General features: G+C 68.3%; 34 protein-coding genes and 1 tRNA gene (2 of these 35 cut by a window edge). 16 read left to right on the plus strand and 19 right to left on the minus strand.

All coding sequences use genetic code 11. The features are described from left to right. Positions 1 to 2,458, minus strand: the 5' portion of a protein-coding gene (locus tag AB1L88_RS10480; protein ID WP_367096603.1) for a DUF1592 domain-containing protein. Its footprint begins 1,775 nt before the window's first position; the window shows 2,458 of its 4,233 coding nt (coding positions 1–2,458); the start codon lies at positions 2,456 to 2,458; its stop codon lies beyond the left edge, outside the window. 444 nt (positions 2,459 to 2,902) lie between these two features. Here AB1L88_RS10480 and AB1L88_RS10485 point away from each other — a divergent pair, with 444 nt between their 5' ends. From AB1L88_RS10485 to AB1L88_RS10500, 4 genes are all read left to right on the plus strand, one after another. Further along, positions 2,903 to 4,393 (plus strand): sulfatase, encoded by a 1,491-nt coding sequence (locus AB1L88_RS10485; protein ID WP_367096604.1) that lies wholly within the window; start codon positions 2,903 to 2,905, stop codon positions 4,391 to 4,393. A 519-nt stretch (positions 4,394 to 4,912) separates the two neighbouring features. Beyond that, the gene (locus tag AB1L88_RS10490; protein ID WP_367096605.1) at positions 4,913 to 6,037 is read left to right on the plus strand and encodes a TIGR03032 family protein; all 1,125 of its coding nucleotides are present in this window, start codon (positions 4,913 to 4,915) and stop codon (positions 6,035 to 6,037) included. Positions 6,038 to 6,182: 145 nt separating this feature from the next. After that, complete coding sequence (locus AB1L88_RS10495; protein ID WP_367096606.1) at positions 6,183 to 10,454, plus strand: Ig-like domain repeat protein; 4,272 nt, start codon at positions 6,183 to 6,185, stop codon at positions 10,452 to 10,454. A gap of 310 nt (positions 10,455 to 10,764) precedes the next feature. After that, the gene (locus AB1L88_RS10500) at positions 10,765 to 14,481 is read left to right on the plus strand and encodes a PAS domain-containing protein (RefSeq protein WP_367096607.1); all 3,717 of its coding nucleotides are present in this window, start codon (positions 10,765 to 10,767) and stop codon (positions 14,479 to 14,481) included. Between the two features lie 313 nt (positions 14,482 to 14,794). Here the strand turns inward: AB1L88_RS10500 and AB1L88_RS10505 are convergent. Continuing rightward, positions 14,795 to 14,869: transfer RNA gene (locus AB1L88_RS10505), tRNA-Pro, on the minus strand. A 193-nt stretch (positions 14,870 to 15,062) separates the two neighbouring features. Between AB1L88_RS10505 and pyrF the strand changes: the two genes are divergently transcribed. Then, the gene (gene pyrF, locus AB1L88_RS10510) at positions 15,063 to 16,001 is read left to right on the plus strand and encodes an orotidine-5'-phosphate decarboxylase (RefSeq protein WP_367096608.1); all 939 of its coding nucleotides are present in this window, start codon (positions 15,063 to 15,065) and stop codon (positions 15,999 to 16,001) included. An 87-nt stretch (positions 16,002 to 16,088) separates the two neighbouring features. On the opposite strand, the gene AB1L88_RS10515 is transcribed toward pyrF, so the two are convergent. The 9 genes from AB1L88_RS10515 to AB1L88_RS10555 form a co-directional block, all read right to left on the minus strand. Next, the gene (locus tag AB1L88_RS10515; protein WP_367096609.1) at positions 16,089 to 16,349 is read right to left on the minus strand and encodes a hypothetical protein; all 261 of its coding nucleotides are present in this window, start codon (positions 16,347 to 16,349) and stop codon (positions 16,089 to 16,091) included. Between the two features lie 31 nt (positions 16,350 to 16,380). Then, positions 16,381 to 17,460, minus strand: coding sequence for a DUF420 domain-containing protein (locus AB1L88_RS10520; RefSeq protein WP_367096610.1), 1,080 nt, complete (start codon positions 17,458 to 17,460; stop codon positions 16,381 to 16,383). Positions 17,461 to 17,664: 204 nt separating this feature from the next. Further along, positions 17,665 to 18,051 carry a cytochrome C oxidase subunit IV family protein gene (locus AB1L88_RS10525; protein WP_367096611.1) on the minus strand — a complete coding sequence of 129 codons (387 nt, stop codon included), beginning with the start codon at positions 18,049 to 18,051 and terminating at the stop codon, positions 17,665 to 17,667. A gap of 89 nt (positions 18,052 to 18,140) precedes the next feature. After that, positions 18,141 to 19,121 carry a cytochrome c oxidase subunit 3 gene (locus AB1L88_RS10530; protein ID WP_367096612.1) on the minus strand — a complete coding sequence of 327 codons (981 nt, stop codon included), beginning with the start codon at positions 19,119 to 19,121 and terminating at the stop codon, positions 18,141 to 18,143. Positions 19,122 to 19,227: 106 nt separating this feature from the next. Beyond that, on the minus strand, positions 19,228 to 20,202 hold the full coding sequence (cyoE, locus tag AB1L88_RS10535) for a heme o synthase (RefSeq protein ID WP_367096613.1): 975 nt from the start codon (positions 20,200 to 20,202) through the stop codon (positions 19,228 to 19,230). Then, positions 20,199 to 21,347 carry a cytochrome oxidase assembly protein gene (locus tag AB1L88_RS10540; RefSeq protein ID WP_367096614.1) on the minus strand — a complete coding sequence of 383 codons (1,149 nt, stop codon included), beginning with the start codon at positions 21,345 to 21,347 and terminating at the stop codon, positions 20,199 to 20,201. The genes cyoE and AB1L88_RS10540 overlap by 4 nt, the downstream gene beginning before the upstream one ends. Before the next feature lie 133 nt (positions 21,348 to 21,480). Continuing rightward, complete coding sequence (locus tag AB1L88_RS10545) at positions 21,481 to 23,409, minus strand: cbb3-type cytochrome c oxidase subunit I (RefSeq protein WP_367096615.1); 1,929 nt, start codon at positions 23,407 to 23,409, stop codon at positions 21,481 to 21,483. A gap of 8 nt (positions 23,410 to 23,417) precedes the next feature. Further along, positions 23,418 to 24,623, minus strand: coding sequence for a cytochrome c oxidase subunit II (locus AB1L88_RS10550; RefSeq protein ID WP_367096616.1), 1,206 nt, complete (start codon positions 24,621 to 24,623; stop codon positions 23,418 to 23,420). Between the two features lie 132 nt (positions 24,624 to 24,755). Next, positions 24,756 to 26,054, minus strand: coding sequence for a cytochrome c (locus AB1L88_RS10555; RefSeq protein ID WP_367096617.1), 1,299 nt, complete (start codon positions 26,052 to 26,054; stop codon positions 24,756 to 24,758). Positions 26,055 to 26,511: 457 nt separating this feature from the next. On the opposite strand from AB1L88_RS10555, the gene AB1L88_RS10560 reads away from it, so the two are divergent. Beyond that, the gene (locus AB1L88_RS10560; protein ID WP_367096618.1) at positions 26,512 to 27,255 is read left to right on the plus strand and encodes a CPBP family glutamic-type intramembrane protease; all 744 of its coding nucleotides are present in this window, start codon (positions 26,512 to 26,514) and stop codon (positions 27,253 to 27,255) included. Positions 27,256 to 27,336: 81 nt separating this feature from the next. Then, positions 27,337 to 28,239: a metallophosphoesterase gene (locus AB1L88_RS10565; RefSeq protein ID WP_367096619.1), complete on the plus strand. Its 903-nt coding sequence runs from the start codon at positions 27,337 to 27,339 to the stop codon at positions 28,237 to 28,239. 42 nt (positions 28,240 to 28,281) lie between these two features. On the opposite strand, the gene zwf is transcribed toward AB1L88_RS10565, so the two are convergent. From zwf to tsaB, 3 genes are all read right to left on the minus strand, one after another. Next, on the minus strand, positions 28,282 to 29,841 hold the full coding sequence (gene zwf / locus AB1L88_RS10570; protein WP_367096620.1) for a glucose-6-phosphate dehydrogenase: 1,560 nt from the start codon (positions 29,839 to 29,841) through the stop codon (positions 28,282 to 28,284). A 111-nt stretch (positions 29,842 to 29,952) separates the two neighbouring features. Continuing rightward, positions 29,953 to 30,792, minus strand: a complete 840-nt coding sequence (locus AB1L88_RS10575; protein WP_367096621.1) for a class I SAM-dependent methyltransferase — start codon at positions 30,790 to 30,792, stop codon at positions 29,953 to 29,955. Positions 30,793 to 30,829: 37 nt separating this feature from the next. Continuing rightward, positions 30,830 to 31,516 (minus strand): tRNA (adenosine(37)-N6)-threonylcarbamoyltransferase complex dimerization subunit type 1 TsaB, encoded by a 687-nt coding sequence (tsaB, locus tag AB1L88_RS10580; protein WP_367096622.1) that lies wholly within the window; start codon positions 31,514 to 31,516, stop codon positions 30,830 to 30,832. A gap of 211 nt (positions 31,517 to 31,727) precedes the next feature. On the opposite strand from tsaB, the gene AB1L88_RS10585 reads away from it, so the two are divergent. The 7 genes from AB1L88_RS10585 (at position 31,728) to ggt (ending at position 41,327) form a co-directional block, all read left to right on the plus strand. Beyond that, a complete protein-coding gene (locus AB1L88_RS10585) occupies positions 31,728 to 32,549 on the plus strand; it encodes a metallophosphoesterase family protein (RefSeq protein ID WP_367096623.1) in 822 nt (273 codons plus the stop codon). A 428-nt stretch (positions 32,550 to 32,977) separates the two neighbouring features. Further along, positions 32,978 to 35,335 (plus strand): YidC/Oxa1 family insertase periplasmic-domain containing protein, encoded by a 2,358-nt coding sequence (locus AB1L88_RS10590; RefSeq protein WP_367096624.1) that lies wholly within the window; start codon positions 32,978 to 32,980, stop codon positions 35,333 to 35,335. Positions 35,336 to 35,458: 123 nt separating this feature from the next. Continuing rightward, positions 35,459 to 36,796 (plus strand): tRNA modification GTPase, encoded by a 1,338-nt coding sequence (locus AB1L88_RS10595; RefSeq protein ID WP_367096625.1) that lies wholly within the window; start codon positions 35,459 to 35,461, stop codon positions 36,794 to 36,796. Between the two features lie 7 nt (positions 36,797 to 36,803). Further along, entirely contained in the window at positions 36,804 to 37,733 is a 930-nt protein-coding gene (locus AB1L88_RS10600; protein ID WP_367096626.1) for a ribokinase, read from the plus strand. A gap of 33 nt (positions 37,734 to 37,766) precedes the next feature. After that, positions 37,767 to 38,618 (plus strand): hypothetical protein, encoded by an 852-nt coding sequence (locus AB1L88_RS10605; protein WP_367096627.1) that lies wholly within the window; start codon positions 37,767 to 37,769, stop codon positions 38,616 to 38,618. A 183-nt stretch (positions 38,619 to 38,801) separates the two neighbouring features. Beyond that, the gene (locus tag AB1L88_RS10610) at positions 38,802 to 39,572 is read left to right on the plus strand and encodes a hypothetical protein (protein ID WP_367096628.1); all 771 of its coding nucleotides are present in this window, start codon (positions 38,802 to 38,804) and stop codon (positions 39,570 to 39,572) included. Positions 39,573 to 39,632: 60 nt separating this feature from the next. After that, a complete protein-coding gene (ggt, locus tag AB1L88_RS10615; protein WP_367096629.1) occupies positions 39,633 to 41,327 on the plus strand; it encodes a gamma-glutamyltransferase in 1,695 nt (564 codons plus the stop codon). 170 nt (positions 41,328 to 41,497) lie between these two features. Here ggt and AB1L88_RS10620 read toward each other — a convergent pair whose 3' ends face one another. The 4 genes from AB1L88_RS10620 to AB1L88_RS10635 form a co-directional block, all read right to left on the minus strand. After that, entirely contained in the window at positions 41,498 to 43,078 is a 1,581-nt protein-coding gene (locus tag AB1L88_RS10620; RefSeq protein ID WP_367096630.1) for a serine/threonine-protein kinase, read from the minus strand. A gap of 121 nt (positions 43,079 to 43,199) precedes the next feature. Further along, the gene (locus tag AB1L88_RS10625) at positions 43,200 to 43,925 is read right to left on the minus strand and encodes a class I SAM-dependent methyltransferase (protein ID WP_367096631.1); all 726 of its coding nucleotides are present in this window, start codon (positions 43,923 to 43,925) and stop codon (positions 43,200 to 43,202) included. After that, positions 43,922 to 44,923 (minus strand): glycosyltransferase, encoded by a 1,002-nt coding sequence (locus AB1L88_RS10630; RefSeq protein ID WP_367096632.1) that lies wholly within the window; start codon positions 44,921 to 44,923, stop codon positions 43,922 to 43,924. The genes AB1L88_RS10625 and AB1L88_RS10630 overlap by 4 nt, the downstream gene beginning before the upstream one ends. Before the next feature lie 248 nt (positions 44,924 to 45,171). Beyond that, positions 45,172 to 46,695 (minus strand): carboxypeptidase M32, encoded by a 1,524-nt coding sequence (locus tag AB1L88_RS10635; RefSeq protein WP_367096633.1) that lies wholly within the window; start codon positions 46,693 to 46,695, stop codon positions 45,172 to 45,174. A 300-nt stretch (positions 46,696 to 46,995) separates the two neighbouring features. Here AB1L88_RS10635 and AB1L88_RS10640 point away from each other — a divergent pair, with 300 nt between their 5' ends. Together AB1L88_RS10640 and AB1L88_RS10645 are read left to right on the plus strand one after the other, a co-directional pair. Further along, the gene (locus AB1L88_RS10640; RefSeq protein WP_367096634.1) at positions 46,996 to 49,578 is read left to right on the plus strand and encodes a prolyl oligopeptidase family serine peptidase; all 2,583 of its coding nucleotides are present in this window, start codon (positions 46,996 to 46,998) and stop codon (positions 49,576 to 49,578) included. A gap of 680 nt (positions 49,579 to 50,258) precedes the next feature. Then, on the plus strand, positions 50,259 to 57,230 hold the full coding sequence (locus AB1L88_RS10645) for a right-handed parallel beta-helix repeat-containing protein (RefSeq protein WP_367096635.1): 6,972 nt from the start codon (positions 50,259 to 50,261) through the stop codon (positions 57,228 to 57,230). A gap of 100 nt (positions 57,231 to 57,330) precedes the next feature. Here the strand turns inward: AB1L88_RS10645 and AB1L88_RS10650 are convergent, their stop codons facing one another. Then, a protein-coding gene (locus AB1L88_RS10650; protein ID WP_367096636.1) for a hypothetical protein crosses the window boundary here: on the minus strand, positions 57,331 to 57,671 show its 3' portion. 655 nt of this gene lie beyond the right edge of the window; 341 of the gene's 996 nt are visible here — the last part of the coding sequence; its start codon lies beyond the right edge, outside the window — the gene reads right to left on this strand; the stop codon is at positions 57,331 to 57,333.

The raw sequence follows: 57,671 nt of genomic DNA on the forward strand, positions 1-57,671 counted from the left end.
GGAGTCGGACGGTGAGGGTCGAGGGGGCTCGGGCGGCGAGGCTGAGGGGGTCGATCGGCTGGCCGTCGGGGGCGAGGCCGAAGCGGTCGGGGTCGAGGCCGAAGCGGGGGACGTCGGGATCGCCGTCGGTGGGGTTGGGCGCGGCGCCGTCGCCGGTGGTGCCGAGCCGGGTGAGGAGCGGCCCGCGGAGCGCGGTGAGCTGGCGGTGGAGGGCGGCGTCGGGGGTGTCGGCAACGGGGGGGGGGCCGGTGTCGAGCAGGGTCTGAATCTGATGGGCGAGCTGGTGGGCCGTGTCGAGGTCGGGGGCGTCTTGCCACCGGGCGAGCAGGGAACCGGAGGGGATGGTGGCGTCGGACGAGGCGTCGCGGTCCGGCTCGACGAACAGGTGCCAGACGGCGGGGTTGCCGAGGCGGTCGGCGTGGGGGTTGCCGGCGTCGATGTCGGGCGAGACGTCGGCGGCGAGGTCCCAGGAGGAAGCGTCGGAGGTGATCGTGAGATCGACGGCGGTGAGGTCGCAGGAGTGGTTGCCGTCGCGGGCGCCGATGCTGAGGACGACGAGGTCGCCGGGTTGGATCGGCATGTGTTCGAAGGTGCCGAGGGGGACGGGGGCGGTCCCCTGGGCGATGCCGGAGGCGAGGCGGCGGCGGGTGCCGGGGCGTCGGAGTTCGAGGAGCCAGGTGACGCCGTTGCCGCACTCGGGGTGGGCGTGCTGGACGGCGCCGGAGACGGTGATCGACCCGGCGATCGGGCTCCGCCAGCCGGCGGCGACGCGGAGGTCGGGGGTGGGGTGCATCGCGACGCTGTGCGGGCGGACGTTGCCGGGGATGCGGACGTGTTGATCGGAGGAGTTGGCCACCGCGTTCGGCAAGTCGGGGTGTCCCCAGCCGCGGACGAAGTCGTAGCCGCCGCCGTCGCGGATCGGCGTGGCGAGGAGGGATTCGGCCGGGATTTCCGGCGGGCCGACGCCGATGCCGAGGTAGGAGAACCAGGCGTCGAGGACGGGGCGAGGGATGCCGCGGTCGGCGGCCAGGGTGTCGGGGTCGGGGGGATTGGGAGTGCGGGTGGCCTCGAACGCGGCGTCGAGGCAGGCGAAGGCGTGGGAGAGGGCCTCGGCCCGACCGGCCTGGAGGCGCCGGGCGACGGCGCGGAGGTCGCGGAGCGGCAGGTCGGGGCGGCCGGGGGTGACGATCCGGGGGCGTTCCCAGACGGCGAGGTCGTCGGCGGGGCCGTCGCCGGCGTCGGTGAGGGTGAGTGAGAGGAGGATCTCATCCCCTTCGATGGCGGAGACGTCGGGGATGGGGAGGCGGATCTCGTGGGAATCGACGAGGGGCGAGACCGGCTCCATCCAGGCGGTCGGTCCGCCGACCTTGCCGAGGTGGCCGACGCTGTTGAACCGCCAGAGGGCGTTCTGCCAGGGGGCGATCACGGCGGTCAGGCGCTCGGCGTCGCCGGGGTGGGCCGATCGCCAGGCGTCGCGGAGGCGGTCGAACAGCGGGGAGGGGGTGTCGGGATTGCTTTCGAGGGTGTCGAAGAGGAGGCGGAGGTAGCGGGGGCTGAGGCTGCGATCGGAGGCGACGGATTCGACCGTCTGACTGCCGGTGCGGAGGGCGTCGCGGTGGTCGAGCAGGGCGGCGAAGTACTGTTCGAGGGGCAGGCGGCCCCCCTCGTTGGTGGCGAAGACGATCCCCTGGAGGTTGACGGGGGTGCCGCCGCTGTCGGCGGCGAAGCGGGCGTAGAAGGCTTTGATCCGGGCGACGGCCTCGTCGGTCCGGTCGCGGCGGGAGGTGCCGGGGGAGAAGCGGAAGCCGTCGGGCAGCAGGACGGCGTGATCGGCGATTTCCTTGGCGGCGTCGAGGTACTTTTCGAGGAGCGAGGGGGACATGACCATCGCGGCCCCGGCGTTGGTGAACCCTTCGCCGGCGGCGCTGTCGGCGGGGAATTCGCGGGTCGGGTCGAGCTGGTCGAGGCCGGTGAGGTCGCGGACCGTGTGGGTGTACTGGGCGTTCGAGAGGCGGCGGAGGACGACCGGGCCGGGGTCGCCGGCGCTCGCCTCGGCCTCGGCCCGGAGCAGGCGGGCGATCCAGTCGCGGAGGCGGTCGCGGTCGGCGGGGGGGATCGGGTCGGCCGAGGGCGGCGGCATCTCGCCGAGGTCGAGCATCCGGGCGACCTTCTGCCAGGCCGGGGCGGCGGCGCGGAGGTCGTCGATCCCGTCGAAGGATTCGAGGTCGATGTCGGCCTCGGCGATGACGGAGTCGTGGCAGGCGAGGCAGTGGGTGTCGATGACGGGTCGGGCGACCCGTTCGAAGTCGGCGGCGAGGGCGTCGAAGGCGGGGGAGTCGTCCGCGGCGTTCGGTTTCGCGTTGGCGTCGGCCTTGAGGCGATCGACGGCGATGCCGACGGCCGCGAGGGCCAGGCCCAGCGCGGCGGAACCGATCCAGAGTACCTTGCGGCCGGGCACGGCGGTGCCTCCTGTTCGACGTCGAGCGACCGGTGCCCGATCCTGGACCGACCCGGTGCAGGATGCTCGTTTCGAGGGCGGTCGTGTTTGACAATCGCTTGAGACTCGGTGAACCTTGAATCGTAACGGGAGGGGCGCCGAGGGTCCAGGCGTGTGGTGATGAGGCGGGATTTTGGAGGTGGGAGCGGGGGACCTCGCGCAGAGGCGCGGAGACGCGGAGAAGATGAGGAGGGGGGGAGAGAGGATGATCGGCTGTCTCGGCGACGCTGCCGGCCTGCGCGAGGCGTTCGCCTCCGATCGGCTCAGCGTTGCCAGGAGCCGTTGATGAGTTGTGGGATCCGGGCCGTGCGTGGGGGCGGCGGGGGTTGAGCCAGGAAACGGGATTGCAGATTCCGATCGGGGGATCACGCCCGCTACAACGGGATTCGAGAATGGGAGATGCGGATGATGAGGGGTGAGGGACGGTGGATGCGGATGGGGTCGCTCGGGGTGCTGGGGGTGATCCTGGCGGGAGCGGCCGGGGGGAGCCTGTGGGCAGCTGAGCACCGGCCGCCGAACGTGATCGTCGTGTCGGTCGATAACCTCGGCTATGGGGACATCGGGCCGTTCGGATCGGAATTGCACCGGACCCCGAACCTCGACCGGATGGCGGCCGAGGGGATGAGATTGACGCATTTCTACGTGACGTCGGGGGTGTGCACGCCCAGCCGGGCGAGCCTGATGACGGGCTGTTACCCGAGGCGGGTGTCTTTGCACGAGGACCACGAGGGAGGGCGGGTCTTGCGTCCGGTTTCCGCGACCGGGTTGCATCCGGACGAGGTCACGATGGCCGAGGTGCTGCAATCGGCCGGGTATGCGACCGGGATCTTCGGCAAGTGGCACCTGGGCGATCAAAGCGAGTTCCTGCCGACCCGTCAGGGATTCGACACGTTCTTCGGCATCCCTTATAGCGATGACATGGTGCACACGCACCCGAGGGGCGAGGAACTCGGCTGGCCCCCCCTGCCCTTGCTGAGGGACGAGGCGGTGATCGAGGCCCCGGTCGATCGCAATACCCTGGTGAGGCGCTGCACGGAGGAGGCGATCGCGTTCATCGAGGCGCACCGCGACCGGCCGTTTTTTGTGTACATGCCGCACACGATGCCGGGATCGACGGCGGCGCCGTTTGCGAGCGAGGCGTTCCGGGGGCGGTCGGCGAACGGGCCGTATGGCGACGCGGTGGAGGAGCTGGACTGGTCGCTCGGCCGGGTGATCGAGGCGCTGGGGCGCCTCGGGCTGGACGGGCAGACGCTGGTGATCTGGACCTCGGACAATGGGGCCCCGAGGCGGGACCCGCCGCAGGGGAGCAACGCGCCGATGGCCGGCTGGGGCTACTCGACCGCCGAGGGGGGGATGCGGGTCCCCTGCCTCGCCCGGTGGCCGGGCGTGATCCCGGCCGGGTCGACGTGCGACGAGCTGGCCTCGACGCTCGACCTGCTGCCGACCGTCGCCGCCCTGGCCGGGGTCGAACCGCCCCGCGATCGGCACCTCGACGGGTTCGACATCCGGCCGCTGCTGTTCGGGACCGAGGGGGCGAGATCGCCGACGGTCGCCTTCTACTATTACGACGGCCCGCAGTTGCAAGCGGTTCGGTCCGGCCCGTGGAAGCTGTACCTGGCGATTGACGAATGGGTCAGGCGGCCTCATCCGGCGATTGAACCGGGCCGCCCTGCCCTGTTCGACGTGGCGGTCGACCCGGGGGAGACGGCCGACCGCGCCTCGGATCACCCGCAGGTCGTCCGGATGCTGACCGCCCTGGCCGACGCAGCTCGCAAGGATCTGGGGGACCTCGACCGACCCGGAGCGAACCAGCGGCCGGCCGGGCACGTTGCGTTTCCGAGGCCGCTGGTGGCCGAGGCCGACGGGGTGATCGAGCGCTCCGGCTTCGAGGAATGATGCCGGATCGGCCGGGGGTGTCGCCTTTGCAAGGGCCCGCGGCGTGCGGGCCGACCTGATTGACGGCGAGAGGGGGGCGGCCCGCGCGGCGGGCCGTGCGAACGAACGCCGATCCGGGCGATGTCGCCTGGGGCGTGCCCGGGCCTGGCGGTGGGCGGGGAGGGTCACCGGGCCGGCGGGGCCGTTCGAGCAGCCCCGCCGGGCGCGAGGACGGGAGGGGTCCGGCCCGCGGGGCACGGTGGTTCGGAAGAATTTCTAAAATTTACGGTCCTGGATTCGTCCTTCGTCGTCGGCGTTCTAAGCTCAAGGCATCAATCAGCGCCGAATTCCGATCGTCCCCGTGGTGATGGGGGGTGAGGACGCCGACGCGGCCGATCTGCTCAAGGCCCGATTGCGGCCCCGGGACGATCCCGCGGAGTCGCCGATCGGCGTCGGCGATCGTTCCTCGGACTCTCGGAATCGGCGGGACTGCCGGTGATCGCGGTCCGATCTCTCAATCCTCGAAGGAAGGGCGCCGCCGTGACGCAGAACGACCCGAATGCCCCGTCCCCGACCTCGCACGATGCGCCGCTCCGGAGCGTCCACAGCACGAGCGTGCCGGGGCTGCTGGAGTGGCTGGGGGCCTCGCTGCTGGTCACGACGTACCAGGCGGGGAAGCTGGTGATCTTGCGGTCGGACGGCGGCGTCTTGAACACGCACTTCCGGGGCTTCGACCGGCCGATGGGCCTGGCCCGAGCGGGAGACCGCCTGGCGATCGGCACCCAGCTGGAAGTGTGGGACTATCAGAATGTGCCGGCGGTGGCCCGGTCGCTCGACCCGTCCGGGGGCCTCGACGCCTGCTTCCTACCGCGGTCGGGGCACGTGACCGGGGACATCGACATCCACGAGATGGCGTTCCGGGGCGGGGAACTCTGGTTCGTGAACACGCGGTTCTCCTGCCTTTGCACGCGGGACGACCGGCATAGTTTCGTGCCGAGGTGGCGGCCCTCGTTCGTCTCGGCCCTGGCGCCGGAAGACCGGTGCCACCTGAACGGGCTGGGGGTCGGGCCCGGTGATCGGTTCTGGGTGACGGCGCTGGGGGCGACGGACACGCCCGGCGGCTGGCGCGAGGGGAAGCGGGACGGCGGCGTGGTGATCGACGGGCCGAGCGGCGAGGTGATCGCCCGGGGGCTGTCGATGCCGCATTCGCCGCGATGGCACGACGGCCGGCTCTGGCTGCTCGAGTCGGGGACCGGGCGGCTGGGGTTCCTCGACGAGGACCGGGGACGGTTCGAGGCGGTGGCCGGGCTGCCGGGATTCGCCAGGGGGCTGGACATCGTGGGGGGGTATGCCTTCGTCGGGCTCTCCCAGATCCGAGAGTCGGCGCACTTCTCCGGGCTGCCGATCCGGGAGCCGGGGGTCGAGCGTCACTGCGGGGTCTGGGTGGTCGAGCTTCGGACCGGGGGGATCGTGGGATTCGTCCGGTTCGAGGACGCCTTGCAGGAGATCTTCGCCGTGCAGGCGATGGCCGGGCTCCGGTTCCCGGACGTCGTGAATGACGACCGGGCGTTGATCGGTGATTCGTTCGTCCTGCCCGACGAGGCGTTCGAACGGGTGCCCGAGGGCCTCCGAACCCCCGCGGACCGGCCGGCGGTCTGTTGTTGAACACGGGGGATCGGGCTACGGAAGCCCGCTCCGACAGGTCGGATCGGCGGACGGAAGCCCCTCGTTTGGAGCGGGCCGGATCGGGGAACGGAGTCACGAGCGTGAGATTCTTTCTTTCCAAGTATGTTGTTTGAGGGTTGCATTGATGCGAACGACGTTGTTCTCTCGCCGCGTCCCGAAGGCTCGATCGGGCAAGAAGGTCCGGCATCGAGCCGTCCTGGAGCACCTGGAGGACCGGATCGCCCCGGCCGGCTTCACGGTGACGAGCCTGGCCGATTCGGGGGCCGGGACGCTCCGACAGGCGATCATCGACTCGATGGGGAACGCCGAGCCCGATACGATCACCTTCGATGCGTCGCTGGCCGGCGGGACGATCACGCTGACGACGAACGAGGTCGACACGACGTTCGGGCTCTCGGCGTTCATCATCTCCAACGACGAGATCACGATCGACGCCGGCGACGCCCCGATGCTGACGATCAGCGGCGGGAACACGCTGCGGCCGTTCCTGGTGGCCGACACGGGCACGCTCATCCTGCAGAACGTGACGCTGAGCGATGGGCTCGCCCGGGGGGCGGACGGCGGCGACGGCGACGCGGGCGGCGGCGGCGGCGCGGGCCTGGGCGGGGCCGTCTTCGTGGCCGGGGGCGAGCTGACGATCGTGCAGTCGACCCTCTCGGGGAACGTGGCGATCGGGGGCGATGGCGGTGCGAATTCGGCGTCGTATAACGGCGGCGGCGGCGGCGGCATGGTTGGTGCGGGGGCCAACGGCTCCAAGTCAAGCGCCGGCGGCGGCGGGGGTTGGCTGGGCGGGGCGATCTCGGGCAACGGGGGAGACGGCGGCGGCGGCGGCGGCGGCAACGGGACGACGACGTTCGGGGGAGACGGCGGGTTCGGCGGCGGCGGCGGCGGCGGCGCCGGTTATTCCACGGTGCCGCTCAATGGTGCGGGGGGAGACGGCGGGTTCGGCGGCGGTGGCGGGGGCGGCGGCTACTCGTCGGGTGTCGGCGGGTCCGGCGGGTTCGGCGGTGGCGCCGGGGGGAGCAGCGCAGGGGGCGGCGGCGGCGGGGCCGGCATGGGCGGCGCCATCTTCAACATGGGGGGCACGGTCACCATCACCAACAGCACCCTGACGGGGAACTCCGCGACCGGCGGGGACGGCGCCTCGGGGGGATCTGACGGTGAGGGGCTGGGGGGCGCGATCTTCACGCGCAACGGCAGCCTGACGATGCTCAACAGCACCGTCTCGGACAACAGCTCGGCGACGCAGGGGCGGAACCTCTACGTCCTCGGCGACGGGGCCTCCAATCAGGCGGTGGCGGTGATCAACAACACGATCATCGGCCAGGCCGAGGTCTCGGGGAGTGTGGACTTCTACGCCTCGGGCCACGACGGGGGGATCACCTCGAGCTCGGGCGTCGGCAATCTGATCCGGAGTTTCGTAAACTTCTACGGGACGATCGTCAGCTTCGACGACCCGATGCTCGGGCCCCTGGCCGACAATGGCGGGCCGACCCCGACGATGCTGCCGTCCGACGACAGCCCGGTGATCGACGCCGGCGACGATGCCGCCGCGAGCGGCCTGACGGGGGATCAGCGCGGCGACTCGAGGAGCCTGGGCGAGGGGATCGACATCGGGGCCGTCGAATGCATTCCGAAGCACAACACGACGACTCAGGTCGGCTCGTCCTTGAACCCGAGCGTCTTCGGCCAGTCGGTGACGTTCACGGCGACGGTGGGCGGGGCCCACGGGACGCCGACCGGGACGGTCGACTTCCTGGTCGACGGCATCCTGGTGGCCGACGACGTGGCGCTGGTCGACGGGCAGGCGACGTTCGAGACCGACACGCTGCAGGCGGGCAACCTCCCGATCACGGTGAACTACTCGGGCGACGCGACGTACAAGACGTCGAGCGGGAGCCTCGCCGGCGGCCAGGTGGTGGCCCAGGCGAGCACGACCACGACGGTCACGTCGTCGTTGAACCCGAGCGAATTCGGCGAGTCGGTGACGTTCACGGCGACGGTGGCTGCCGTCGCCCCCGGGGCGGGGACGCCGACCGGGACCGTCGACTTCATCATCGGCATCGTGCCGGTCTCGGTGATGCTCGTCGACGGCCAGGCGAGCTACACCACGTCGGCCCTGACCATCGGGACGACCCCGGTTTCTGTCAGCTACACGGGCAGCGGCAATTTCCAGGTCTCGACGGGCACGCTCAGCGGCGGGCAGGTGGTCGAGAAGATCGACGCGACGATGCAGGTCGGCTCGTCGTCGAATCCGAGCGTCTTCGGCCAGTCGGTGACGTTCACGGCGACGATGGGCGGGGCCCTGGGGACGCCGACCGGGACGGTCGACTTCCTCATCGACGGCGTCCTGGTGGCCGACGACGTGGCGCTGGTCGACGGGCAGGCGACGTATGAGACGATGAACCTGCCGGTCGGCCTGAGCCCGGTGACGGTGAACTACTCGGGCGACGCGACGTACGAGGCGACGAGCGCGAGCCTCGCCGGGGGCCAGGTGGTGACGCAGGCGAGCACGACGACGACGGTCGCCTCGTCGCTCGACCCGAGCAGCTATGGCCAGTCGGTGACCCTCACGGCGGCGGTGGCTCCCGTGGGCATGCCCCCGGACCAGCCGGGGGGGATGGTCGAGTTCTTCAGCGACGGGGCATCGCTCGGGACGGCCGTCATCGACGCGGGGATGGCCTCGCTGAGCGTGACGACGCTCGCCGTGGGGGGGCGGTCGATCTCGGCGACCTACCTGGGCGACTCGAACTTCGTGGGGAGCACCTCGGCGACGATCGTCCAGGGGGTCAACGCGGCGACGCCGGATTCCATGCTGGGCATGCCCACGTCCGGGATCGTGGGCCAGGGGCTGGTCGCGACCTTCTCCGTGTCGGTGCCGGAGAGCGACGTCGTGCCGACCGGGATGGTCGAGGTCTGGGTCGACGGCGTCGCGCAGGAGGTGGTGACGCTCGACGGGTCGGGGGCCGGTTCGATCACCCTGGTCTTCGAGGAGGCGAGGATGTTCGAGGTGGCCTTCCGCTACCTCGGGGACGGGAACGTCGCGGCGACGGATCTGGGCACGGTCGACGTGACGATCGGCCAGGACCAGACGACGACGGCCTTGGCCGTCTCGACGAATCCCGCCGTCGTCGGCCAGGCGGTGACGCTGGTGGCGACCGTCTCGCCGAGCATGCTGGGCGCCGTCACCCCCGAGGGGACCGTCACGTTCTTCGACGGCGAGACGAGCCTCGGATCGGCCCCCCTGGTCGGCGGCGTGGCGACCCTGGTCGTCAGCGACCTGGCCTACGGCAATCGATCGATCCGGGCCGCGTTCGACGGCTCCGGCGATTTCGAAGGTTCGGAGTCGGACGCGGTCCCGGTCCGGGTGACGGTGGTGATGGGGGACTACGACGGCGACGGGGTGGCCGACCTGGCGACCTATGAGTTCGTGCCCGAGCTGGGGGTCGGCCAGTTCGCGGTCCTGCTCTCCGGCGGCGGGACCCTCTCGACCCTGATGGGCGGGCCCGGCGCGGTCGCGGTCGTGGGCGACTTCGACGGCGACGGCAAGAGCGACTTCGCCGTGTTCGAGTCGGGTGCGGACATGGCGACCTGGACCATCGAGTCTTCGCGGACGGGAGAGCGTTCCACGATCGCCTTCGGTGCCGGCGGCGAGATGGATGTGCCCGTGCCGGCCGACTACACGGGCGACGGGGTCACGGATCTCGCCACCTTCCGGTCGGACAGCGACCTGGTGGCCGGTGCGGCGCAGTGGTTCATCCTGCCGAGCGACGGGTCGCCGGCCTACAGCGTCCTGTTCGGCGGCGGCGGGGGGATGGACGCGCCGGTGCCGGCCGACTACACGGGCGACGGGATCGCCGACATCGCCACCTTCCGATCGGACAGCGACCTGGTGGCCGGGGCGGCGCAGTGGTTCATCCTGCCGAGCGACGGGTCGCCGGCCTACAGCGTCCTGTTCGGCGGCGGCGGGGGGATGGACGCGCCGGTGCCGGCCGACTATGACGGCGACGGGAAGGCCGACATCGCCACCTTCCGCGCGTCGGGCGACGGCGAACGGGCCGAGTGGTTCATCCTGCCGTCGGACGGTGCGTCGGCGCTGATGGTCGATCTGGGGGCCTCGGGGACCGTGGCCGCCCCCGGGGATTACTCGGGGCCCGGCAGCTCGGACCTGGCGACGTTCGATCGCGTGCTCAGCCGATGGCGGATGCGGTCGCTGCTCGATCCGGAGGTGACGCAGCAGACCTTCGGTGGCTCGCGACCCGGCGTCGTCCCGGTGCTGGCGACCCTGTCCGACCGGCTGGCCTCGGCCGGCTGGGGGGAGGACGCGACCGGACCGGACCTGATCGACGAGGTCCTGGCCGACTACGTCGATCGCTGGCGATCGGCGCGTGCCTGATCGCCGCGAAGGCGCGTGACGCGATGGTTCGGGGCCGGGGCTCGGCCCGGACCTCCGGGAGGCGGGGCGGTCGATCCAGGCCGCCCCGCCGCGGGGGACCGGGGCCGAGCCACCGTGCTTGGTCGTCGGATTGGTCTGGCGAGGGTAGTGGTGGACGGGGCCCATTGTGTTGTCGGGTCGACGCGGGCGGCCGGCCCGCGCCGGGGGCGAATCCGCGGGTTGGGGGGGTGAAACGTATCGAACCGTCATGGTACGATTACGTTCACCTAGATTTGTGGACTGATCTCTCGCCCTCCCCGAGTTCGACCACGTGAAGGACAGGCAAGAACGCCCCGACGAGGCCGATCGCGCCGGCCTCGCGACCATCTCCGAGGCGATTGTCGACACCGTACGCGAGTCCCTGCTGATCCTGACCCCCGACCTGAGGGTCAGTTCGGCCAATCGCGCCTTCTACCGGACGTTCCGGGTCGGGCCGGGTCAGGTCGAGGGGCGGCTGCTCTACGACCTGGGCAACGGCCAGTGGGACATCCCCGGTCTCCGCGAGCTCCTGGAGCGCGTCCTGCCCGAGCGCGAGGAGATGGAGGGCTACGAGGTCCGGCACGAATTCCCCGACATCGGCGAGCGGGTGATGCTCCTGAACGCCCGCCGGCTGCACCGGGAAGCGGGCCGACCGGGGCTCATCCTCCTGGCCATCGACGACATCACCGAGCAGAAGCGGGCCGAGGCGGCGCGGTGGGAGGCGGAGGCCCATTTCACCTCGCTGGTGAAGAACGTCCGGGACCACGCGATCCTGACCCTCGACCTCGACGGCCGGATTTCCTCCTGGAACGAGGCGGCCGAGGCGATCCTCGGCTACACCGAGGAGGAGATCCTCGGCCGGGAGTTCGGGATCATCTTCACGCCCGAGGACCGTCGGGATGGATTGCCGGAGCAGGAATTGACCGAGGCGAGGCAGACCGGCCGCCGCGAGGACGAGCGCTGGCACCTCCGCCGCGAGGGGGAGCGGTTCTGGGCCTTCGGCATCGTGACCCCGATGTACGACGCCGAGGGGAACCTGGCCGGATATTCGAAGATCCTCCGGGACACCACCGACCGGAAGCGCGCCGAGGCGCAGTTGAAGGCGGTCATCGAGCAGCTCCCGGCCGGCGTCGGGGTGGTCGACCCGCAGGGGAGGTTCATCGTCCGCAACTCGGCGATGCGTCGCCTGGTGGCGGACGTCATCCCGTCTCGGGATGAGCAGACGCGCTGGCGGGAAGTCAGGGGGGCGGGGCAGCCGGTCCCCCGCGACCAGTGGCCCGCCGCCCGGGCCCTGCGTGGCGAGCGGGTCGAGCCGGGGATGGAGTTCGCGTATGCCGACGAGGGGGGCGCGGAGCGCCATGCCCTGATCTCCGCCGTCCCGTTCCGGGATGGTCGCGGGCGGGCGGACGGGGCCATCGTGGTGGTGCAGGACATCACCGAGCGGAAGCGGGCCGAGGAGGTGGTGCGTGCGAACGAGGAGCGGCAGGCGTTCCTGCTGAGGCTCAGCGACGCGCTGCGGCCGGTGACGGACCCGGCGGAGGCGAAGCAGACCGCCTGCCGGGTGCTGGGCGAACACCTGGGGGCCGATCGGGTGCATTACTCCGAGGTCACCCCGGACGGGGAGACGCTCGTGGTCGCCGGCGGCTACGTCCGGGACAGCGTCGCGCCGATGGCGGACCGATTGCGGGTCGCCGACTACGACCAATCGGCCGCCCGGCTCCGCCGCGGCGAGCCGCTCGTGATCCCCGACGCCGCGGAGCTAGGCGAGGAGGAGGCGGCGGCCTATCGGGCGGCCGGCCTGGCCGCCGCGCTGACCATCCCGCTGGTCAAGGACGGCCGGTGGACGGCCCACCTGACCGTCCACCAGTGCGCGCCGAGGTCCTGGACCGCGGACGAGGTGAGGCTGGTCGAGGAGGTCGCCGAACGCATGTGGTCGGCGGTCGAGCAGACGCGGGCCGAGGCGGCCTTGCGTGAGAGCGAGCGCCGGGAGTCGCGGCAGCGCCTCTTCCTGGAGACGCTGCTGGAGCACGCCCGGATGTGCGTCGCGGTCATGCAGGGCCCGAACCTCCGCTACCGGCTGGTGAATCCCGCCTATCAGGCGCTCCGGCCGGGCCTGGAGATGGCGGGGCGCACCTTCGGCGAGGCCTTCCCCGAGGCGGTCGCGGTCGGCGCCGAGGCCCGCCTGAAGCGGGTGCTCGAGACCGGCGAGTCGGAGTATGAACACGGCCTCCACGTGCCCATCCCGGGCAAGCCCGAGGCGAGGTGGGACTATCAGCTCATCCGACTGCCCCTGGTCGAGGGTGAGGAGCCGTCGGTGCTGGTCATCACCTGGGACTCGACCGAGCGGTGGTGGGCCGAGCAGCAGACCATCGAGGCCCGGCGCCAGGCCGAGGCGGCCAGCCGGGCCAAGAGCGAGTTCCTGGCCAACATGAGCCACGAGATCCGGACGCCGATGACGGCGATCCTGGGCTATGCCGAGGTGCTCTCGCGCCAGGTCGACGACCCGGACAACCAGGTGTGCGTCGAGACGATCCGCCGCAACGGCCTGCACCTGCTGGAGATCGTCAACGACATCCTCGACCTGTCGAAGATCGAGGCCGGCCGCCTGGAGGCCGAGCGTCGGCGGTTCGAGCCCGACCGGGTCGTCGCCGACGTCCGGTCGCTGATGGACGTCCGGGCCCGGGAAAAGGGGCTGAGGCTGGAGGTCGACCTGCCCGAGCTGCTGCCGGAGACGATCGAGAGCGACCCGACGCGGCTGCGGCAGATCCTGGTCAATCTCGTCGGCAACGCCATCAAGTTCACCGAGTCGGGGTCGGTCCGCCTGGTGGTCCGCCTGGAGGAGGACCCGGCGTCGCCCCGGTTGCGCTTCGAGGTCGTCGACACCGGGATCGGGATCACTCCCGAGCAGGCCGACCGGCTCTTCCGGCCGTTCGAGCAGGCCGACTCGTCGATGGCCCGGCTCTACGGCGGCACGGGGCTCGGCCTGGCGATCTGCCGACGGCTGGCCGAGCTGCTCGGCGGCTCGATCGGCGTGGAGAGCGAGCCGGGCGTGGGCAGCCGCTTCGGCGTCACGATCGCCACCGGGCCGCTTGAGGGGATCCCGAGGGTGGAGCCCCGCCTGGGGATCGAGTCGCCCGAGAACCAGGCCCCGGGGGAGGGCTCGCGATGCGCCGACTGCCGGGTGCTCGTCGTCGACGACCGCCCGGACATCCGGGCGCTGTCTCGGATGCACCTGGAGGACGCCGGCGCCCTCGTCGAGACGGCGGAGGACGGCGTCGCGGCCATCGAGGCCGTCCGCCGGTCCGAGGCCGCCGGCACGCCCTTCGACGTGGTCGTGATGGACATGCAGATGCCCCGGCTCGACGGCTACGCGGCCGTGGCCCGGCTCCGCCGGGGCGGCTTCGAGCGCCCGGTGATCGCCCTGACCGCGGCGGCGATGCGCGGCGACCGCGAGCGTTGCCGGGAGGCCGGCTGCGACGACTACCTGCCCAAGCCGATCGACCCGAGGCGACTGGTCGAGGTGGTGGCCCATCACGCCCGGAAGCCGGACGATCTCCGAGACGAGGGAGAGGCCGCCCCCCGACGCGACCCGCAGCAGACGCCCGGCACCGCCGGCGCCCGGCGGGTGCTCCTCGTCGATGACAGCCGGGACATCCTCCGCGTGACGGCCCGGCTCCTCCAGTGGTCCGGGCACGAGGTCCGGACGGCCGGCGACGGCCGGGAGGCGCTCCGGGTCGCCGCCGACTTCCGGCCCGAGATCGTGCTGCTCGACCTCGGGCTCCCGGACATCGACGGCGGGGCCTTGCTCCCGCTCATGAAGCGGATCGAAGGGCTGGACGGGGCCATGTTCGTCGCCGTCACCGGCCGAGACACGCCCGAGGACCGCGCGAGGACCCGGCAGGCCGGCTTCGACCACCACGTCATCAAACCGGTCGACACCGACGCGCTGGTCTCCCTGTTCCCCGATCCTCCGGCCGACACCGATGGCGGCGACACCGGAGACCGATGATCGAAGCGCCTCGGCGATGCCCCGCGACGGGATTATGCACGCCGGCGACCGGTCCCTCAGAATCGGGTCGCCCGATCCCGAGGCGATCGTCGCCGGGTGTGCGACGGGAATCGCGATCATTGCCCATCGCAACGATTGACCTGACCGCTCGACGCGATGTGTCGAGAAGGCAGGTGGCAAACCGAACAGGTGCGGGACACGGTTCTGTCCTCCGAACTCCGGTCAATGACCGAGGGTTGGGAGGGTCCAGCGCCGTATCATCCGCACCCGGATGGGATTCCGATTTCGAGAAATCGGAAGGGGTTGTGCTGAGTCGGGGCGAGCCGATTTGAACGGCCGACCTCCTGCACCCCAAGCAGGCGCGCTAACCAGGCTGCGCTACGCCCCGATCCCGAGAGGGTCCGACGGTGGAAGCCGAAGGAACTGGACTCGGCAGAAACGGCATCCGCGAGGCGGGGTGCGTGAGAATGACCGGGCTGGTCAAGCGGGGTCACGAACCCTAGGATGCAAGCGATTCTGTGCTCGTATTCTAAAGAGTTCCGGGGCCCTGTCAATGCGGCCTCGGCCGGGGAAGAGAGATCGTGACGAACGCTGCGGATCGGTTGGTCGCCAAGATGCGCGAGGTGGGCAATGCGGTGGTGGTGGGGATCGACCCGCGACCGAGTCAATTTCCGAGGGAAATCGCGGAGCGGTTCCCGAAATCGGCCGAGGGGATCGCGCGGAGCCTGCTGGCGTTCGGGGAGGAGATTCTGGGGGTCGTGGCCGGGAAGGTGCCGGCGGTGAAGTTCCAGTCGGCGTTCTATGAGGAGTTTGGGCCGGCGGGGGTGGCAGCCTTGCACGCGAGCGCGGCCGACGCGGCGCGGCGCGGGCTGTTCGTCATCATCGACGGCAAGCGGAACGACATCGGCTCGACGGCGGAGGCGTACGCGAGGGGGTATCTCGGGCATCCGCCGGTCGACGAGGAAAAAGGGCCGGCCTGGCAAGGGGATGCGCTGACGATCAACCCGTATCTGGGGAGCGACGGGATCGCGCCGTTCGCCAGGGTGGCGGGCGAGCGGGGGCGCGGCCTGTTCGTCCTGGTGAGGACGAGCAACCCTTCGGCCGGAGAGTTCCAGGATCTGATCGCAGACGGGAAGCCGGTGTACCGGCACGTGGCCGATCGGCTGGTCGGGTGGGCCGAGCCGCTGAAGGGGGAGTCGGGCTATAGCGCGATCGGCGCGGTGGTGGGGGCGACCTATCCGGAGCAACTGGCCGAGCTGCGGGAGGCGATGCCGGGCATCTTCTTCTTGATCCCCGGCTATGGGGCCCAGGGGGGGACGGCCGCCGACGTGGCCGCCGGGTGCGATGCGAGCGGCCTGGGGGCGATCGTCAATTGTTCGCGGGGGATCATCTTCGCGTACGAGCGTCCCGAGCTGCGCGATCGGTTCGGGGAGGACTGGCGCGCGGCGATCGGCTACGCGGTCGAGGAGATGGTCGAGGATCTGGCGAGCAACACGCCGATGGGCAAGTTGAAGGGTTGAGCGGCGAGGCCCCGGGGGCCGGGAGGCCTGGCTCGGTCCCCGGGGTGAGGCGGGGTTCGGTGCGGTCGAACGGGACGCGGATGAGGCTCAGAGCTGGGGGATCCCCCCCCTGCGGGCGAGGCGGACGACGGCGACGGTGCCGACGCCGAGCAGGGCGAAGGGCATGGCCAGCATCAGGACGATGCTTCGGGAGAAGCCGGAGGCGAAGTCGCCGCGATCGCCCGCCGACTCCTCGACGGCGAGGCCCGACTTGCAGTTCGGGCAGGCCGAGGCGGGGGGAGTCGCCGCGAGGGGAAGCAGGAGCGCGGCGGCCAGCAGGGCGAGGCGGAAGATGGGCCGAAGGGGCATGGTCGGCTCCGAAAGGGCAAGCAGGGTCGGTTCAGAAGCCCGCGACCGCGGGGGCGGCCGAGGAGAAGTCCATCTGGTAGAGCATCAGGTAGATGACGACGCCGGTGATCGAGACGTAGACCCAGATCGGGAAAGTGGCCTGGGCGATGACGCGGTGGCGGTCGAACCGCTTGCGGAGGGCGCGGACCACCGTGATCAGGATCATCGGCACCATGACGACGGCCAGGATGGTGTGCGACAGCAGGATCGAGAAATAGGTCGGCCGGGCCGGGCCGACGCCGGTGAACTTCACGCTGCCGACCTGGGCATGGTACACGAGATAGCAGGCCAGGAAGACCGCCGAGAGGGAGAGCGCGGCCACCTGGGCGATGGTGTGGCCACGGACGTTGCCGGAGCGGATCAGGATCCAGCCGAGGATCAACAGGACCGCGCAGGCGCCGTTGAGCGTGGCGTTGACGGCCGGGAGGTCGCGAGCCCAATCGGGGGCCGAGAGGTAGGCGAGGCGCTCGCGGAGGCGCTCCATGCCCGGCTCGTCGCCGATGTCGAAGACGCCGACGACCCGGTTGCCGCGGTCGACGAGGGCGAGCTTCGTGCTGTGTAAGATCGCCTCGGCCCCGGAGGCGAGGTCGTCCTCGGTGGCCTCGGCGACGCTCTGGAGGAAGCCGCGCTCGACGAAGGCGTAGGTTTCTTCTTGAGGGGCGGTGAGGAACCACCAGCGGTCGGGGTCGGCCCCGTAGCGGCGGGCGAAGTCGGTGAGGACCTCGGGGGTGTCGTAGTCGGGGTCGACCGTGATGCTGACGAGCCGGACGGGGGAATCGGCGGGGAGTTCGGCCTGGAGTTTGGCCATCTCGGCCGAGATGCGGGGGCAGCTCGACGGGCATCGGCTGAAGACGAAGGCGGCGACCCAGACGCGGTCGGCCAGGTCGGCGTCGGTGACGTCGCGGCCCGAGCGTTCGGTGAAGGAGAAGGAGCCGAGGGAGCTGGCGGCCGGGCCGAGATCGTAGCCGGCGCGGGTCGGCGGGTTCGGGTCGGTCTGGACGAAACAGACGAGGGCGGAGGCGGCGACCGTCGCCAGCACAATGCCGATGCCGATGCGGTAGGAGCTGCTCACGTCAGGATGCTCGCGGAGGCGAGCCCAAGTGGGTGTTGGGGGCGAAATCGTGGGGCAAGAGTCAGGAGCGTGGCGAGGCAATCGGAGGGGGAAAGGGCAACGGCTTCGCCGCGTTCTTGAAGCATTGTACGAGGCGCGGCGAGTGTCAGGGGGCGGAAGAAGAAGGGAGCAGATTGGCCGAGGAGCTGCAGGCCGAACGTCCGGTCAGGGTTGCGGGTCAGGAGCGGCGGCGGCGATGGGGGCGGCGGGGTTCGGGTCGGGCTCGCCGGGGGGCAGGGCCATGTCGGGGACCAGGCCGAGGACGGTGACGGTGGCCAGGAAGGTCGTCGGGACGAGCACGAGGTACTTCCAGCGCCCTTCGAACAGGAGGTGCATGAAGAAGAGGCCGACCAGCCCGGCCTTGACGACGGCGATGGCCATGAGGCCGCCGATCAGGACCCAGGCCGAGGCGTCGGCGAGGGCCTTGGCGTAGAAGTACTCGGCCATCGTCAGGAGGAGCAAGGCGAGGAAGACGCGGAGGTAGACCTTCACGTGAGAGGTGTGCTCGGCCTGGCTGACGACGATGGTCGAGGGGGTTCCGGTGGGGTCCATGGGCGCCTGTCCTCCGAGTGTTTCATCGGCCGCAATGCGTGGGAGCCGAGGCCGAGGGGCCCCAGCCGATTCTCCCCGGGGGGCCATCCTCAGATCAGGTAGACCACGGTGAAGAGGATGATCCAGACGAGGTCGACGAAGTGCCAGTAGAGCCCGGCCAGCTCGACCGGGGCGTGATTGTGCTGGGTGTAGCCGCCGAAGAGGGAGCGGAGCCAGATGATCGTCAGGGCGATCACGCCCCCGGTGACGTGGGCGCCGTGGAAGCCGGTCATGGTGAAGAAGGCCGAGGCGAAGAGGCTGACCGACGGCCGGAAGTGCCCCGTCTCGCTGACGCCGACCGAATAGTGGTGGCCGGTCATCAACTGGTAATATTCGTAGACCTGGATGCCGAGGAAGGTCGAGCCGATGAGGACGGTCGCCAGCAGCCAGAGGGAGAGCCGGACCTTGTCGCCCCGCTGGATGGCGGCGAGGGCGAGGACCATCGTGACGGACGAGCAGATGAGGATGAACGTGTTGATCGCCGTCAGGTCGATGCTCAGCGGGTTGACGAGGACCTGATACGGCTCGGGCCAGGCGTACGATTCGAGGCCGTCGATGCGGACCTCGGCCCCGAGGGCCTGGAGGCGTCGGTAGAGGTCGCCGACGTCGGCGGGGCCGTAGGGCGAATCGACCAGGACGACGGCGGCGCCGAGGTCGTGGGCGGTCTCGACGAGGTGCTCGACCTCGTCGATCGGGCGGCCGGTTGCGTCGTGGATGGCCTCGACGACGGCCTCTTCATCGGGCCCGGCCTGGACGAGGACGACTCCCTGCGCGTCCCGACGGTTGGTCAGGTCGGTGCCGGGGGAGAAGAGGTTGCTGTACGAGGCGGGTGGGCTGCCCGCCCGGAGGACGACGTACGAGCCGATCAGGCCGGTGAAGAACATGACCTCGGTGGCGAGGAAGAGCCACAGGGCCACCTTGCCGGGCGTGGCGGGCGGGGGGCTGGGGTGCCCGGCCTGCCCGGCGGAGGGGTGGGCGTGATCGTGAGGAGCGCCGGTCGGTTCCTCGCCAAAGGGGGGTGTCTCGGCCATCGGTCGTTCCGTTGCATTGCGTTGCGTGGGGAGACCCGGAGCGGGCCGGGCACGTCGCGTCTCGTGTCGAGCCCGGACGGAGCAAGCACGTCGTGTCGTCGTCGTCTCAGGCCGGCAGCGGGTTGAGCAGGAGCAGCAGGAGGATCGCGGGCAGGTAGAGGAACGAGGCCCCGAGCAGGCGTCGGGCGGTCGCGTCGGACACATGCTGCCAGAAGCGGACCGCCCCGGCCAGGTAGTAGAGGCCGAGCAGCATCGCCCCGACGAAGTAGAACGGCCCGGCCAGGCCGATCGCCACGGGCAAGAGGCCGACCGGGACCAGCACCAGGGCGTGCCCGACCGCCTGTCGAGCCGTCAGGACGCCGAACGGATCGACGCAGGGGAGCATGCGGTGGCCACCCCGGGCGTAGTCGTCTCGGTAGATCCAGGCGATCGCCAGGAAGTGGGGGAACTGCCAGAGGAAGACGATCAGGAACAGGGCCCAGGCCTCGATGCTGAGCTGCCCGGTGGCCGCCGCCCAGCCGATGACCGGCGGCAAGGCCCCCGGCACCGCGCCGATGGCCGTGTTCAGGGTCGTGACCGGCTTGAGCAGGGTGTACACGAAGGCATAGAGGACGAAGGTGACGCCCGCGACGGCCGCGGCGATCGGGTGCGGCCCGATCGCGAGGACGGCCAGGCCGAGCGCGGTCAGGGCCGAGCCGAACAGGGCGGCATTCCTCATCCCGATCCGGCCGCTGGGCAAGGGGCGGCGGGCGGTCCGGCGCATCCGGGCGTCTCGGGGTCGCTCGACGACCTGGTTCCAGACGCTGCCGCCCGCGGCGACGAGGCCGGTGCCGAGCAGGGTCGCGGCCAGCCAGAGGGGGGACGACCCGCCCCGGGCGCCGAGCAGGTAGCCGACGGTGACGGTCACGAGGACGAGGAAGACGATCTTCGGCTTCGTCAGGGCGATGTAGTCGTCGAGAGCCCGGGGGGTGGCCGAGGCCGACGCCGACGCCCCTCGATCGCGCGTCACCTCGACGGCGACGGGGAGCGGGCGGGGTCGGGCATCGGCGGCCGGGGGAGCCATGGGGGTGGCCGTGTTCATCGGATCGCGGCCTCCAGGTCGCGCGGAGCGGGGGCGGTCGGGTTCAGGGACGATGCGGCGGCCCGGGGCGATCGGAGCTGGCGGGACGCCCGGAGGGCCAGGATGGTCGAGGCGGCGAGCAGCAAGGCCCCGTTCGCCTGGTGGGCCGTCCGGACGACGGCCTGGCCGCGGGTGACCGGGCGGGGGATGCCGTCGAACGGGCGGAGGACCCACCACGAGGCGATCCCGAGCGTCACCTGCACGACGACCAGGGCGATCATGGCCCGGGCCGATGGCACCAGAGCAGGATACACGGCCCGCCGCCTGATGACCATCCACGAAACCGCCACGACCGCCAGCAGGACGACGACCGCGAGCGTGCTGTGGACCTCCAGGCCGAGGCTCCGGTGCCGCAACAGCGCACCGGCGACGATCTGAGTATACACGAGGACCGCGACGCCGAGCGTCCACCCCCGCAGGCCGAGGGCGTCGGCCGTCTTCGGCGTGGGCGATTGCCAGCGGCGCCCGGTGACGACGCAGAGGGCGACCATCAGGGCGAAGAAGGCCTGCCCGGTGCAGCCGTGGACGGCGGCCAGGTCGGTCGAGTTGAGGCGGACCCGGTAGCCGCCGAGGGCCCCCTGGATGATGACGGCCGTCAACGCGAGCCAGCCGAGCGCGGGCAAGCCTTTACGCTCGATGACCGCGTACCAGAGGGAGAGCAAGGACCCGGCGACGCCGAGGGCGATGATGACCGCCAGGAACGACTCGGTGCCGGCCAGGGTGATGAGGCCGAAGGCCAGGGCGACCGCCGCGACGACGGCGACGCCCGCCGCCCGCCAGGTGCGCCGGCCGGCCGCTCCGGTGAACCAGAAGGCGAGGATGATGCAGCCGATCCCGGCGAACGAGCCGAGCAGGCGGTGGGCGTGCTCGATGTAGACGCCCCAGGAGGCCGTCCAGAAGTTGTAGACGAACATGTTGATGCCGAACGTCGTCGGCCAGTCGGGCACGGCCATGCCGACGCGGTAGGTCGTCACCAGGCCGCCGACGAAGAGCAAGGGCCAGGTGACCGCGGCCGCCAGGAGCGCCACCCAGAAGGGGCCGGCCCGGTAGGGGGTCGGCGTGCCGGGGGAGCCTGATGATCGGGGGGAGTCGTTCGATGCGTCCATGGAAGGGAATTTGGTTCGGCTCGGGTCGGACCGGGCGGAGGAAAGGCCGGGGAGAGGAATCGAGGGGGGCGCCGGCCGTGTGTCGCGTCGGGCGCCGGCCGGCGCGAGGATCCGCCCGGCGACGGGGCGTCGATCAGGCCATGACCGAATCGAGCGGCTCGGAGTCCGAGGGCCGTGGTTCGGTTTGCGGCAGGTAATCGGCCTCGAATTCGGGCAAGCTGTACTCGTAGGCCGGGTGGTAGACCGTCGGGATGCGTTCGAAATTGTAGTGCGGGGGCGGCGAGGCGGTTTGCCACTCCAGCGAATTCGCGTACCAGGGGTTCGCCGTGGCCCTGCGTCCGGCGACCAGGCTCGCGAAGAAATTGTAGACGAGGATCAGCTGCGTGACACCCAGGCCGAGCGCGCAGATGGTCATGAACTGGTTCATGCCGATGATCGCGTCGTTGTTGAACAATTCGTAGCCGGTGTAGTCGGCGTAGCGGCGCGGCTGGGCGTGCATGCCGACGATGTGCATGGGGAAGAAGGTGCCGTTGAAGAAGAGGAACGAGAGGGCGAAGTGGATCTTCCCGAGGGTCTCGTTCATCATCCGGCCGAACATCTTCGGGAACCAGTAATAGAGGGCGGCGAAGATGCCGAAGGTGCTGCCGCCGAACAGGACGTAGTGGATGTGGGCGACGATGAAGTAGGTGTCGTGGATGTGGATGTCGACCGGCGTGGCGGCCATGAAGATGCCGGAGAGCCCGCCGATGACGAACATGGCCACGAAGGCGATGGCGTTGAGCATGGCCGAGGTGAAGTGGATGCTGCCGCCCCACATCGTGCCGAGCCAGTTGAAGGTCTTGATGGCCGAGGGCAGGGCGATGAGCATCGTCGAGAGCATGAACGTGGCCCCGAGGGCCGGGTTCATGCCCGACTGGAACATGTGGTGCCCCCAGACGATGAAGCCGAGCAGGGCGATCCCGCCGACGGCGAAGACCATCGGCTTGTAGCCGAACAGGGGCTTGCGGCTGAAGGTGGAGATGATGTCGGAGACGATCCCCATGGCCGGCAGGATCATGACGTAGACGGCCGGGTGGCTGTAGAACCAGAAGAGGTGCTGCCAGAGCAACGGGTGGCCGCCGCCGACGCGCTCGGGCCCGCCGGCGACCGACCAGTCGGGCGGGGTGAAGAAGTTCGTGCCGACCGTGCGGTCGAGCAGCTGCATGATGAGGGCCGAGGTCAGGACCGGCAGCGCGAACGCCTGGAGCAAGGCGGTGACGAACATGGCCCAGACGGTCATCGGCATCCGGAAGAGGGTCATGCCCGGGGCGCGGAGCATGAGGATCGTCGTGATGTAGTTGATCGACCCCATGAGGGACGAGACGCCGGCGAAGAGCAATGCCATCAGCCAGATCGTCTGGCCGTTGAGCGAGCCGGGGGTCGACCAGAAGAAGCTGGCGAGCGGGGGGTAGCCCGTCCAGCCCGCCTCCGACGCCCCGCCGGGGACGGCGAAGGAGTAGAGGATCAGGGCGAAGGCCGGCCACATGAACCAGTAGGAGAGCATGTTCAGGGTCGGGAAGGCCATGTCCCGCGCCCCGATCATCAGAGGGATGAGGAAGTTGCCGAAGGCCCCGGTGAGGATGGGGATGATCACGAAGAAGATCATGATCGTCCCGTGCATGGTCACGAGCTTGTTGTAGAACTCCGGCGGCATCACGCCGTCCTGGGCGCTCCAGAGCAGGTCGCTCAGGTGCGGCATGTCGGACCAGGGCCAGGCCAGTTGCCATCGGATCGCCAGCGCGAGCAGGCCGCCGATGACGAAGAAGATCAGGCCCGAGAAGAGGAACTGGATGCCGATGATCTTGTGGTCGGTCGAGAAGACGTAGCGCAGGAGCGGGTTGCGCGGGGCCGGGTGGATGTGCTCGTCGTGCCCCGGGGCGTGGCCGCTGGACGGGATGACGCCGGGGGGGTGGCCCGAGTCGGGGCCGGGAGAGACGGGGTCGGGCGACGAGGGGGCCGGCTGGGGGGCGCCGGAGGCCCCCGGCTTGTCGGTCGGCCCGAGATCCTGCGGGTCGGTGCTCATTGGGAAGATCACTCCACTCGGAGGCCGGAAGCGGCGGCGACATCGGCCGAAGCCGGGGAGGCGGTCGGGTCGCTGCGCTCTTGCTCGCGGAGCGACTGGGCCATCCACTCGTCGAATTCGCCCTGGGATTCGTGGACGACGACCTGGGCACGCATCTTGTAATGTCCCCAGCCGCACAGCTCGGCGCAGAGCAATTCGTAGCGGCCGGCCTTGCGGGCGTCGAACAGGACGGGGATGGTCATGCCCGGCACGGCGTCCTGCTTGATCCGGAGCTGGGGGAGGAAGAACGAGTGGATCACGTCCTCGGCCTTCAGGTGGATGATGGTCGGCTCATCCTTGACGAAGTGCAGGTCGTTGACGGTGTGCAGGTCGTCCGGGGTCCCGAAGCGGCCGTCGGGGCCGGGGTAGCGGATCTTCCACTGGAACTGCCGGGCGGTGACCTCGGCCAGGGGGCGGACGTCGGGCCAGGTGCCCTGGAACTTGACGTCGGCCCAGGCCCGGAGCTGATAGAGGGCGATGAAGACCAGGATGGCGGCCGGGATGACCGTCCAGACGATCTCCAGGCGGAGGCTCCCGTGCGAGTAATGGGCCCGCCGGCCCGGCTGGGCCCGGAACCGCCAGAGGACGACCACCAGGGCGATGGCGACGCCGACGAACGTGACGCCCGTGATGATCAGCAGCAGGATATAGAGGTGGTCGATCTGGCCGGCCGCGGTGGAGACGGTGGCCCGCATCGAGCCGCCCGGCTCGACGACGGCGGAGAGCGCCTCGCCGGCCATCGTCTCGAAGCGTTCGAGCCCGGAGACGGCCCGGTCGATCGCCTCGGACCCCTCGGGGGTGCCGAGGAGGTCTCGGGCCTCGACGACGGCGGCGCGGGCCCGGGCCGCCTGACTTTCAAGGGCTCGCGATCGGGTGGTGAGGAAATTGGATTGGATCGCCTGCCCGAGGAGGGCCGACTGGCGATCGAGCCAGGCCCGGGTTTGGTCGAGCGGCTCGAGCCGCTCGGGGTCGGCCGGCTCGTCGAGCCCTCGGAGCGGGACCAGGGAGGAGGCGAGCCGGGGGGCCTGGGCCTGGATGCCCTCGAGCGTGTCGATGGACTGGGCGTTGGTGGCCCGATAGCTGGGGAGCCACCAGTCGTCGTCGAACGGGGCGTAGACGAACGTCGCGGTGACGATCGCCGAGACCAGGGCGAACAAGACGCTCCAGTATCTCACAGGCAAACTCCCGAGGTCGGGGACCGCGAGGGGACCGGGTTCCAGGAGGACGGGGCGACGGGAGGTCCGGCGACCTCGGCGACTCGGACGTTGGGGCGAAGCGGGGGCATGGCGAGGCTCGGGCAAACAGGGTCAGCGGGCCGCCGTCGAGGCGGCGCCGGGGATGACGTCGGCCCCGAGCTTCCGGACCCGGTCGGGCCGGAGCAAGTCGGGCTGCTGCGGCAGGGCGAGGACGAAGTTGACCAGGTTCCAGAGGTCGTCGGGGTCGCTGAGGGCCTGGACGTGCCCGGGCATGGCGGTGCCGGTGATGCCGGTGGCGATCCGCCAGTAGAGGTCGATCGGCCGACGCCCCCCCTTGTAGACCCCCTTGTTCAGGTCAGCCGGGCGGAGCGGGTCGCCCCACTCGTCGCTCCAGCGGCGCTGCTGCTCGTCGGCGATTTGCTGGAGGGTTTCGAGGGTCGTCTTGTCGGTGGGGTCGTAATTCTCGAGGAAGACGTAGCGGTTGAAGGTGTCCGGGTCGATCCAGCTCGGGCCGTCGCCGGTCCCCTGGGAGCCGTGGCAGCCGGCGCATTCGAGCTTCACGTCGCGGGAGACGCCGAGGAACAGGTCGCGGCCCCGTTCGATGCTTTCCTGAGTGGGGGGGACGCGGGGGGTGATCGGCTCGACCAGGTTGAGGCCCTCGAGGGCCTCGGTCCAGCGGGCGAAGATCTCGAACTCGGCGATGTCGCCCACCTCCTGGCGGAAGAACTCCAGCCCTTCCTCGTCGGCGAACTCGCTGTCCTCGTAGAAGGAGGCCTCTTCGAGGATCATCTGCTCGACCTCTCCGCGGTAGGTCAGGAACAGGACATAGTCGATGACCTGTTCCATCTCGACGTCGGTCATCTGGGCCTTGAAGGCGGGCATCGAGGTGCCGTCGATGCCGTTGTGGAGGACGCGGCGGAGGTCGTCGCGGGTGGGCTTGTCGCCGTACTCGGTCGAGGTGAACTTGTAGAGGCCGCGGCGGTAGTCGCGGGGCCTCGGGTAGAGGAACGCGGCGGTCGGCCCCTGGCCGTCCCCGGAGATGCCGTGGCAGTGCAGGCAGTGGCGCTGGTAGAGGGCCTGGCCGCCGGCGATCGGCACCGGCTTCTCGGAGCCGGCCGGGTAGTAGACGACCGGGCGGATGTCCTCGGGGTCGTCCCCTTCCCGGACCAGGCCGGCGAGGTAGCGGCCGCCTTCGGGGAGGCCGGAGCCCTGGGGGACGCGGAGCAAGGCGGGAGACTCGCCGAACATCTCGTCGACGATGGCCTCGACGGCGCGCCGGGCGTTCGGTTTCTCGGCGAACTCCTCGCCGTCGAGGCGGGGGTTGTGGGCGAACTCGACGGGTTCCGACGCACTGCAGCCGGCCAGGGCAATCAGGCCGATGATCCAGAACTGTCGCCACGCGATGGTCACGCGCGATTCCTCCCCGGTGATCCGGCCGGCCATCGTGCGATCCGGTTCCGGGAGGAACCGGGCCCACGGGGGCCGGACCTGTCGTCGCTCTACGCGGTGTTCCGAGCCGTTCATGGAACGGAGAAAAACAAAGACGTCACTGTCTCGGGCGGAATGGGGGATTGCCGACCGCCTCAGGCGGGAAAGGCCGGGCAGCGGGGCCCGACCATGTGGTCAATCCTATCGGGCAAGGGGACGTCCCTCAAGGCCCGATCGAATTTCGAAGCGTTCGGTCCGTTCAACATTTTCGGCATGTTCAGGCAAATCGGCAAGAATGACGGACGAACCGGCTCAGTTGGGGCCCGGGCCGCGACGATCTGCGTTTGATGTGAGGACTTACCACGAATCCAGCCCTGGCCCGGTCGCGAAGGCTCCCCCGTCCCGGGTGTTTGCCCGGCCGGAGGCGGAGGGAGGGGCGGTGCGACCGCGAGGGGGACGATCGGGGGGCTACTGGGCGGGCTGCCGAGGGGCGTCGGCCGCGTTGGTGATGGTCCTGCCCTTGCTGGCGATCTACGAGGGAGGGATCGCGGCGCTCGGCGGCGAGGCGGCCCTGCGGGCCGGGGTCGATGCCTGGATCGGCCGCCTGACGCCCGACCGGTTCCGGGTGCCGGACTGGGCCCCCTCGGCGGTGCTGGCGCTGGGCCTGATTGCCTGGCGGATCGCCGAGCCGGGGCGGTTCCGGCTCGCCTGGGTGCCGCTGGCGGCGGTCGAGTGCCTGGTGCTCGGGGCCGGGTTGCTCGCCCTTTTCCGGGGGTTCGATCCCTGGTTCGAGACCGCGGGGGGACTCGTGCCGCTGGAGGTCGCCTCGACTGCCGAGATGGGCCCGAAGGCGGGAGAGGTCGTCGGCCTGGTGGGGGCCGGGATCTTCGAGGAGGCGGTCTTCCGGCTCGGCCTGCTGGGGGTCTGCTACGCGGCCTTGCGCATCCTGCAGATGCCGAACGTGCTGGCGACGGCCCTGGCCGTGAGCGGCTCGGCGTTGGCCTTCTCGATGGCGCACCATGTGGGCGAAACGCCCGGGGCGTTCTCCTGGTCAATCTTCGTATTCCGATGGCTGGCAGGGGTTTACTTCGCCTGGGTGATGATCCTGAGGGGGTTCGGCATCGCCGTTGGCACGCATCTCGCGTACGATCTGCTGGTGATGGTCGACCCCTGGGCAACGTAACCGGTCGGTCAAGGGCGAACGCTGAGGGATTGCCGACCGGATCGTTGGGTGATTTGGAGCGACGTTTGAGGACGAAGAGCGTTGAAGATTGTCCACCTGTCTGACATTCACATCTGGCGCTACTCGATCAACCCGGTGAAGCTCTGGGGCAAGCGGGCCGTGGGCATGGCCGAACTGTTTACGGGGCGGGCGAAGAAGTTCCGGCTGGAACGGATGGAAGATGTCGTCGAGCGGGTCAAGTCGATTCGGGCCGATCATCTGCTGATCACGGGGGACCTGACGACGACGGCGCTTCGGCGCGAGTTCGATCAGGCCAGAACGGCCCTGGAGCCGTTGCTCGACGAGCCGGATCGGGTGTCGGTCCTGCCGGGCAATCATGACCGTTACACCTCGCATTCGGTCCGGACGAGGGCGTTCGAGCGGGTCTTCGGGGAGTTTTCGCCGACGAATGCGTTCCCGTGGCTGAGATATCTCGATGAGCGGACGGCGATTCTGGCGCTCGATGCCACGCGATCGCACCTCTCGGCCACCGGAAGGCTGCCGGAGGAGCAGTTCCGGCAGGCGAGGGCGCTGCTGCAGGAGGCCAATCCGAGGCCGAAGCGGCTCATTGTTGCTTGCCATTACCCGGTGGCCGCGCCGGAGGCGTATCGGGCGGAACTGCGGAAGAAACGGATGGTCAACGCGGCCGACGTGGCGCGTTGGCTGCGTCGGGTCGGGCCGCACCTGTACTGCAATGGCCATGTGCACGCGGCCTGGGCGCACCGGCCGCACGAGGTGCCGGAGCAGCTCAACCTGAACGCGGGGGCCCCCCTGCTCCGCGACCCGACCGGCCGACGGCCGCCGGGGTTCCTGGAGATCGACCTGACGGAGCAATCGGTCACGGTCAAGCATCACGCCTGGACCGGCACGGACTGGTCGATCATGCCGATGGTGACGGATTTGCGCCTGTTCGGCGCCCAGCCGAGCACGGTGCCCCGGGATTAAGGGCCGAACCCGATCCAGAGTCATCGTCTGGGAGATGTCGGGTCAGAGTCGACGCCAGCGGATACCATGATCTGCGGCGAGCGGGTCGGCGGCGTCGGGGCCCCAGGAACCTGCCTCGTACGAGTGGGGCGGAGGGGCGTCGGGGCGGTCCCAGGCGTCGAGGATGGGGGTGATGAACTGCCAGGCGGCCTCGACCTCGTCGGTCCGGGTGAAGAGGGTCGGGTCGCCGAGCATCACGTCGAGCAGGAGCCGCTGATAGGCCTCCGGCGCGGGCTGGGCGAAGGCGGTGCCGTAGCGGAAGTCCATGCGGACCGATCGGAGGCGGCGGCGAGAGCCGGGGATCTTGGCCTGGAAGGCGAGGCTCGTCCCTTCCTTCGGCTGGATGTTGAGGATGAGCTGGTTGACGGACGAGCCGCCCTCGGTGTCGGCCTCGAAGAAGTTGGTCGGGGGGTTCCGGAACTCGATGGCGATCTCGGTCGCCCGCTTGGGGAGGCGCTTGCCGGTCCGGAGCACGAAGGGGACGCCGGCCCATCGCCAGGTGTTGAGCATCACGCGGAGGGCGACGTAGGTCTCGGTCGTCGAGTCGGGGGCGACCCCTTTTTCCTGGAGGAAGCCGACGACGTCTTCCCCCTGGAGCGACCCGGCGGCGTACTGGGCGCGGACGACGTGCTGGTCGACCTGCTCGGGGGTCCAGCGGGGGAGGGTCTGGAGGATCTTGACCTTCTCGGTGCGGACCGAGTCGGCCGAGAGGTCGACGGGGGGCTCCATGGCCACGAGGCAGAGGAGCTGCATCATGTGGTTCTGGACCATGTCGCGGATCGCGCCGGCGCCGTCGTAGAAGGCGCCTCGGCCGCCGGCCATGCCCTCGCGCTCGGCGACGGTGATCTGGACCGAGGCGATGTGGCGTCGGTTCCAGATCGGCTCGAAGATGGCGTTGCCGAAGCGCAGCGCGAGGATGTTCTGGACGGTTTCCTTGCCGAGGTAGTGGTCGATCCGGTAGATCTGCCGCTCGTCGAGCACCGACTGGAGTTCGCGGTTGAGCTGCCGGGCGCTTTGCAGGTCGTGGCCGAACGGCTTCTCGACGACGACGCGGCTCCAGGGGGCGTCCTGGTAGCCGGGGTAGATCAGGCCGGCGTCGCCGAGCTGGGCGACGATCGGGGCGAAGAACTCGGGGGCGACGGCCAGGTAGAACAGGCGGTTGCCGCGCGTCTCGTGCGAGCGGTCGACCTCCTCCAGCCGGTCGCGGAGCCTGGCGAAGGAGGCGGGGTCGTCGAGGTTCCCCTCGACGAAGACGAGATGCGGCGCGAAGCGTTGCCAGGCGGTCTCGAAGTCCCGGCCGTCGTTTTCCTTCGCGAGGGTCTCCCGGAGGTTCTCCCGGAACTCGTCGTCGCTCCAGGGCCTTCGGCCGAATCCGACGACGGCGAAGCCCGCGGGCAGCTCTCCGGAGAGGGCCAGCTCGAACAGGGCGGGGGCGAGTTTGCGGTGGGTCAGGTCGCCGGTCGAGCCGAAGAGGACGATCGCGCACGGGTCGACGGCCGAGGTTTGCGGCAGGTGTTCACGCAAGGGGTTCGCGTTGCCGTCGTCAGGGCTCGATGCCGACATCCGTACCGCCTCCGGGCTTCGTGGAGTCTCGCTCGCGGGGGGAGCGTGGTTCGAAGTGTACGCCAGATCGGCCGGTCGCTTCAAGCGGATGCATCGTCGGGCGAGAGCCGCTCAGGCGATCGGTCGTCGGCCGGCGAGGTTGATCCCGTTGCCTTGCCCCTTGTGGAAGTACTCCTGGCGGAGGGAGAGATCTTCGATGTCCACCAGGCCGGCCTCCTGAAACCAGGAGGAGACCTCCTCGAGGGTATGCCTTGAGGCGTACTTCGGCGCGTACCAGTCGAGGGTGTCGCAGACGCGGACCTCGGGGTCGGGGTGCATCGAGACGCCGATGGTCAGGACGTTCAGGGCGACGCCGAGGCGGGCGACGAGCCGGTTCGGGCTGTTCATCAGGCGACGCTTCAAGGCACCGATCGGGGCGGTCCAGCGACTCAGGGTCTCGAGGACCGGGACGGGGAGGCGGGTCGAGACGGCGCGGTGGGCCTCGATGATCGCCTCCAGGGCGGGACGCTCCTTCTGGTAGACCCAGATGGCGATCCGGCCTCCGGGCTTCAGGCATCTGGCCAGCGAGAGGAAGGCGCGGCGGGGGTCGGGGGTGTGGTCGAGGACGCCGAGGGAGTAGATGTGGTCGAACGCCCCTTCGGCCAGGGGCAGGCGGAAGAGATCGGCGCGGAGGAGGCCGACGGTCGGCAGGTCGGCGTTCAGGTCGCGGGCGGCCCGGACGGCCTCGCTCAGGTCGATGCCGACGACGCGGGCGCCGGCCTCGGCGGCGACCCGGACGTAGCGTCCCATGCCGCAGCCTCCGTCGAGGATGAGGGAGCCGGCGAGTTCGGCGTCGGTCAATCCGGTCCGGTTGCGGAACGTCGCACGGTCCTCCTCGGGGCGGAGGATCCGGTAGCGGTTCCACTGGAGGGAGTAGGTCGAGATGGTGCGCGACTGGGTGAGCTCGGGCATCGTGCGACGGTTCCGAATCCGGTGCGGCCGGGATGGATCACGGGTGCTGGGCGTCTCGTTTTTCCTCGGCGGCGCTGCGACGGAGGTATCGCGGTTCGAGGGTCCAGGGGTCGGCCCGGTCGCCGTCGGCGAGGGCCCGGGCGGCGAGGCTGAGCAGGGCCTGCCCGTCGGGCCTGGCCTGCTCGGGGGGGCCGATGGAGGCGTGCTCGGGGAGCATCGCGGCGATGCGATCGGGGGTCGGGCAGAGGACGAAGCCCCCGGTCGGGAGTCCGGCGGCCCAGGCCTCGGCCGGGATGATCTGATCGGGGGCCTCGCGGAGCAAGGGGCTGCCGGTAGCCTCGCGACGAAACGAGGCCGAGAAGAGGTCGCCGCGCTGGGCATCGATCGCGGTGACGACCCGGAGGGCGTCGGTCGGGGCGTTCTGGGCGAGGATCTCGAGGGTCGAGAGGGGGAGGATGGGGCATCCGACGGCGAAGGCGAGCGTCTTGGCCGCCGTCACCCCGACGCGGAGGCCGGTGAACGACCCCGGCCCCACGGCCACGGCCACGGCGTGCAGGTCGCGCGGCCGCAGGTCGGCGCGGCGGAGCAGGTCGCGGATCGCGGGGACGAGCAGGCGGCCGTGCCTCGGGCCCGGCTCGGGATGCTCGAACAGCGATCGGCCGTCGAGACACCCGAGCGCGACGGCCGAGTGGAGCGTGGAGGTGTCGAGGGCCAGCAGGTTCACCGGGGGAGTTCCTTCGGGCGCGGATCGGGCGATCGGGGAGGGGGCCGACGCATCCTGGCATGCGGCCCCGGCTTGGGCTTGACCCTCCCGCGTCCCTGGTTCTACGATACCCTATTCTGACCCTCAGCGAAATTCAAACGGAACCGGTCTCCGTCCGCGCGACGCCAGCCTCCCGTCGCGCGTCGCACCGGTCCGGCCCGGAGATCCTCCCGTGCGTCGAGCATTGATCAGTGATATTCACGGGAATCTCGAAGCGTTGGAGGCCGTGCTTGATGATATTCAGCAGCAACGGATCGACGAGATCTTCTGCCTGGGTGACATCATCGGGTATGGCCCGAACCCGCGGGAGTGCATCGACCTCGTGATGCAGAATTGCGAGGTCTCGCTGCTCGGCAACCACGACGAAGGGGCCCTGTTCGACCCGAACGGATTCAACATCGGGGCGGAACGGGCCATCTTCTGGACGCGCGACCAGCTGGAGACCGGTGGCGACTCGGCACAGCGGGAACGGCGCTGGGATTTCCTCTCGGAATTGCACCGGACTTACCGGACCGGCCCTTATCTGTTCGTGCATGGTTCGCCCCGGAACCCCTTGAGCGAATACATCTTCCCGGAAGACATCTACAATCAGCGCAAGATGGAGCGGCTGTTCCAACTGGTCGAGCACTACTGCTTCCAGGGCCATACGCACGTGCCCGGCGTGTTTACCGAGGGATATCAGTTCTACGCCCCCGAGGAGATCGACCACGAGTACACGCTGGGAGACGGCAAGGTGATGGTCAACGTCGGCTCGGTGGGTCAGCCGAGGGACGGCGACAATCGGGCCTGCTACTTGATCGTCGAGGACGGCGCCGACCCCAAGGCCGGGACCGGGGGCGACGCGGAGGGCGGCGAATCGTCGTCGGCGCCGGTGGGGACGCCCCGGCTCTTCTATCGCCGCATCCCGTACGATTTCGAGGCGACGATCGAGAAGATTTACGCGATCTCCGAGCTGGAGCCGTTCCTGGGGGATCGGCTCCGCCAGGGACGCTGAGGTACGATCGTCGCGCGGTTCCGCCTGATTGAGAGAAGCGGGGCTCCCGGGGTCGGCCGGCCTTGCCGTCGCGGGGACCAACCGATCGGATCGGGGGCACGCGAGTCGAAAGGGCTCGGCGTCGGTGGTCGCAAGCTCTCCTGCTCGCCCTGTGCTGTGCTGCCCTGCCCTGCCCCGTTCTCGCGTCTGAGTCCGCCCCGCGTCTCGTCCTCGCCCCGGATTGTTGCTTGAGCGCGGTGGTGATTGTCCATGGCGGGTGTCCTCGGCCGCGTGCCAGCGGGCCAACACGCGTCAGAGGGCAATGAGCGAACGAGCCGCCCCCGTCGAATTGCCCACGGTGAGTTGGATTGATCGACGAGTCCTCCCCCCCGTCCTGCTTGCCTTGCCTCTTCCTCCGTTGATCCCCTGATCCCAAGGTTCCCGAGCCGATGAGCACCGAGCCGAATCCCAACCAGGATCCGAAGCGACTGTTCCTGTTCATGATCTTGTCGCTGATCCTGATCACCGGGACGAACTACACGCTCAGCCGCCTCGGCCTGCTTCCCGAGCGCGAGGTCGAGCCCGAGGCGCCGCAGGCGGCGAAGGCTGACCCGGCCGAAGCGGGCGGCGATGAGCCGGCCGACGCGGCGACCGTGGCCGACGCCGAGGGAACGGCCGGGGATGGCCCTGAGGCGGATGCGGCCGGAGACGAGGCGGGCGCGGGCGATCCCGCCGCGGTGACGGGGGCGGACGCGGAAGCGGTCGAGCAGGATCGACCGGCCGCCGAGGTGGACCCAGGGTTGCTGGTGCTCGGCTCGGTCGAGGAATCGGCGGCGGACGGCTACCATCTGCAGGTGGTGGCCGACCAGCGGGGGGCGAGCGTCCGCAGCATGGTCTCTGCGCTGCACAACGCCGAGTACGAGGAGGGCGAGCCTCGCGAACGGCCGATGACGCTGGTGCGATCGGTCATCCCCGAGCATCGACCCCTGGCCTTGCAGATGCTGTACGTGACGGAAGACGGCTTCTTCCGGCCGATTTCCGACCTGGATCGGCGCCCGTGGCAGGTGCTGGTCGACGGCGTCCCCTTCGACGAGCTGGAGGAGGCGGCCCGGGCCGGGGCCGATCCGGTCGCGATCGTCCGGGACGAGCAGGGCAACGAGATCGGCCAGGAGCTGAGCTTCCGCACGACGTTGAGCGAGCCGGCCGACCTGCCCCCGGTCATCGTCACGAAGACGTATCGCTTGCTGAAGGGGACCGATGCCGTCGCGCTCGACCTGGACTTCGAGCTGCCGGAAGGGGCAGGCGAGGCCAGGGAACTGCTCTACCGCCTGGATGGGCCGTCGGGCATTCCGATCGAGGGGGAATGGTACACGCATACCTTCCGCAATGCCTACTTCGGCAAGGGGAAGGAAGGAGATACGGTCGAGGTCTGGACCTATTCGTCGTATGACGTGGCGAAGAATCCCGGCGAGTACATCAATAACGTCTATCCGACCGTCTTCGCGGGCGTCGAGAACCAGTACTTCGCCACCTTCTTGAAGCCGAAGGCGCCGGCCGATCAGGTGGCCGAGGCGGTCATGACGGTGGTGGACTCGGATCCTCGCGAGCTGAAGAAGGCCGACGTGGCGGTGGATCTCGTCTCGAAGCCGGTCGAGGTCGAGCCGGGATCGACGACGACGCATTCGTATGACATTTTCGCGGGCCCGAAGACCGAGACGGCGCTGCTGCCGTTCGGCGCGGGAGAGCTGGGGATTTATCGGCAGGTGGGCCGGATCCCGGTCATCGGCTGGTTGCTGGACATGATCTGGGCGATCGTCGATCCGATCGTCGCGCTGCTGTCGGTCTACATCATCATCCCGTTGCTGGCGGGGATTTACTCCCTGACGGAGACGATCGCCGGCTGGTTCGGCGGGACGCGGGGGAGTTACGGCATCGCGATCATCTTGCTGACGGTCGCGGTCCGGCTGGCCCTGTTCCCGCTGAGCCGCAAGCAGGCGGCCTCGGCCAAGAAGATGCAGGACCTCGCCCCGCACATGGCGGCCCTGCGCGACAAGTACAAGGACGATCGCGAGAAGATCGCCCAGGAAACCTTCGCCCTGTACCGCAAGCACGGCATCAACCCGCTCGGCGGCTGCCTGCCGGTGTTCATCCAGATCCCGATCTTCATGACGCTTTGGCGGGTTTTGAACGTCAGCGTGTCGCTCAGGCAGGCGCAATTCCTGTGGATCGACAACCTGGCCGCGCCGGACATGCTGTTCAAGCTGCCGTTCACGCTGCCGCTGCTGGGGCCCTACTTCAACCTCCTGCCGCTCGGGGTGATCGGCCTGTTTTTGCTCCAGATGAAGCTGTTCACCCCGCCGGCCACCACGCCGGAGCAAGAAGCTCAGCAGCGGATCATGAAGTTCATGATGGTCTTCATGATGCTCATGTTCTATCGCGTCCCGGCGGGCCTGGCGTTGTACTTCATCACCAGTAGCGTCTGGTCGATCAGCGAGCGATTGCTGCTGCCGAAGGTGAGCAAGGCGACGACGATCGACACGGACGGCGAGGAAGGCACCGACCGCGACGGCAAGGGCCGGGGTCCCGGCGGCAACGGCAAGGGGCCTGACTCCAAAGGCGGATCGGGCGGGTGGCTCTCGCGGAAGCTGAACGACCTGATCCAGGAAGCCTCGAAGGAAACGACCTACCGCCGCGAGGAACTGGATCGGAGGCGGCGCGAGCTGGAACGCTCGGGGAAGGCTCCCGCCCCCGAGCCCGGTCGATCGCACCCCAACAAGAAACGGTCCAAGCCGGGCAAGCGTCGCTGAGCATCGACCCGGGGGGGAAGCGGGACGGGCGGGTCGAGTCCGTTCTGCCTCGCCTGCGGAGGGGGAATCGGGTGGGTGTGTCGGTACCGCATCGTTGTCCGGCCCCGGTGAGCCGAACTCGCGATGGACTCGTTTGACACGATCGACACGATCGCGGCGATTGCCAGCCCCCCCGGGCCTGCCTTGCGGGGGCTGGTGAGGCTTTCGGGGCAGGAGGCTCCGGCGATTGCTCGCGCCGTCGTGTGCCTGGACGGAGGCGAGGAGCCGGAGCAGAGCCGCCCGTCCTGGCGATCGGGGACGATCGACCTGGACGGCCTGCCGCTGGATGCGTCGGTGACGTTCTGGCCCGGGGCCCGGACCTACACCGGGCAGCCGATGGCCGAGATTCACACGACCGGTTCGCCCCCCCTGCTCCGCCGGGTGCTCGGGTGCTGTCTCGACCGGGGGGCACGGCTGGCCGAGCCGGGAGAGTTCACGCTGCGGGCGTTCCTCTCGGGGCGGATCGACCTGACGCAGGCCGAGGCGGTCCTGGCGGTCATCGACTCGCAATCGTCGGCCCAGGTCGAGTCGGCCTTGCAGCAGCTCGCCGGGGGGCTGGCCGGGCCGATCGAGCGGGTCAGGGATCGCCTGATCGACACGCTCGCTCACCTGGAGGCGGGGCTCGATTTCGTGGACGAGGCGGACGTGGACCCGATCGGTCGCAGGCGGTTGGCCGACGACCTGGCCCGCGACGCAGGCGAAATCGCGAGGCTGGCCGATCGGCTCCGGGGGCGTGATCGGCCGTCCGGGATGCCCCGAGTGGTGCTGGTCGGGCCGCCGAACGCCGGGAAGAGCCGCCTGTTCAATGCGCTGACGGGTGCCGATCATGCCCTGGTGTCTCCGGTGGCCGGGACGACTCGCGATTATCTCTCGGCCCCGGTGTCGTGCGACGGGCTGCAGGTCGAGCTGATCGACACGGCCGGGATCGATGAGACGCTGGATCCGATCGAGGCCGAGGCCCAGGCCCTCCGGGCCGCCCAGGCGGCGGGGGCGGACCTCCTGCTCGATTGCCGATCGGGCGATGCGTCGCACGGGGTGGAATCGCCCGATGACCGACCGAGACTGATCGTCTGGACCAAGGCGGATCGCTCGGTCCAGGCCCCTCCCGTGGGGGCCATCGCCACCAGCGCGGCGACCGGACAGGGGCTTGAATTCTTGAAATATGAGATCGCCGGAATGATTCGGGCGGGGGCCGCCGAACACGACCCGGCGGGGTTGACCTCGGCCCGATGCCGCGACGGCCTGGTGCGGGCGTCGAAGGCGATGGGGCACGCCGCCGAGGCGATTCGCCTCGATGCGGGGGACGAACTGGTGGCGGTCGACCTGCGCGACGCGGTCGAGGAACTCGGGCGGGTCATTGGCGCCGAGATCGACGACGCTATCCTGGATCGTATCTTCCGGCGGTTCTGCATCGGCAAGTGAGTCTGACATGCCCCGCGTCGTCGTGCTCGGATCGAGTGGTTACGATTTGACGATCCGCCTGCCGAGGCTCCCCCGGCCGGGGGAGACCCTGCTGGGCGGCGAATTGCTCCGGGGGCCGGGGGGCAAGGGGGCCAATGCGGCGATCGCGGCGCGGCGGGCCGGGGCCGAGGTGACCTTCCTGACCGCCCTGGGAGACGACGACTTCGGCCGATCGCTCGTCGAGCACGACCGGAAGGAGGGGATCGACCTGAGCTTCGCCCGGACGGTGGCGGGCGAGGCGAATCAGGTCGCCTTGATCTTCGTGGGGGACGACGGGTCGAACCTCATCGGGGTCGCCCCGGGAGCCAGCGCCCATCTGACCCCGGAGGACATCGACGCCCTGCCCGATGGGGCGTTCCCGGCCGGCGGCGTCCTGCTCGCCTGCCTGGAGGTGCCGGTGGCGACGGTGGCCCGCGGCCTGGCCCGAGCGAAGGCGAGGGGCATGACGACCGTCCTGAACCCGGCGCCGGCCGATCGGGCGATCCTGGAGAACGGTATCCTCTCGCATGTCGACTTCCTCACGCCGAATCAGGAAGAGGCGGCCGAGCTGGCCGCCCTGCCGGCAGGGCGGGTCGAGCAGGCGATCGAGGCGGCCAAGGTACTCCGGGACCGGGGAGGGTGCGGGGTCATCGTCACGCTGGGGGCCCGGGGGTGCCTGGTGCTCGGCCGCGACTGGGGTCAGAACCTCGTGCCGGCCCCGGAGGTCAGGGCGGTGGACACGGTCGGCGCGGGTGATGCGTTCAACGGGGCGCTGGCGGTGGCCCTGGCCGAAGGGCTCGGCCCGGTCGATGCCGCGGTCTTCGCCTGCGCGGCCGGATCGCTGGCGGTCACCCGGCCCGGTGCTCAGGGTGGCCTGGCAAGCAGGCAAGAGATTGAACAGGTGCTCGCCGAAAGATGATTCCCTGCGCAAGTCATTGACGGGAGGTGATCGATGGTCGGCAGGATCGCACAGGCTTTCCTCGGTCTCGTGGCGCTGGCGCCGGTCGTTCACGGCCAGGACGCGGTCCCCGAGCCCCCGGCGGACGGGCAAGAGGCGGGGGCGGACCGGGAATATTCCCGGGAACTGGCCGAAGACCTCGCCATGCTCGAGGCCATGCTTCGGGTCCGAGAGACGCGCGTGAGCGAGGCGGACCGGCAGGTCGGATTCGAGCGGGACATCCTCCAGGCACTCCGCGAGCGTCGCGAGGCCGGGGGGATCCCCGCCCGGATGGTCGAGGAGGCCGAGGCGCGGCTGGTCGGGGCCGAGGCCCTGGTCGAGGCCCGACGGGCGGACCGCGATGAGCTGGCGATCCGGCTGGAGCAGGTTCGGCGGATTGCCGACTCGCCCAGCCCGGAACCGGACCTGGACGAGCAGCGGGCCCGGCTCGACGACGAGGTGCGGATTCGAGAGGCCCGGTTGCGTGCCCGAGAGGCGCGCGTGGAGGCCGCCGAGGCCCAGCTCTCGGCCGAGGAACATCAACGCGAGCAGTTCCGCGAATCGGTCCGGAGGGGTACTGAGGGGCCGGGCCGGATCCGCCAGGCGTCGCATCGCGTGTCCGAGGCGGCCGCCCGGCGCGATACGATGATCGCCGAGCGCGATGTCGCCCGCCTGGTGCTCGATCGGGCGACGCGGCGCCTCCAGCAATTCGACGACCCGGAGGCGAGCGACCCGCTCGTCAATCGGCCCGGATCGGAGGATCTGTCGGCTCGGGTCAATGCGCTGGAGTCGCTGGTCGAGATCCTCCGGGACGATCTCTACCAGGTCCACTGGGAGTTGCAAGGGCTTCGGAATCGTATGCCCTGATCCGATTGCCGGCTCACGCAGGCGACCTTGGCCACCGGGAGTCTCGCCATGACTTTGCTCTGCTCGATCGTGTTGGCTGTCTCGATGTGGGGCGAGGGCCCGACGGGACGTCAGGAGCCATCGGAGCCCCAGCCCCCGGTCACCGATTCGGAGACGGCGGGGGGACCCGGGGGAGGCCCGGAGGTGGAGATCCCCGCCGACGTGTCCGACACGATCCGGGAGCGGCTACAATTGCTGGAGAACCGGCTCCGGGTCCGGGACGTTCGGGTCCGGGAGGCGGAACGGTTCCTCGAACTGGAGCGAATGATCCTGGAGGAGAACCGGAGGCAGCAACGCATCGGCGGGGTGGCCCCGCGACAGGTGCAGATCCTCGAGGTCCGCGTCGCGGACGCCGAATCGCAGCTCGAGTCGCGTCAGGCCGAGCGGGCGCAGTTGGCTCGGATGCTCGACGCGATGCGACGGCGGGTGATGGCTCGGAGCCCCGAGCCGGATGTCGACGAACTGCGGGCCGCGATCGAGGGGGATATGCTCGCGTCCCAAATTCGGCTCCAGGCCCAGGAGGCACGACTCAGGGCCGCCGAGTTGCAGGTCGATTCGGAACTCGCCAGTCAGGAGAATTTCCTCCAGGCGGTGCGGGACGGATTGAGCTCGCCCATGGCCTTGCAACAGGCCTTCTACCGGGTGGCCGATTCGCGGATCTGGCGCGACCTGATGGAGGCTGAACGGGACGCGGCCCGCCTCGCCTTCGAGCGTGATCGGCGCCGACTGAGCGACTTCGACGAGGGGAAACGCGACGTGGAGACCGCCGTGGAAGAGCTGGCCAATCGGCTCCGCTGGCTCGAGAACGAGGTGCAGATCCTGCGCGACGAGAACTACTTTCTGGAGGAGAGCCGGCGGCGAAGTCGATACGGTCGCCACGATCGATTTGGCCGGACGGGGTCGACGGAGCCTTGATATGGTCGGGTTTCGACGTGACGATCGAGTCTTCCTCATCGTCCTCGGAGCATCACCATCATGAATCGCTTGCCGTTGCCGGCCCTGCTGCTCGTTGCCACCATGACCAACCTCGCCCATGCCCACGACCGCCCGACCGGGCCGATCCACAAGAGCCGGTCGGCCGTCCTAGCCCGACACGGGATGGCGGCGTCGAGCCAACCGCTCGCCGTCCAGGCGGCCATCCGCGTGTTGCAGGAAGGCGGCAATGCGATCGATGCGGCGATCGCCGCGAACGCGGTGATCGGGGTCGTCGAGCCGATGTCATGCGGGATCGGTGGCGACCTGTTCGCCATCGTCTGGGACGCGAAGTCGGGCAAGCTGCACGGATTGAATGCGTCCGGCCGCGCTCCGGGGCGTGCGTCGATCGAATTGTATCGGTCTCAAGGGCATGAGTATGTGCCGGTGTATGGTCCGCTGAGCTGGTCGGTTCCCGGTTGCGTGGACGGCTGGGCGACCTTGCACGAGCGATTCGGGTCGGTCCCTTTCGCGGACTTGCTGGCCCCGGCCATTCGGTATGCCGAGGGCGGATTCCCGATCAGTGAGGTGATCGCCGCGAACTGGAAGGACGACGAGGCGCGGCTTGCGGAGGTGACGTCGTCGGCGGAATGCTTGCTCCCCGGTGGCAAGGCCCCCGGATTCGGGGACGTCTTCCGGAATCCGGACCTGGCCCGGACGCTGCGGGTCATCGCGGAGGAAGGCGCGGCGGCGTTCTATCGGGGGGGGCCGGCGAAGGCGATCGTGGCGTACTCGGACGAGGTCGGGGGCCTGTTCACGCTGGACGACTTCGCGAGCCATGAGAGCACATGGGTTGATCCCGTCTCGACCAACTATCGGGGTTACGACGTCTGGGAGCTGCCGCCGAACGGCCAGGGGATCGCGGCGTTGCAGATGCTGAATATCCTCGAACCCTTCGACCTGGCGAGCCTCGGCCATAATACGGCCGAGACGCTGCACCTGATGATCGAGGCCAAGAAGCTCGCCTTCGAGGACCGGGCGACCTATTACGCGGATCCGGCCTTCGCGGAAGTACCGGTCGATCGACTGATCTCGAAGGCATACGCCGAAGGGAGAGCGGCCCTGATCGATCCGGAGCGGGCGATGACGGAGCTTGAACCGGGACCGATGCAGCAAGGGGATACGATTTACCTCACGGTCGTTGACAAGGACTTCAACTGTGTGAGCCTGATCCAGAGCAATTTCCACAGCTTCGGCTCGCAGCACGTGGTGCGGGGCCTCGGGTTTCCGTTGCAGAATCGGGGCTCCTGGTTCGCGCTCGATCCCTCGCACGCGAACCGGCTGGAGCCGGGGAAGCGGCCGTTCCACACGATCATCCCCGCCTTCGTGACGAAGGACGGGAAACCCTGGCTGAGTTTCGGCGTGATGGGCGGCGACATGCAGCCGCAAGGGCATGTGCAAGTGCTCTGCAACATGATTGATTTCGGCATGGACGTCCAGGAGGCCGGGGAGGCTGCTCGGTTCCGTCACTTCGGCTCATCGGAGCCGACGGGGCAACCGGGCGAGGGGGGCGGGGCCGTCTCGCTGGAATCGGGGATCGGGCCGGAGGTGCGGGAGGCCCTGGAGGCGAAGGGGCACCGGATCGACGATCGCCCGGGAAGCTACGGCGGGTATCAGGCGATTCGGATCGACCTGGAGCGAGGGGTACTTCAGGGAGGTTCCGACCCCCGGAAGGACGGCGCGGCGATCGGCTATTGAGGCCGACCGCGGGCCCGAGTCGAAGCTTGCCGCGGAGGTCGCGGACGCGAGCGAAGCACTCGCTCGACCCGATGCGTCCAGGGCATCGGGTCGATGCGGGGGAGTTCGATCGGCGATGGGTTTCCATGCGGCGAATCGAGCCGGATCGAGAGCGGGAGTGGATCGATCGGCTAGGGTAACGGGCGGTGGACGTAATAACTGCTCAAGGCCCGGACCCGGCGCACCTGATAGGAGACCACGAACCCTGACGCCGCGAGGGCCGAGGCGAAGACGAAGTGTCGGTAAGGGGCGTCGTAACCCTGCTCGGGGAGTCCCTCCCTGATGGCGAGCGCCGCATAGCCGGCGACCGAGAGGAAGGTGGTGAGCCAGACCGTCCGCTCCTGGAACCAGAGCCCCGAGGCCGAGACCAGGAGGAAGTAGCCGGAGACGAGCGCGGTGTTCAACCCCTGGATCTCGTAGACGAGCAGGCTGAAGAGCAGGACATCGAGGGCCGACCAGGCATAGCGGGCCAGGGTCGCCCAGCGTTGCCGGTGCAGGAGTCGCTGGCAGAGAAACGAGGCGAGGGCCCAGATGACCACCATGGCGATGGAGCGAGACGACGCCGATCGGGTGGAGGTGATCAGGGTGTGGTTCAGGTACACGATCAGGCCGCAGGCGGCCATGGTGCCCAGTCGGGAGGCGAGGGCCGGCTCGCGGCGGGCCCAGCGACGGAGGCGGTGCCAGGGGCCCCCCCGGGTCGCCTCGACGGGCTCACCCCGGAGGAAATGGTCGAGGTCGTCGGCGAGGTCGCCGGCCGAGGCGTAGCGGTCGACCGGGTCCTTCTCAAGGCACTTGAGGCAGATCTTCTCCAGCGGTCGGGGGATCGCCGGGTTGAGGTCTCGGGGCTGGGGCGGTTCCCCCTCGATGACCTGGACGAGGGTCTCGAGCGCGGCCTGGCCGTCGTGCGGGGGCCGACCGGTCAGGCATTCGTAGAGGATCGCGCCCAGGCTGTAGATGTCGCTGCTCGGGCCGACGTCGTGCCCCTTGCCTGCTGCCTGCTCGGGGGCCATGTAGCCGGGGGTGCCGACGATGGCGTTCGAGGCCGTCATCGCGTCTTCGGTTTCGAGGAGCTTGGCCAGCCCGAAGTCGGAGACGTTGGGGTTGCCGGCCTCATCGATCAGGATATTGGAGGGTTTCAGGTCGCGGTGGATCATCCCCTGGCGGTGGAGGTAGTGGACGGCTCGGGCGACGATCATCACCAGCCGAGCCGTCTCCTCGATCCCGGGGCGGCACTCCCGGATCACCTGGGCCAGGCTCCTGCCGGCGACGTACTCCATGGTGAAGAAGTGCTGGCCCCGGTGCTCGCCGACCTCGTAGATGCCGACGATGCTCGGGTCTCGGAGCCGGGCCGCCGATCGGGCTTCGGCGTAGAAGCGGGCGATCTGCTCGTGCGAGGCCAGGTGGCTCGACAGGATCATCTTCAAGGCGACGATGCGCTCGAGATCCTTCTGCCTCGCCTTGTAGACCACCCCCATGCCGCCGCGGCCCAGCTCGCAAATGAGCTGGTACTTGCCGAAGTCGCGGGCCACGGCGATGAGCGACCGGGGCGGTTCGTCTCGGAGCGTGAAGCCGTCATCCTGGCTGGGGAGGGCATCGGGGGAGATGGTGGCCGTGTCCCGGAGATCGGGCGTCTCGTAGTCCTCCGGCGCGGAGTCACCGACCGGCGCAGCCTGGACCGAACCCAGAGATGAGGGAGTCGGATCGTGATTCATTTCGAAACGCTGCGCAGGCTGGATGGGTTCAACGGTCCGAGGTGTCGGGCAACGTTCGCCGATTATCGCGCATTGACGCGTGAAGAACCAGTGGTGATCGCGGGCCTTGGACGATCCGGCGTCAGGCCGAAGAGGCGCCTTCCGCGGGACGCTTCCAGATGCCGAGGACCGATTTGCCGAGCCGATAATTCAGCAAGGGGTCGACCACGCGAGAAGCCCTGACCAGATAGCGGTCCCAGAAGGCGATCTGCCTGGGGTTGGGCATGGCGCTGTTCAGGACCAGGCGATTGCCGAGCGAGGCGAGCAGACCGGCCGTGTCGAGATACCGCAGGCGGACGCGATCCAGCCCGGGGGGGGAGAGGGCGGCGAGCGATCGCTTGCTGTAGCGTCGGTAATGGCCGATCGCCTGGTCGAACGGGGTGAAGAGCCACTGATGGGCCGGCGAGAGGACCGCGAGATGCCCGCCCGGCTTCAACAGGGCCGCAGCCCGGGCGAGTTCCTCGGCGTCGTGTTCGATGTGTTCGACCACGTCGATGTAGAGGATCGAATCGAAGGAGTCGTCGGAGAGATCCGCCGTCGTGCCGACGGAGACCCGGCAGCACGGCGGCAACGAGCCGTCGGCTATGGACGCGGAGAGCCGATCGGCGAGGGCCTCGTCCGGCTCCAGGCACACCCATCGCCGGTGATTGCCCTTGCACAGGAACCGGGTCGTCCCGCCGAACCCGGCGCCGACCTCAAGCACCTCGGCGCCGAGGAACGGGGCAAGCTGGCGCCGGAGGTTGGACTTCCAGACCCGGGCGTCGGCAAAGAGGTCAAGCTCCGAACCCTCGTAGGTGTACTGGCTCATGATTCACCCGGATAAAGATTGCGAAGCGGGGCGGCGAAATAGCGGTAATCGCGGATGGGCAGGAACGTCAGCCCTTGCCTCCCGCTGAGGGTTACGAAGCAGAACAAGAGCGCCAGCATGACCGCCTGGGCGAGGAGCACGAGCGAGATGCCGACCGCCGTGGTGGCCCAGCCGGGGATGGCCAGCGGCGTCACCAGTCGCACGATGACGGCGGCCACGGCGCCGAGGAGCACCAGCAGGATGAGCACGAATGCGACCATCAGCATGCGCACGCCGATCAATTCGCTGTGGACCGAGATGGCGCTCAGCCCGTGGACGACGAGGCGGACGAAGTTCATGGTGGGCTTGCCGTGCAAGCGGCGGGCTCGGACCGTCGGGACGCTGCAATGCGGCTGTCTCGAATTGAACGCGGCGGCGGCGTAATGATTCCAGAGCTCCGAGACGACCACCAGGCGATCGAGCACCGATCGCGGGATGACGCTGAAATTGCCGACCCGGACATCGAAACCGGTCAGGAGTCGGTGGGCCATGCGGTAGAGGTGGTAGAAGAATCGGAATTTCAGGGACTCGGAGCGGCGGGTGCGGTCGGCGAAGACGATTTTCCGGCGATGCTCGGCGCGATAACGATCGAGCATCCGGGGGATGTCGCGGGGGTCGTCTTCCCCGTCGCCATCCATCACGACGAGGGTCTGGCATGCCGACAACTGATCGGCGACCACGGCGAGGCCGATGGCGATGGCGCGCTGATGCCCCAGGTTTCGCTTCAAGGGGAGGATCTGGACACGCCCGATGGCCTGATAGGACCGGGCCGCGTGCTGGGGTTCCGTGGACGAGCCGTCGTCGATCACGAGGACGTCTGCCGACAGTCGGTGCGCTTGCAGGACGCGGTCGATTTCCGGGAGGAGCAAGTCGAGGGCGACCCAATCGTTGAAGACGGGGATCATGATGACGAGCGGATTGCCCGCCGTTCGTGCGTCGAGGTCGTCGAGAGCACTCATCGGGGGGATCGGCCTCCCGGGGCCGACGGTCCTCCGGGGATGTCGGGGGCCGGCCGATGTGGGGTCGGAAACGGTTTACCTGGATCGATCGGGGATTCGAGGCATCATCCGTTGTGCCTCAAGGCCGGAGTGTCCCGCGCCGCTCCCGATCGATGATGATGGTCGTACCACAAGGCCTGGAACCTCGCAAGCGCGATTCGAGGCGAGGAGATCCGGGCCGGCCCGAGGGCTGCGACATCACGCGGATTTTAGATTCCCGAGAGCCCGTAAGCGTCGCCGTAGCGGGAGCGAAGCGACTGGATCAAGGGTCTCGAGTCGGGGGCGGATCCGGTGGCCTCCGCGATGAGATCCGCAGGTCGATAGCGACGGGCGTGATGGTGGATCCGGTGGCGGAGGCAGTCGAGCAAGGGTTGGGTGTCGCCTCGGGACAGGAGCGTGTCGAGATCGCCAAGGGATCGGGACGCCGCGTCGAACAGTTGGGCGGCGTAGACGTTCCCGAGCGAGTAGGTCGGGAAATACCCGATCAGGCCGGCCGCCCAGTGAACGTCCTGGAGGCAGCCGTCGGCGACATCGGGGGCGACGACGCCGAGGTCGCGGCGGTAGGCATCGTCCCACGCTCCCGGGAGCTCGGCCGGGGGGAGGTCGCCCGAAAGCAAGGCCCGTTCGAGGTCGAAACGAATCATGATGTGGAGATTGTAGGTGACTTCGTCGGCCTGGGTGCGGATCAAGGACGGCTCGACCCGGTTCACGGCGCGGTGGAATTTGTCGAGATCCGCGGAGCCGAGCACGCCGCGGAAGAGGCGCTTGACGATGGGGAACCAGAAGATCCAGAAGGCCCGCCCGCGGCCCACGAGGTTTTCCCAGAGCCTCGATTGCGACTCGTGGATGCCGAGCGAGACGGATTCTCCCATCGGGGTGCCGAAGCGATCGGGGGGGAGCCCCTGCTCGTAGAGACCGTGGCCGACCTCGTGCAAGACCCCGAAGAACGATTCCTCGAAGTCGTCGGGGCGATAGCGGGTGGTGATCCGGCAGTCTCCCGGCGCGATCCCCGAACAGAACGGGTGGGCCGAGGTGTCGAGGCGCCCCCGGTCGAAATCGAACCCGATTGAGGCGGCAACGAGCTCCCCGAGGGTGCGCTGCGTCTCGATCGGGAAGGTTCCCCGGAGGATCGACGGATCGGGACGGCTTGATGACCCGGCGATGGCCTGGACCAGCGGTATGAGGTCGGAACGCAGGCCGGAGAAGAGCGTGGAGAGTGTGGCGGCGGTGGCCCCCGGCTCGTACTCATCGAGGAGCGCATCGTACAGGTCGCCCGATTCGTGGCCGACACATTCGGCCTCGCGTCGCTTGAGGGTGACGATCCGATCGAGCCAGGGGAGGAATCTCGGGAAATCGCGGGCACGACGCGCCGCAACCCATTCGTGTTGCGCCGTCGAGGTGACGCGGGCCAGTTCCTCGACCAGTTCGCGGGGCAACTTGGCCTTCCGATTGAAGGCTCGCCGGAGTTCCCGGACGTTGACGGCCTCGGGGGCCTGAGGGTCGGCGATCAGGTCGGACTCCTCGACGGAGTGGAGCAAGGCTTCGATCCTGGGGTCGGTGGCGCGTTCGTGCTCGAGGCCGGCGAGCATGCCAAGCTGTTCGCCGCGGAACGCAGAGCCGCCGTCCGGCAGATAGGTTTGTTCATCCCAGGAAAGCAAGGCCGCGCACGAGGCGAGGGTGGACCACTCGCGGCTCCGTTGAATCAACTCGTCGTAAGCGGCCTTCGCGTCCACGTCGGAAACTCCTTGGGAAAAGCGGGGCGGTGCCGAGCGCACGCCCTTGAACAGGACCAGGGTGAGCATGGGGATTCTGAGCGATTCCGAGGTGTTCGATCAAGTCGTTCGCGTCGCGATGCCCGGGGCACGAGGGGAAACCGGGCGGGATTGGGGCGGGAGAACGAAGACCCCGGGTCGAGGAGAATCGTCGCGGACACTCGATGTTTCGCGAAACGGGGCGCACAATCATGCAAGCGAACTGAGCGTCCAACGCGATTGGCGGCTTCGCACGTTGAGACCCCTGGAGTACGGATCCCGATGAGCAGGTTGCAACCCTATCTGGCGGTCGCGGTCATTGGTCTGGTCGTCGCGGCGATGGCTCCTCCGGCCGAGGCCCAGGGAACTCTGGCCGATTATCGTCGGGCCGATGAGCTGCCGGGCAGGATCCGAGGGACGGTCTTCAAGACCCGGATTCGACCGCACTGGTCGCAGGATTGCTCTCGGTTCTGGTATCGGAATGACCTTCACGATGGCAGGCGTGAATTCGTCGTGGTCGAGCCCGATCGGGGGATTCGGCGGCCGGCGTTCGACCATGAGCAACTCGCCAGGTCGCTGGCCGAGGCCACGGGGGAGGCGGTTGAGCAGGATCGATTGCCGATGGATCGGCTCGAATGGGCCGACGATCATCATTCGATGCTGTTCCGAGCGGCGGATTCGTGGTGGCGGCTCGATGCCGAGACAGGGGAGCTGGAGGTCTCGGACGGGACCGATCGGCCGGCCGCTCGCCGCTGGGAGTCGGTCCCTCGGGCCAGTCGACGAACCGGGCAGGAGACGGAAATCGTCGTTGTGAATCGTACTGAGGATTCCATCACCTTGGTCTGGCTCGACCCATCGGGCCGCTCGCGATCGTACGGGTCGATTCTGCCCGGCGGGGAGCGTCGGCAGCACACCTTCGGGGGGCATGTCTGGTCGATCGAGGATGGGGAAGGGGTTGAGATCGACCGGTTCGAGGCGGAGGACCAGCCTTCCCGGTTCGAGGTGACGGGAATCCAGGGCGAGCCGCCCCCCCCTCCCCGAGAACGGCCGAGCCGGCGGCGGTCGGACCGAGCGACCGCGAATCTGTCTCCGGACGGCCGGTGGGAGGCATCGGTCCAGGATCATAACGTGGTGGTGCGTGATCGGGAGTCGGGCGACGAGTTCCGACTCACCCGGGAAGGCACGGAGGAGGACGGATATGAGGATCGGGTCTACTGGGCACCCGACTCGCGAAAGCTCGTCGCCATGCGGAGGGCGAAGGGGGACGATCGAAGGGTGTATCTCATCGAGTCGTCGCCCCGGGACCAGGTTCAGCCGAAGCTCGACTCCTATGAGTACCTCAAGCCAGGCGATCAGGTCGCGATTTCCAGGCCGCATCTGTTCAAGATCGAGGAGCGTGAAGAAGTCCCGATTTCCGACTCGTTGTTCGCCAATCCCTGGCGCATCAACGACGTGCGATGGTCACCGGACTCGTCTCGATTCACCTTCGTCTTTAACGAGCGAGGGCACCAGCATCTCAGGATTCTTGCGGTCGATGCGGCGACGGGAGGGGTTCGCACCCTCGTCGAGGAGGCGAGCGAGACGTTCATTGACTACAGCCAGAAGTACTTTTGCCGGTATCTGGACGGGACGGGGGAGATTCTCTGGGCCTCGGAGCGTGATGGTTGGAACCATCTCTATCTGTTCGATGCGCAGACCGGCGGCTTGAAGCATCGGGTCACTCGGGGAGAATGGGTGGTTCGGGGGGTCGACTGGGTGGATGAAGACGCTCGGCAGATCTGGTTCCGAGCGGCGGGAATCGTGCCGGATCAGGACCCGTATCAGATACACCACGCCCGGGTGAATTTCGACGGGAGTGGCCTCGTGCTCCTGACCGAGGGGGACGGCACGCATTCGATCGAGCATTCGCCGGATGGCCGATTCGTGATCGACACCTACTCGAGAGTCGACATGCCGCCGATTACGGAGTTGCGATCGGCCGAGGATGGCATGCTGATCTGTGAATTGGAACGCGCGGATGCGTCTCGATTACTGGCGACCGGATGGCAGGTTCCTGAGCGGTTCGCGGCCAAGGGTCGCGACGGCGAGACGGACATCTACGGGGTCATCTTCGGGCCCTCGGACTTCGACCCGACGCGGTCCTACCCCGTCGTCGAGCAGATCTACGCCGGGCCCCAGGGAGCATTCGTCCCCAAGGAATTCTCACCCCTGCACGGCCCTCAGCAACTGGCGGAGCTCGGGTTTATCCTGGTTCAAATCGATGGGATGGGCACGAACTGGCGGTCGAAGGCATTCCATGACGTCTGCTGGCAGAATCTTGCCGACGCGGGGTTTCCGGATCGCATCGCCTGGATGAAGGCCGCGGCGGTCGATCGCCCGTACATGGACCTGTCGCGGGTGGGAATCTTCGGAGGATCGGCGGGAGGTCAGAATGCGCTGGGGGCCCTGCTCTTTTACCCGGACTTCTACAAGGTGGCCGTCGCTGATTGCGGTTGCCATGATAACCGTATGGATAAAATCTGGTGGAACGAACAATGGATGGGATGGCCCGTCGGGCCGCACTATGAACGGTCGTCGAACGTCGAAAACGCTCATCGATTGCGCGGGAAATTGTTGCTGACCGTCGGCGAGTTGGACCGAAACGTCGATCCCGCGTCAACGATGCAGGTGGTCGACGCATTGATCCGAGCGGGGAAGGATTTCGATTTGCTCGTCATCCCCGGGGCGGGGCACGGGGCCGGAGGGGGGCGTTACGGGGATCGTCGCCGTCGCGATTTCTTCGTGCGGCACTTGCTCGGGGTCGAGCCGCCGGATTGGAATCGGGGTGACGTTCCCGACGCCGGTCTCACAGAAGGAGGCATGTGATGCGTGAGGGATCGGACGCGGTCTCCGGGCGTTGACGCGATGGGAAGGCCACTTGCGACCGGAGCCGGGCTTGGGCCACCCTGTAAGGGAGGTCCGGGCTGCCTTCGGAAGGGAGGACTTTCGAGCGATTCCGATCGGTTGGGAGCTACCTGACCTGACGAGTCGGGATTCCACCGTTCATGCTGGGGTGTTCAACCCTGTCGAGAAATGAGCGGTTCGGGCGAGTCATCACGACGATTTGACAACGCAAGCCCTGCTGATAGACTAAATCTAAAAATTTGCCCAGCCGTTCTTGTTGCCCGGGACTTCCTGGTCTTCGTGATTTGACTGGGGGCGGTGGGCGCGTAACGGTCTCCTGGGTGTTCGAGCGAGGCTCAGGGGAGCGGTGTCATGACGCTTCTGTCGGGACGCGAAAGTCAACCGTCGTCCCCGCGACACTGGAGAAGGCGATTGCTTGTGAGGCTCGATGGAACTCCGTGTGACCGGCCTGGGATCGATCGTGGCTGACTCGAGTCGCGGGCTCGCACGTCTTCGGGAACGTGATGCGGTGTGGGGGCGTTCGGATGGTCGTCTCCCAAATTATGCGGGGTTCTTGATGCGAATGAGGCCCGTAAGGTTCGGTGCTCTTGTGTCGGGTAGTCGGCGATTCCCTCAAGCGATGCAACCGGAGACGTGATCCGATGTCCAAATTCAACCGGACGGCAGGGCGAGCATTGAGGCATCGAGCATCGCGTCACTCCTGGTTTCACCGGCGACGACTGGCCCTGGAGGTCATGGAGCCGAGGGAGTTGCTGGCAACCTTCACGGTGCTCAATGCGGACGACGCGGGATTCGGATCGCTTCGACAGGCAATCCTTGACGCGAACGAGAGTCTCGATCCGAGCGATGTCATCGAATTCGGGGTTTCAGGGACGATTGAACTGGCCTCAGCCTTGCCCTCGATCGAACGGCCGTTACTCCTGGATGGGACCTCGGCACCGGGTTATCTCAATGAACCGGTGGTCATCCTCGACGGGAGTGGCGCAGGAGCAGGGGTCGATGGATTGCACCTGGCCGCGACCTCGGGCGGGAGCATCATTCGCGGGCTTGATCTCCGATTGTTCTCCGGTGCGGGGATTCGGGTCGAGTCTTCTGACAACGTCATCGCCAACAACCGCCTGGGAACCGACACGACGGGGGAACTGGACCTGGGAAACCTGGGCGGCGGGGTGATCTTCGAAGGCATCGGGGCCTCCGACAACACCCTGGGCGGGACGGTTTCAACCGATGCGAATGTGATCGGCTGGAATAGCGTGGGTGTTCAGGTTTCCGAGGCCACCGGGGTGGCAATCCTTGGCAACGCGATCTTCCGGAATTCCGGCGCGGGCATCGAGTTGATCAACGGCGGGAATAATGATCAGCCATCACCGAGCTTGACCTCGGTCGATTCGGTTGACCAGAACACCATTCGCGTGAACGGGACGTTGAGTGGGGCTGCTCCAAACACGTTCTTTCTGATTCAGGTGTTCGCAAGTGATGGGAGCCCGAGCGAGGCGGAAGGGAGACAACTCCTGGGCGAGTTCAACGTCATCACGACTGGCTCCGGGGAGGTGACGTTCGAGACGCTCGTGGGTGCGGATCTCTCGACCCTCGTTGGTACCGCGATCACCGTCACCGCGTCCCGGGTCGCCGGCCCGGGGAGGGAGACCTCGGAGTTCTCCAATGCCGTCGAATTGGGCGGCTTCGTCGTTACGAATACGAACGACTCGGGTTTCGGATCGTTGCGGCAGGTGATCTTGAACGCGAATGCGGCTCCCGGCCTCGACGAGATCACCTTCGCGATCAACGGCACCATCTCGCTGCAGACCGCGCTGCCCATCATCACAGATCCGGTCATCATCAACGGATGGTCGGCGCCCGGGTGGGATGGGCGACCGGTCGTCGAACTCGATGGGAACGAGACGATTGCGGTGGGCCTCGAAGTGGCGACCACCGCCGCGGATTCCTTGATCCTCGGGGTGTCGGTGATTCGATTTGCGGATGCCGGGATCCTGGTCGACGGCGCGAGCGGCGTCGGGATCCTGGGCAATTACCTGGGACTCGATGTGGAGGGGACCCCCGCAGGCAACCGGGTGGGCCTTCGCCTCCTCGATGCCACGACGGCGATCGTCGGAGGTGCCGGCCCGATCCAGGGGAATGTGATCTCGGGGAACCTCGATGCGGGAGTGGAAATTGTCGGCGCATTGGCCTCGGAGAATCGTCTGACTGGCAACCGGATCGGCACTGATCCCAACGGGTTGGTCGACCTCGGGAACGGTTCCGATGGGGTCTTGATTGGGGCCGGGGCATTCAACAACCGGGTCGACGGTGACAATCAGATCGTCGGGAGTGAGACGGGGCTCCGGATCCGAGGGGCCGGCACCTCCGGGAATCTCGTCACCGACGCGACCATTTCCGGGGCGAGCGAGGCCGGCGTCCGGATTGAGGAGGGAGCGACCGGGAACACGATTGGAGCGGGGACACTGATCTTCGGGAACCGGATCGGCGTCCTGATGACGGGCGTCGGGACGGACGACAATCTCGTGACCGGGGCGTTCCTCTTCGACCATGACACGGACGGCGTTCGGATTGAGGAAGGTGCGTCGTTCAACGCGGTGGGGGGTGGTAATTCGATCCAGGGGAACGGCTTCTCCGGCGTGACGATTACAGATGTCGGCACTTCCGGAAACAGTGTCTTTGGGAATCAGATTATTGAGAATCTGAATGGAGTCGTGATTCTCGGAGGCGCCTCCGAGAATCGCGTCGAGGGGGCGAACGAGGTTTCGGAGAATGCGGCGATCGGTGTGTGGGTGTCGGGGGAGGGGACTTCCGGAAATGTCGTGTCTGGGAATGCGATTGACGGGAACGGTGACGCGGGAATCCGGGTGGCAGAAGGCGCATCCGGGAACGCGATCGGCGGCATGTCATCGCTGGGGAATCGGGTCCGGTCGGGCAACCGAGACGGGATCGTCATCGAAGGCCCCGGATCGCTCGACAATCCGGTGGTCGGGAACGAGGTGGCGGACAATGCCCGGGCGGGGATCGTGGTCCGCTCGAATCCCGGGGGGCTGATCGAAGAGAACACGGTGACCCGGAACGCTGTGGGGATTGAGATCGTCGACTCGTCCGGCGTCCTCGTGCATCGCAATCGAATCGTGAGTCAGCGGCTTTTCGATGAGTCGCCGTTGATGGGAGACGGCGTGTGGTTGCGCAACGCCCAGGCGGTTGAGTTGCTCGAGAACACGATTTCCGGGAATGCAGGGGTTGGAGTCCGGATCGAGGACTCTTCGAATAACACCCTCCGCGGCAATCGCATCGGGACGACCGAATCGGGGACCTCGGCGTTCGGGAATCAAGGATCGGGGGTGGTGATCGGCTCCGGGCAGGAGAACCTCCTGGAGACGAACGTGATCTCGGGCAACCAGGCGCATGGGGTCGAGATCCGGGGGTCGCTGGCCACTCGCAATGTCCTCGTGGGGAACTGGATCGGGACCGATTCGACCGCTGATCTGATCCTGCCGAATCGCGCCTCGGGGGTGTTCATCCAGGATGCACCGTCGAACACGGTCGGGGGTTCGCCCAACGTTATCGCCAACAACTTCGGCGATGGGATTACGGTCAACGGCCCGGGTGCGACCGGGACCCTGATCCAGAACAACCTCTTGTACCGCAACATCGGGTCGGGCGTGGCGGTGGTCGAGGTCGTCGCCGACGAAGCGGATGAGGTGGTGATCGTCATCAACAACGAGGCCACCGGGAACATCCTCGACGGTGTGAATCTGGATCAATCGTCCGGGCATCAGATCATTGACAATCGTATCCGAGCCAATCGGCGGGATGGGATTCATGGAGAACGGTCGTCTCTACTGCGAATCGTCGGCAACCACGTGATTGGTTTCGAGGAGTTCCTGCCGGGCGAGCCGGGATTCGACAGCCCGGTGCAGCGCTTCGGGATCGCGATTTCTGGCGACGCGACCGATGTCGAGGTGGTGGGCAACACGGTCGAGGGATCCTTGAGCCATGGGATCCTCTTCGTCAATGTCTCCGATTCGACCCTGGGAGGGACCACCGAGCCCCTGCGCAACGTGGTCCACGACAATCAGGGGAGTGGGATCGTCGTCCGAGGGGGAAGCGACGTTCGAGTGATCGGGAATCGGATCGGCTTCGTGCCATCGCTCCCCTCCGCGGGGCAGGGGAACGGGGGATTCGGCATCCTTCTGGAATCGACCCGTTCGGCGATCGTTGGGGGGACGGCCCAGGGTTCGGCCAACATCGTCGCGGATCACGGTCGCGACGGCATCGCGATCCGATCGTCGAGCGTTGATGTCCAGGTCCTCTTTAACGAGGTCGGGCGGCTGGTCGAAGGCCCGGGCGGCTCGACCCTCAATCTCGGGAACAGGGGGCATGGGATCAGCGTGTCGGGGCAGTCGCTGGGGACCTTGATCCGAGGCAATCGGATCCTCGCCAATCGAGGCAGTGGTGTTCTGATCGACCAGTCGGCGATGACGCAGGTCTTTGCAAATCAGATCGGCCGTACCTCGCTGGGCGATTTGCCCGAGCTGGGGAATCAAGGGGATGGCGTCACCCTTCGCTCCGCCTCGCAGAACGTGATCGGTGGTGCTTCGGAGGGCGGAGTCAGTTATCGAAACCTGATCTCTGGGAACTTCGGCGCGGGAGTGTCGTTGCGGAGCGGTTCCTTCGACAATCTCGTGCTGAACAATCTGATCGGTACCGACCTCTCGGGGACGCAGGGGGTCGGCAACGCGGGGGTCGGGGTCCTGATTGAAGGCTCGCCCGGGAATCTCATCGGGAGCCCGGGGCTGGGCAACGTCATCTCGGCCAATGGGGGGGCTGGGGTTCAGGTCCTCAACGTGCAGCCGTCTTCAGGGATGCAAGGGGCCGTGATCCAGGCGAACCGGATCGGGACCGACGAGGCCGGCAATGCTCCCCTGGGAAATGTCGGCCCGGGCGTTTTCGTGCTGGATTCGAGCGGGACCCTGATCGGTGGCCCCTCGATCAACGCCGGCAACGTGATCGGAGCCAACGGCGGCTCAGGTATTGAGGTGTTCGACCGCCCGGAGAATCAGTTCCCAGCCTTGCAGAATGTGATCCTCTCGAATCGCATCGGCCTCGGGAGCGACGGTTTGACGGTCCTGGGGAACCGGAGCAACGGTGTCGCGCTGAACCTCGCATCGGGCAACGTCGTCGGCCTGGCGGGGGCGGGCAACGTGATCGCCGGGAGCGGCGATTTCGGTGTCCTGGTGGCGGGAGGGGCCGACAACACCATTCAAGGGAACCTCGTCGGGACGCTGGACGAGAACCAGACGCGGGCGAGAAACGCCCTGGGGGGAATTACCCTGTTTCAGGCCCCCGGGAGCTTGGTGGGCGGCCTGCAGCCGGGGGAACGGAACCTCGTCGTCGGGAACGGCAGCCATGGCATCTTCGTGATCGGCCCGGGCCCAGGAGCGCCCGACTCTGTGAGGGTGTTCGGGAACCTCGTTGCCCGGAATGACGGGGACGGCATCCGTTACATCGATGCGGCGATCCCGGGTGGCTCTCGGGTCGGCTTGGCGTCGAACGAGGTCCTGAACAATCGGGGATCGGGGATTGTCCTGACCAACCTCGACTCCCCCGCGGAAGACTCGGAGTCGGGACTTCGGATCCTGCACAACCGATCGATCGGCAACGATGGGAACGGCATTGAGATCACCGACTCGCCCCGGCTTCGGTTGGTCGACAACGAGGTCTCGCTCAACGGTGACAGCGGGATCCTGGTCGTCGGTTCGAGCGATGTTGAGCTTCGCCTGAACCGAATCCATCGGAGTCGAGCGTTCGGGGTGTTGACGCTGAATGCCCAGGGACTCCAACTGATCAACAGCCGGGTGTCCGAGAATGCTGAGAGCGGCATCCTCCTGAATCAATCGGGCGGGGCCGTGATCCAGGGCAATTTGATTCTGAGCAACGGCTTGCCGACGCGGGCCGATGGCATCCGGTTGCTCGATTCGAACGGCGCGAGCCTTGGTGGTGTCGAACTCGCGCAGGGGAATACCATCATCGGGCAGTCGGCGGGGGCCGGGATCCGCCTGGTCGACACCGATCAGAGGGGACCATCCCCGGAGACGCGCATCCAGGGAAACCGGATTGGTTACCTCGGGCTCCTGCCGAACGAGGCAAATTTCGTCGGTCTCGTCCTGGAGAATGCCTCAGGGGTGGTGGTCGGAGGGGCGGTCGGAGCGGGCGGCAACACGATTTCCGGGAATACCACGTCGGCCATCGAGGTCTTGCAAACCCTCGGGAACGTGTCCTTCTCGGGAATCGAGATTTCCGGGAATTACCTCGGCACGAACCTGAACGGCACGGCCCTGCCGTCGTTCGATGGGGTGAACGTGTCGCAGCAAGATGGAGTCGTGCTGACCAACGCGATCGGGGTGACGGTCGGCGGCGCCGACTTCGGAATGAGGAACGTCATCTCCGGGAACACGGGGACCGGGGTCCGAATCGACGGGCCCCAGTCTCGCGAACTGCTGGTCGTCGGCAACATCATCGGGGGGGCCGACAATCCGACCTTGACCGCATTGAACCAGGTTCAGACCGAGATCAACGCGCCACCCTCCACCCAGATCCGCCCGCTGGTCGGTGTGGATGGGCTGCCGATCGACCCGGTGGCCTTCACCTCCATCACGTTGATCAATGGTCGGTTCATTTTCTCGCCCGACCAACCCGAGGTGCAGGACGTTGGGGTCTTGATCGACCGGACCTCCGGCAACCGGGTGTTCGGGAACGCCATCGCCTACAACGGGGTCGGGGTGCAGTTGGAGGAGACCCCCTCCGCGGAAGCGGCGCTTCCCGGGGTGGCCTATGTGCCGAATCGGGTCCAGGGGAACGTGGTCTTCCGCAACATCAATGGGGTCTACCTCTCGAACGCCGCCGGAAACGAGATCGGGGCGTCGCCGGCCCCGGTCGGGCAGCGAGGGCCGGGCAACCGGATCGAGCGGAACATCTCCACGGGGGTCACCCTGTTCGGGGGACGGTCGCTCGGCAATTTCGTCACCGGGAATCAGATTCGAGCGATTCCTCCCGAGGACTTTTCCCCGGACAATCCGAATTTGCCGAGAGACATCGGCTCGGGCGTCTTCATCGATAGCGTGGCGATCACGGTTTCCCCCTCGGAGCTCGCCCAGGAGCAGGCTGCCCTGGCCAACCTGCTTCAAGGGGGGCCTGGGACTCCGGGGAGGCAGTTCATCCAGCGCAATTACATCGGGCTGGGACCGACGGCGACCTCGGGCCTGGGCAATCAGATTGTGGGGACGGTCTTCGCCCCGGTCCCGGGCCAGGGCCAGCCCCGCACCACGGTGGCGGGCGTGTATCTGTTCGGTGGATCCGTGGGGAACGTCGTCCAGGCCAATCGGATCACCGACCCTCGCTACGGGGTCCTGCTGCTCGACTCGCCGAGGAATCTCGATCAAGTGGCCCGACAAGGGCCCGATGCCAACATCATCCAGGCCCGCGAGGGAGACGTCGTCGTGCTCCAGCAACGAGCCGTCAGCAATCCGGGGCGGCGGGCTCAGCCCGCCTCGCGAGCTCCCCGACCATTGCCGGCTGGGCCGATGGCGTTTGCCGGAAACCGGCGCTGATGCCCAGCCAGAACGATCGTCGGGGCAGGCCCGTCGGGTCGGGCCGAGGAACGACCCGCCGTGGCAATTCGAGGGCCATGGCATGGCCGAGCCCCGACGCTCAGTTGCCGATGATCGGGGGAGCCGTGGCGTAACGCAGCCCGGGTGCCCGGGCGAATGGAGGTGCGTTTTCCAGGCGGTTCGCACCACCGAAGTAGATGTTCAAGAGCACCGCGACCTCGAAGTCGAAGGGCCGGGGCCCCGTGACGGGGGTGATGATGGCCGAGCTGAGCAGGGCCCGATCCGTCAGGCCAACGTTCACTCCATAGGTCAGGTTGACCATGTCGGGAGTCCCGAACGGATCCTCGACGTCGAACGGGTCGCGATGAGTCAGGGGGGTGTTGATGTGGACTTCGAAGGTGGGCGCGATGAGCGTCAGGAACCGGTCGGGGCTTTCCGCCT

Source organism: Tautonia sp. JC769 (assembly GCF_040717455.1).
Classification (GTDB): domain Bacteria; phylum Planctomycetota; class Planctomycetia; order Isosphaerales; family Isosphaeraceae; genus Tautonia.

Excerpts from the sequence above, each read along its gene's own strand:
- AB1L88_RS10485 (WP_367096604.1), top strand. The coding sequence starts at position 2,903 with ATGATGAGGGGTGAGGGACGGTGGATGCGGATGGGGTCGCTCGGGGTG.
- AB1L88_RS10495 (WP_367096606.1), top strand. The coding sequence starts at position 6,183 with ATGCGAACGACGTTGTTCTCTCGCCGCGTCCCGAAGGCTCGATCGGGC.
- AB1L88_RS10515 (WP_367096609.1), bottom strand. The coding sequence starts at position 16,349 with ATGCCCCTTCGGCCCATCTTCCGCCTCGCCCTGCTGGCCGCCGCGCTC.
- AB1L88_RS10525 (WP_367096611.1), bottom strand. The coding sequence starts at position 18,051 with ATGGACCCCACCGGAACCCCCTCGACCATCGTCGTCAGCCAGGCCGAG.
- AB1L88_RS10530 (WP_367096612.1), bottom strand. The coding sequence starts at position 19,121 with ATGGCCGAGACACCCCCCTTTGGCGAGGAACCGACCGGCGCTCCTCAC.
- cyoE (WP_367096613.1), bottom strand. The coding sequence starts at position 20,202 with ATGAACACGGCCACCCCCATGGCTCCCCCGGCCGCCGATGCCCGACCC.
- AB1L88_RS10540 (WP_367096614.1), bottom strand. The coding sequence starts at position 21,347 with ATGGACGCATCGAACGACTCCCCCCGATCATCAGGCTCCCCCGGCACG.
- AB1L88_RS10545 (WP_367096615.1), bottom strand. The coding sequence starts at position 23,409 with ATGAGCACCGACCCGCAGGATCTCGGGCCGACCGACAAGCCGGGGGCC.
- zwf (WP_367096620.1), bottom strand. The coding sequence starts at position 29,841 with ATGTCGGCATCGAGCCCTGACGACGGCAACGCGAACCCCTTGCGTGAA.
- AB1L88_RS10575 (WP_367096621.1), bottom strand. The coding sequence starts at position 30,792 with ATGCCCGAGCTCACCCAGTCGCGCACCATCTCGACCTACTCCCTCCAG.
- AB1L88_RS10590 (WP_367096624.1), top strand. The coding sequence starts at position 32,978 with ATGAGCACCGAGCCGAATCCCAACCAGGATCCGAAGCGACTGTTCCTG.
- AB1L88_RS10595 (WP_367096625.1), top strand. The coding sequence starts at position 35,459 with ATGGACTCGTTTGACACGATCGACACGATCGCGGCGATTGCCAGCCCC.
- AB1L88_RS10600 (WP_367096626.1), top strand. The coding sequence starts at position 36,804 with ATGCCCCGCGTCGTCGTGCTCGGATCGAGTGGTTACGATTTGACGATC.
- AB1L88_RS10605 (WP_367096627.1), top strand. The coding sequence starts at position 37,767 with ATGGTCGGCAGGATCGCACAGGCTTTCCTCGGTCTCGTGGCGCTGGCG.
- ggt (WP_367096629.1), top strand. The coding sequence starts at position 39,633 with ATGAATCGCTTGCCGTTGCCGGCCCTGCTGCTCGTTGCCACCATGACC.
- AB1L88_RS10620 (WP_367096630.1), bottom strand. The coding sequence starts at position 43,078 with ATGAATCACGATCCGACTCCCTCATCTCTGGGTTCGGTCCAGGCTGCG.
- AB1L88_RS10625 (WP_367096631.1), bottom strand. The coding sequence starts at position 43,925 with ATGAGCCAGTACACCTACGAGGGTTCGGAGCTTGACCTCTTTGCCGAC.
- AB1L88_RS10630 (WP_367096632.1), bottom strand. The coding sequence starts at position 44,923 with ATGAGTGCTCTCGACGACCTCGACGCACGAACGGCGGGCAATCCGCTC.
- AB1L88_RS10640 (WP_367096634.1), top strand. The coding sequence starts at position 46,996 with ATGAGCAGGTTGCAACCCTATCTGGCGGTCGCGGTCATTGGTCTGGTC.
- AB1L88_RS10645 (WP_367096635.1), top strand. The coding sequence starts at position 50,259 with ATGTCCAAATTCAACCGGACGGCAGGGCGAGCATTGAGGCATCGAGCA.